General features: G+C 64.5%; 54 protein-coding genes and 1 riboswitch (1 of these 55 running past the window's edge). Of the genes, 23 read left to right on the top strand and 31 right to left on the bottom strand.

What is annotated here, in order from left to right:
- The 5 genes from QQZ18_RS05880 to QQZ18_RS05860 form a co-directional block, all read right to left on the bottom strand.
- Positions 1–355, bottom strand: the 5' portion of a protein-coding gene (locus QQZ18_RS05880; protein ID WP_284539028.1) for a nucleoside kinase. The gene continues 164 nt to the left of window position 1, outside the view; 355 of the gene's 519 nt are visible here — the first part of the coding sequence; the start codon lies at positions 353–355; its stop codon lies beyond the left edge, outside the window.
- An 87-nt stretch (positions 356–442) separates the two neighbouring features.
- Positions 443–1,282, bottom strand: coding sequence for an aminoglycoside phosphotransferase family protein (locus QQZ18_RS05875; RefSeq protein ID WP_284539026.1), 840 nt, complete (start codon positions 1,280–1,282; stop codon positions 443–445).
- Positions 1,283–1,342: 60 nt separating this feature from the next.
- Positions 1,343–2,194 carry a GIY-YIG nuclease family protein gene (locus QQZ18_RS05870; RefSeq protein ID WP_284539025.1) on the bottom strand — a complete coding sequence of 284 codons (852 nt, stop codon included), beginning with the start codon at positions 2,192–2,194 and terminating at the stop codon, positions 1,343–1,345.
- A gap of 151 nt (positions 2,195–2,345) precedes the next feature.
- Entirely contained in the window at positions 2,346–2,651 is a 306-nt protein-coding gene (locus QQZ18_RS05865; protein WP_284539023.1) for a helix-turn-helix domain-containing protein, read from the bottom strand.
- Between the two features lie 129 nt (positions 2,652–2,780).
- Positions 2,781–3,701 carry a LysR family transcriptional regulator gene (locus QQZ18_RS05860; RefSeq protein WP_284539021.1) on the bottom strand — a complete coding sequence of 307 codons (921 nt, stop codon included), beginning with the start codon at positions 3,699–3,701 and terminating at the stop codon, positions 2,781–2,783.
- 32 nt (positions 3,702–3,733) lie between these two features.
- Between QQZ18_RS05860 and QQZ18_RS05855 the strand changes: the two genes are divergently transcribed.
- The 3 genes from QQZ18_RS05855 (at position 3,734) to QQZ18_RS05845 (ending at position 5,967) form a co-directional block, all read left to right on the top strand.
- Positions 3,734–4,462, top strand: a complete 729-nt coding sequence (locus QQZ18_RS05855) for an NADPH-dependent F420 reductase (protein ID WP_342398911.1) — start codon at positions 3,734–3,736, stop codon at positions 4,460–4,462.
- 53 nt (positions 4,463–4,515) lie between these two features.
- Positions 4,516–5,082 carry an ester cyclase gene (locus QQZ18_RS05850; RefSeq protein ID WP_284539017.1) on the top strand — a complete coding sequence of 189 codons (567 nt, stop codon included), beginning with the start codon at positions 4,516–4,518 and terminating at the stop codon, positions 5,080–5,082.
- Between the two features lie 207 nt (positions 5,083–5,289).
- Positions 5,290–5,967: a type 1 glutamine amidotransferase domain-containing protein gene (locus QQZ18_RS05845; protein ID WP_284539015.1), complete on the top strand. Its 678-nt coding sequence runs from the start codon at positions 5,290–5,292 to the stop codon at positions 5,965–5,967.
- Positions 5,968–7,121: 1,154 nt separating this feature from the next.
- On the opposite strand, the gene QQZ18_RS05840 is transcribed toward QQZ18_RS05845, so the two are convergent.
- Positions 7,122–7,649, bottom strand: a complete 528-nt coding sequence (locus QQZ18_RS05840; protein WP_284539014.1) for a GNAT family N-acetyltransferase — start codon at positions 7,647–7,649, stop codon at positions 7,122–7,124.
- Between the two features lie 67 nt (positions 7,650–7,716).
- Positions 7,717–9,387, bottom strand: a complete 1,671-nt coding sequence (locus tag QQZ18_RS05835) for a methyl-accepting chemotaxis protein (protein ID WP_284539012.1) — start codon at positions 9,385–9,387, stop codon at positions 7,717–7,719.
- 235 nt (positions 9,388–9,622) lie between these two features.
- On the opposite strand from QQZ18_RS05835, the gene QQZ18_RS05830 reads away from it, so the two are divergent.
- Positions 9,623–9,949, top strand: a complete 327-nt coding sequence (locus QQZ18_RS05830; protein ID WP_284539010.1) for a hypothetical protein — start codon at positions 9,623–9,625, stop codon at positions 9,947–9,949.
- 59 nt (positions 9,950–10,008) lie between these two features.
- On the opposite strand, the gene folD is transcribed toward QQZ18_RS05830, so the two are convergent.
- From folD to QQZ18_RS05815, 3 genes are all read right to left on the bottom strand, one after another.
- Positions 10,009–10,854, bottom strand: a complete 846-nt coding sequence (folD, locus tag QQZ18_RS05825; protein ID WP_284539008.1) for a bifunctional methylenetetrahydrofolate dehydrogenase/methenyltetrahydrofolate cyclohydrolase FolD — start codon at positions 10,852–10,854, stop codon at positions 10,009–10,011.
- A gap of 118 nt (positions 10,855–10,972) precedes the next feature.
- Positions 10,973–11,052, bottom strand: a riboswitch (ZMP/ZTP riboswitch).
- Positions 11,053–11,158: 106 nt separating this feature from the next.
- Positions 11,159–12,184, bottom strand: a complete 1,026-nt coding sequence (locus QQZ18_RS05820) for a LacI family DNA-binding transcriptional regulator (protein ID WP_284539006.1) — start codon at positions 12,182–12,184, stop codon at positions 11,159–11,161.
- Between the two features lie 654 nt (positions 12,185–12,838).
- A complete protein-coding gene (locus QQZ18_RS05815; protein WP_284539004.1) occupies positions 12,839–14,251 on the bottom strand; it encodes an L-fucose/L-arabinose isomerase family protein in 1,413 nt (470 codons plus the stop codon).
- Between the two features lie 359 nt (positions 14,252–14,610).
- On the opposite strand from QQZ18_RS05815, the gene QQZ18_RS05810 reads away from it, so the two are divergent.
- On the top strand, positions 14,611–16,794 hold the full coding sequence (locus tag QQZ18_RS05810) for a KAP family P-loop NTPase fold protein (protein WP_284539002.1): 2,184 nt from the start codon (positions 14,611–14,613) through the stop codon (positions 16,792–16,794).
- Between the two features lie 37 nt (positions 16,795–16,831).
- Here QQZ18_RS05810 and QQZ18_RS05805 read toward each other — a convergent pair whose 3' ends face one another.
- Together QQZ18_RS05805 and QQZ18_RS05800 are read right to left on the bottom strand one after the other, a co-directional pair.
- Entirely contained in the window at positions 16,832–17,140 is a 309-nt protein-coding gene (locus QQZ18_RS05805) for a type II toxin-antitoxin system RelE/ParE family toxin (RefSeq protein WP_284539000.1), read from the bottom strand.
- A gap of 1 nt (position 17,141) precedes the next feature.
- A complete protein-coding gene (locus QQZ18_RS05800; RefSeq protein ID WP_284538998.1) occupies positions 17,142–17,402 on the bottom strand; it encodes a type II toxin-antitoxin system ParD family antitoxin in 261 nt (86 codons plus the stop codon).
- 288 nt (positions 17,403–17,690) lie between these two features.
- Here QQZ18_RS05800 and poxB point away from each other — a divergent pair, with 288 nt between their 5' ends.
- The 6 genes from poxB (at position 17,691) to QQZ18_RS05770 (ending at position 23,617) form a co-directional block, all read left to right on the top strand.
- Complete coding sequence (poxB, locus tag QQZ18_RS05795; RefSeq protein WP_284538995.1) at positions 17,691–19,412, top strand: ubiquinone-dependent pyruvate dehydrogenase; 1,722 nt, start codon at positions 17,691–17,693, stop codon at positions 19,410–19,412.
- A 99-nt stretch (positions 19,413–19,511) separates the two neighbouring features.
- Positions 19,512–19,970: a DUF6389 family protein gene (locus QQZ18_RS05790; protein ID WP_284538993.1), complete on the top strand. Its 459-nt coding sequence runs from the start codon at positions 19,512–19,514 to the stop codon at positions 19,968–19,970.
- Positions 19,971–20,022: 52 nt separating this feature from the next.
- Positions 20,023–20,598 carry a class I SAM-dependent methyltransferase gene (locus QQZ18_RS05785; RefSeq protein ID WP_284538991.1) on the top strand — a complete coding sequence of 192 codons (576 nt, stop codon included), beginning with the start codon at positions 20,023–20,025 and terminating at the stop codon, positions 20,596–20,598.
- Positions 20,599–21,394: 796 nt separating this feature from the next.
- Complete coding sequence (locus tag QQZ18_RS05780; protein WP_284538989.1) at positions 21,395–21,577, top strand: hypothetical protein; 183 nt, start codon at positions 21,395–21,397, stop codon at positions 21,575–21,577.
- Positions 21,578–21,613: 36 nt separating this feature from the next.
- Positions 21,614–23,107: a DUF1963 domain-containing protein gene (locus QQZ18_RS05775; protein WP_284538987.1), complete on the top strand. Its 1,494-nt coding sequence runs from the start codon at positions 21,614–21,616 to the stop codon at positions 23,105–23,107.
- Positions 23,108–23,131: 24 nt separating this feature from the next.
- A complete protein-coding gene (locus QQZ18_RS05770) occupies positions 23,132–23,617 on the top strand; it encodes a hypothetical protein (RefSeq protein WP_284538984.1) in 486 nt (161 codons plus the stop codon).
- 38 nt (positions 23,618–23,655) lie between these two features.
- On the opposite strand, the gene QQZ18_RS05765 is transcribed toward QQZ18_RS05770, so the two are convergent.
- The 3 genes from QQZ18_RS05765 to QQZ18_RS05755 all read right to left on the bottom strand — a co-directional run bounded on the left by QQZ18_RS05765 (position 23,656) and on the right by QQZ18_RS05755 (position 26,682).
- On the bottom strand, positions 23,656–24,405 hold the full coding sequence (locus QQZ18_RS05765) for an SDR family oxidoreductase (protein ID WP_284538982.1): 750 nt from the start codon (positions 24,403–24,405) through the stop codon (positions 23,656–23,658).
- A 163-nt stretch (positions 24,406–24,568) separates the two neighbouring features.
- On the bottom strand, positions 24,569–25,615 hold the full coding sequence (locus QQZ18_RS05760) for a S66 family peptidase (RefSeq protein WP_284538980.1): 1,047 nt from the start codon (positions 25,613–25,615) through the stop codon (positions 24,569–24,571).
- 80 nt (positions 25,616–25,695) lie between these two features.
- A complete protein-coding gene (locus QQZ18_RS05755; protein ID WP_284538978.1) occupies positions 25,696–26,682 on the bottom strand; it encodes an AraC family transcriptional regulator in 987 nt (328 codons plus the stop codon).
- Positions 26,683–27,208: 526 nt separating this feature from the next.
- Here QQZ18_RS05755 and QQZ18_RS05750 point away from each other — a divergent pair.
- From QQZ18_RS05750 to QQZ18_RS05735, 4 genes are all read left to right on the top strand, one after another.
- The gene (locus tag QQZ18_RS05750; protein WP_284538976.1) at positions 27,209–28,030 is read left to right on the top strand and encodes an HD-GYP domain-containing protein; all 822 of its coding nucleotides are present in this window, start codon (positions 27,209–27,211) and stop codon (positions 28,028–28,030) included.
- 73 nt (positions 28,031–28,103) lie between these two features.
- On the top strand, positions 28,104–29,786 hold the full coding sequence (locus QQZ18_RS05745) for a methyl-accepting chemotaxis protein (RefSeq protein ID WP_284538975.1): 1,683 nt from the start codon (positions 28,104–28,106) through the stop codon (positions 29,784–29,786).
- A 70-nt stretch (positions 29,787–29,856) separates the two neighbouring features.
- On the top strand, positions 29,857–30,144 hold the full coding sequence (locus tag QQZ18_RS05740) for a hypothetical protein (protein WP_284538972.1): 288 nt from the start codon (positions 29,857–29,859) through the stop codon (positions 30,142–30,144).
- A 168-nt stretch (positions 30,145–30,312) separates the two neighbouring features.
- The gene (locus QQZ18_RS05735; RefSeq protein WP_284538970.1) at positions 30,313–31,908 is read left to right on the top strand and encodes a xylulokinase; all 1,596 of its coding nucleotides are present in this window, start codon (positions 30,313–30,315) and stop codon (positions 31,906–31,908) included.
- A gap of 850 nt (positions 31,909–32,758) precedes the next feature.
- Here QQZ18_RS05735 and QQZ18_RS05730 read toward each other — a convergent pair.
- The gene (locus QQZ18_RS05730) at positions 32,759–33,283 is read right to left on the bottom strand and encodes a DUF3060 domain-containing protein (protein WP_284538968.1); all 525 of its coding nucleotides are present in this window, start codon (positions 33,281–33,283) and stop codon (positions 32,759–32,761) included.
- A gap of 843 nt (positions 33,284–34,126) precedes the next feature.
- Positions 34,127–34,555 carry a GNAT family N-acetyltransferase gene (locus QQZ18_RS05725; protein WP_284538966.1) on the bottom strand — a complete coding sequence of 143 codons (429 nt, stop codon included), beginning with the start codon at positions 34,553–34,555 and terminating at the stop codon, positions 34,127–34,129.
- A 117-nt stretch (positions 34,556–34,672) separates the two neighbouring features.
- Here QQZ18_RS05725 and QQZ18_RS05720 point away from each other — a divergent pair, with 117 nt between their 5' ends.
- Positions 34,673–35,104, top strand: a complete 432-nt coding sequence (locus QQZ18_RS05720; protein ID WP_284538964.1) for a MarR family winged helix-turn-helix transcriptional regulator — start codon at positions 34,673–34,675, stop codon at positions 35,102–35,104.
- 98 nt (positions 35,105–35,202) lie between these two features.
- On the opposite strand, the gene QQZ18_RS05715 is transcribed toward QQZ18_RS05720, so the two are convergent.
- The 5 genes from QQZ18_RS05715 to QQZ18_RS05695 form a co-directional block, all read right to left on the bottom strand.
- Entirely contained in the window at positions 35,203–35,613 is a 411-nt protein-coding gene (locus QQZ18_RS05715) for an ester cyclase (RefSeq protein WP_284538962.1), read from the bottom strand.
- A gap of 66 nt (positions 35,614–35,679) precedes the next feature.
- On the bottom strand, positions 35,680–36,936 hold the full coding sequence (locus QQZ18_RS05710) for a cation:proton antiporter (protein WP_284538959.1): 1,257 nt from the start codon (positions 36,934–36,936) through the stop codon (positions 35,680–35,682).
- 84 nt (positions 36,937–37,020) lie between these two features.
- Positions 37,021–37,569: a DUF4865 family protein gene (locus tag QQZ18_RS05705; RefSeq protein WP_284538958.1), complete on the bottom strand. Its 549-nt coding sequence runs from the start codon at positions 37,567–37,569 to the stop codon at positions 37,021–37,023.
- Positions 37,566–37,997, bottom strand: a complete 432-nt coding sequence (locus tag QQZ18_RS05700) for a cupin domain-containing protein (protein ID WP_284538956.1) — start codon at positions 37,995–37,997, stop codon at positions 37,566–37,568. The genes QQZ18_RS05705 and QQZ18_RS05700 overlap by 4 nt, the downstream gene beginning before the upstream one ends.
- Positions 37,994–38,392, bottom strand: coding sequence for a tautomerase family protein (locus QQZ18_RS05695; RefSeq protein ID WP_284538954.1), 399 nt, complete (start codon positions 38,390–38,392; stop codon positions 37,994–37,996). The genes QQZ18_RS05700 and QQZ18_RS05695 overlap by 4 nt, the downstream gene beginning before the upstream one ends.
- Before the next feature lie 547 nt (positions 38,393–38,939).
- On the opposite strand from QQZ18_RS05695, the gene QQZ18_RS05690 reads away from it, so the two are divergent.
- Together QQZ18_RS05690 and QQZ18_RS05685 are read left to right on the top strand one after the other, a co-directional pair.
- Positions 38,940–39,842, top strand: a complete 903-nt coding sequence (locus tag QQZ18_RS05690; protein WP_284538952.1) for a LysR substrate-binding domain-containing protein — start codon at positions 38,940–38,942, stop codon at positions 39,840–39,842.
- Positions 39,843–40,416: 574 nt separating this feature from the next.
- The gene (locus QQZ18_RS05685; RefSeq protein WP_284538949.1) at positions 40,417–40,914 is read left to right on the top strand and encodes a DUF2867 domain-containing protein; all 498 of its coding nucleotides are present in this window, start codon (positions 40,417–40,419) and stop codon (positions 40,912–40,914) included.
- 37 nt (positions 40,915–40,951) lie between these two features.
- On the opposite strand, the gene QQZ18_RS05680 is transcribed toward QQZ18_RS05685, so the two are convergent.
- Positions 40,952–42,310, bottom strand: coding sequence for an aminotransferase-like domain-containing protein (locus tag QQZ18_RS05680; RefSeq protein WP_284538947.1), 1,359 nt, complete (start codon positions 42,308–42,310; stop codon positions 40,952–40,954).
- Between the two features lie 246 nt (positions 42,311–42,556).
- On the opposite strand from QQZ18_RS05680, the gene QQZ18_RS05675 reads away from it, so the two are divergent.
- A complete protein-coding gene (locus QQZ18_RS05675) occupies positions 42,557–43,159 on the top strand; it encodes a LysE family translocator (protein ID WP_284538945.1) in 603 nt (200 codons plus the stop codon).
- Between the two features lie 6 nt (positions 43,160–43,165).
- On the opposite strand, the gene QQZ18_RS05670 is transcribed toward QQZ18_RS05675, so the two are convergent.
- A complete protein-coding gene (locus QQZ18_RS05670) occupies positions 43,166–43,450 on the bottom strand; it encodes a hypothetical protein (RefSeq protein ID WP_284538942.1) in 285 nt (94 codons plus the stop codon).
- 312 nt (positions 43,451–43,762) lie between these two features.
- Between QQZ18_RS05670 and QQZ18_RS05665 the strand changes: the two genes are divergently transcribed.
- Entirely contained in the window at positions 43,763–44,242 is a 480-nt protein-coding gene (locus QQZ18_RS05665) for a hypothetical protein (RefSeq protein WP_284538939.1), read from the top strand.
- Between the two features lie 447 nt (positions 44,243–44,689).
- Here the strand turns inward: QQZ18_RS05665 and QQZ18_RS05660 are convergent, their stop codons facing one another.
- Together QQZ18_RS05660 and QQZ18_RS05655 are read right to left on the bottom strand one after the other, a co-directional pair.
- Entirely contained in the window at positions 44,690–45,703 is a 1,014-nt protein-coding gene (locus QQZ18_RS05660; protein ID WP_284538937.1) for an aldo/keto reductase, read from the bottom strand.
- Between the two features lie 120 nt (positions 45,704–45,823).
- A complete protein-coding gene (locus QQZ18_RS05655; RefSeq protein WP_284538934.1) occupies positions 45,824–48,262 on the bottom strand; it encodes an SIR2 family protein in 2,439 nt (812 codons plus the stop codon).
- Positions 48,263–48,849: 587 nt separating this feature from the next.
- On the opposite strand from QQZ18_RS05655, the gene QQZ18_RS05650 reads away from it, so the two are divergent.
- Together QQZ18_RS05650 and QQZ18_RS05645 are read left to right on the top strand one after the other, a co-directional pair.
- Positions 48,850–49,080: an antitoxin MazE family protein gene (locus QQZ18_RS05650; RefSeq protein ID WP_446728613.1), complete on the top strand. Its 231-nt coding sequence runs from the start codon at positions 48,850–48,852 to the stop codon at positions 49,078–49,080.
- Positions 49,065–49,409, top strand: coding sequence for a type II toxin-antitoxin system PemK/MazF family toxin (locus QQZ18_RS05645; RefSeq protein WP_284538929.1), 345 nt, complete (start codon positions 49,065–49,067; stop codon positions 49,407–49,409). Before QQZ18_RS05650 ends, QQZ18_RS05645 begins: the two co-directional genes overlap by 16 nt.
- A 1-nt stretch (position 49,410) precedes the next feature.
- Here QQZ18_RS05645 and QQZ18_RS05640 read toward each other — a convergent pair whose 3' ends face one another.
- Positions 49,411–50,148 (bottom strand): EAL domain-containing protein, encoded by a 738-nt coding sequence (locus QQZ18_RS05640; RefSeq protein WP_284538927.1) that lies wholly within the window; start codon positions 50,146–50,148, stop codon positions 49,411–49,413.
- Positions 50,149–50,366: 218 nt separating this feature from the next.
- Here QQZ18_RS05640 and QQZ18_RS05635 point away from each other — a divergent pair, with 218 nt between their 5' ends.
- Positions 50,367–50,750 (top strand): DUF2147 domain-containing protein, encoded by a 384-nt coding sequence (locus QQZ18_RS05635; RefSeq protein ID WP_284538925.1) that lies wholly within the window; start codon positions 50,367–50,369, stop codon positions 50,748–50,750.
- A 33-nt stretch (positions 50,751–50,783) separates the two neighbouring features.
- Here the strand turns inward: QQZ18_RS05635 and QQZ18_RS05630 are convergent, their stop codons facing one another.
- The 4 genes from QQZ18_RS05630 to QQZ18_RS05615 form a co-directional block, all read right to left on the bottom strand.
- Positions 50,784–52,466, bottom strand: coding sequence for a methyl-accepting chemotaxis protein (locus QQZ18_RS05630; protein WP_284538923.1), 1,683 nt, complete (start codon positions 52,464–52,466; stop codon positions 50,784–50,786).
- 611 nt (positions 52,467–53,077) lie between these two features.
- The gene (locus tag QQZ18_RS05625; protein ID WP_284538921.1) at positions 53,078–53,734 is read right to left on the bottom strand and encodes a hypothetical protein; all 657 of its coding nucleotides are present in this window, start codon (positions 53,732–53,734) and stop codon (positions 53,078–53,080) included.
- 154 nt (positions 53,735–53,888) lie between these two features.
- Positions 53,889–54,866: a zinc-binding dehydrogenase gene (locus tag QQZ18_RS05620; RefSeq protein ID WP_284538919.1), complete on the bottom strand. Its 978-nt coding sequence runs from the start codon at positions 54,864–54,866 to the stop codon at positions 53,889–53,891.
- Positions 54,867–54,889: 23 nt separating this feature from the next.
- A complete protein-coding gene (locus tag QQZ18_RS05615; protein WP_284538917.1) occupies positions 54,890–55,318 on the bottom strand; it encodes a PACE efflux transporter in 429 nt (142 codons plus the stop codon).
- Positions 55,319–55,754: the final 436 nt, after the last annotated feature.

Below are 55,754 nucleotides of genomic sequence, written 5' to 3'. Positions count from 1 at the left end.
GGCCGGCAAGGCGCGCCCTCAGGGTGTCCGCATCGACATCGAGGACGAAGACGCCGTCGAAGAGGCCGATGAACCGACTGACGTTCCGCGAGCCGCCGCAGAAGAAGGTGACCGGGCGGCTCCTGTCGGCCACCAGCGCCGCGACCTTGTCGACGCGCCAGAGGTGGTGCGCGTGGCGGAAGGCGGCATCTGCGTCATTCCCTCCGTCGAGCGGTTCGCCAGTGTTGGGGTCGTCCCGATAGGCCAGCTCGCGGTCGCCGTGGACGACATGGTAGCCGCGCCGCGCCAGCTCGGTGGCGACCGAGGTCTTGCCCGCCCCGGAAACGCCTTCGATCAGATAGTTCCTGACGCCCATCGCTCGCTCCGCAAGGCTCGCCCTTAGGTCATCGCATCCGTCGCGCAGCAAGAGGCCGCCGAGGGTCTTTCACGCCGCCGTCTTTCCTCATCCCGCCTCGTAGTCCGCCAGCAGCAGGGGCAGCATGGCCACCTGATGGGCGAAGGGGGTGCCGTCCTCGATGTTCCAGGCGCCGCTCAGGGCGGTGTGGGCGACGGCCCAGGCGAGGAGGTGGCGGCGGGGCAGGCCGGTGCGCCCAGCGAGCGCCGTGGCGTGGCGGGCGACGCGGGCCGCGTCGAGCACCAGCGCGTCGGCCTGCTCGGGGTTCTGGAAGCTGTTGGCATAGTCGTAGGCCGGGTCGCCGATCAGGCCCTTGGGGTCGATTGCCACCCAGCCGTCGCCCGAGCGCAGGATGTTGTCGTGGTGGATGTCGCCGTGCAGCGGCTGGGCCGGTGCATCGGCGTCGAGAAGGTCTTGCGCGATGGCGGTGGCCCGCGCGGCGAGCGGGCGCGCCTTCTCCGGCCAGGCGTCGGGGCCGAGCCGGAACAGCGAGGCGAAGCGTCGGCGGAGCGGCGTCAGCTCGGGCGGCGGCGCGTCGCGCCGGGCATGCAGCCGTTCGACCGCCTCGGCGAGGAGGAGGGTGGCGGCATCGTCGCGGCCGGCGCGGGCGACGTCGCCCAGCGTCTCGCCGGGCAGCCACTCCATCAGCACCGCGTCCGGCGCAAGGCCGAACACCCTCGCCGCGCCATGCCCGCCATACCACGCCAGCATCGCGCCCCCCTGCGCCTCGTCGTCGCCGGCCCCCGGCTTCAAGAGCTTCAGCGCTGCCGGCCCGTGGTCGGCGTGATCGACCCGGTAAAGGACGCTGGTGGCCGTCTCGGTGACGAAGGCCGGTGAGGCAAGTGCCCAGTGGGCGACGGCGGCGGAGAGGGCGGGGGAGAGCGTCATGGGTGTCCTTGCGAAGGGGGAAGGGTGCGGCGCAGCTTCTACGAGCCTCTCGGCGAAAGCTCAGTTCCGATTGAGCCCCATCTCGCGGCTCTTGAGCTTCTCCTTCCAAACTTGCTCAGCAGCGATGATCTCTACCTGCGAGGCAGCCGACCCGCTGACCTCAAGGATGCTGACCTCATAATCGCCCGGCTCGGCACTCTTCAGGCCGATGTTGCCGCCATGACCGTCCTCGGAATAGGCCTTCCACCGGCCGAGGAAGCCATCCGCTCCCGTCGCCGATCCAACATATTGCTCCCTCGTTTTGACCGAGACGAGCAGGTAGACCCCGCGGGCCGCTTGGAGAGCCGATGTCCACGTGCGCGGCAGCCCTTCCAGTTCGGATACATTTGACCTGAAGTGCGCATAGCCGGGAAATGGATCTTCGTGAAACGCCTGCGTCAGCTCGACGATCGCCTTGTCCTGGGCGTCCGGCCGTTGAATCCAGGAGCGGGCACCGCTTCCCCACTCGATCCAGAGGCGGCCGATATACTCACTCAGGTGGGCCGTCATCTGCGTTCTGTAGCGGTCCAGCACGTCTTGGGTTCGATCGGCAACGGGTACGCCATAAAGAGGATCGATCCATCTCGGATCGACCGTTCCGACGCGCTCGGCCGCGTAAATGCCGGCGAACAGCGTGCCGCCGGTAGGCGGTGCGACAAAGCTCGCCCAGAGTGGAGCCATCAGCTTGGAGCGATTGCCGACGGTCTGAACGCTTTGATAGTCGGCGAACAGGTCTGGCTGATCGTGTCGACGGTCTCGCCACAGATGATAGGGCGAGCGACCGGCCGGCGATCTGGTCTGGTGCCGTAGCAGCCGAACACTCTCAGGCGCGAGGCCCGCTTTTCTAAGGAGATCCGTGAAGCTGAGCAACATGGCTTACATCCATCTGCCTTGTGACGACCGGCTCGCAATGAGTTCCGAATATACCCCCGCGGCAGCGGCGGAGACACCCGCTTTACCCTTGTGTCGCTCCAGCAATCGGCAACGTGCCCAACAAGCGTCTATGGTGTCGCGGACGTTGACATCAGGCGTCCTCGTCCTCGTCGTCGATGCTGTAGGCGGGGCGGCTGGCTAGCTCGGCTACCGTCAGGCCACGCGCGATGGAGCGCGCGGCGGGCACGGCCTTCAGCGGAACGAGCATCAGTTCGAGGCCGAGGGCGTGGGCGAGGGTGACGAGGCTGGACGCCCTGAGGTCGACGGCGTTCGCTTCGATCTTGGATATGTGCGATTGCGGCACGCCGGACAGCCGCGCCAACTCCCGCTGGCTGAGCCCCTTGGCTTCCCGGGCCTGTTTGAGCTCGGCGATGATCCGCTCGGTCTCGTAGGTCAAGGTGCGATCTGCCTTTGCATATCAAAGTGCTAAGATTGATATGCAAAGACATATCAGAAAGCCCGCGTACCTCAAGTTTGTTCCGCGTCCGCACGCCACCCGCCCACGTTGCGCGCTTGAGCTTTCCGCCTACCTCCGCGCGGGCGCGTTCGCTGGGTGGCGCTCCTTTCCCAGGGCTTCCACGAGATAGTCGATGAACACCCTGGCCTTGGCCGACAGGTGGCGTCGGCTGAGGTAGACGGCGTAGAGGCCGAAGGTGCCGAGCGACCAGTCGGGCAGCACCTGGACGAGGCGGCCGGCGGCGATGTCGTCCTCGACGATGAAGCCCGGCTGGACGATGACGCCGCCGCCCTCGACGGCGAGGCGGCGCAGCAGGTCGCCGTTGGTGGCGTGGACGTTGGAGCGGACGCGCACGGCGGCGGTGTCGCCGGCGGCGGTGCGGAAGGTCCAGGTGTCGCCGCTGGAGAGGTAGGAATAGCTCAGCGTTTCGTGGGCCGACAGGTCGCTCGGGTGGGTGGGGTGGCCGTGCGCGGCGAGATAGGCGGGCGAGGCGCAGGTGACGATGGGGATGGGCGCGATGCGCCGGGCGATCAGGTTGGGGCTCGGCGCCTGGGCGATGCGGATCGCCACATCGACGCCATCGTGGGCGAGGTCGACGACGCGGTCGCTGAGGTCGATGTCGAGCCGGAGGTCGGGAAAGCGGCGGCGAAACTCCGGCAGCAGCGCGCCGAGCACCGAAATGCCGAAGGAGAGCGGCGCGCTGACGCGCAGGAGGCCGACCGGGTTCGCCGCCTCGCGGCCGACCACCGCTTCCGCCTCGACGAGGTCGGCGAGGATCTGCTCGGCCCGCTCCAGGAACTGCGACCCCGCCTCGGTGAGCGACAGGCGCCGCGTGGTCCGGTGAACCAGACGCGCGCCGAGGTGCGTCTCCAGCGCCGCGATCTGCCGCGACACCGCCGCCGTCGACGTGCCCAGCTTGTCGGCGGCCGCGACGAAGCTGCCGGCGGTTGCCAGCGCCACGAAAGCCTCCATGCCCCTGATGATGTCCATGGCTATCCAATCTTTGCGTTTCTCGTAACAATATCTTTCATTCTGGCCGATTTTTCAATCATTCGGCATGGGCTAGGTATCAATCAACGCCGCCACGGCGACGCGGACATCAAACCCAACAGGAGATCATCATGAACGTATCCGTCATCGGCACCGGCAACATGGGTCGCGGCTTTGCCGCCCGTCTGGTCAAGGCCGGCCACGCCGTCACCCTCTACGGACGCGACGCCGCCAAGGCGGGCGAGGTGGCGCAGGCCGTCGGCGCCAAGGCGGCGAGCGCCGCCGAGGCGGCCAAGGCCGACGTCATCGTGCTGGCCATGCCCTTTGATGCCGCAGTCGGCGCGCTGAAGGCGCTGGGCGACATCACGGGCCGCGTGGTGATCGACATCACCAACCCGCTGACGGCCGACTACATGGGCCTGACCATCGGCCACACCACCTCGGCCGCCGAGGAAATCGCCAAGGCCGTGCCGGGCATTTCGCTGGTGAAGGGCTTCAACACCGTGTTCGCCCAGGTGCTGGCGGGCAATGGCAAGGCGGCGGGCGGTCACGACGTGCCGGCCTTCCTCGCCTCCGACAGCGCCGAGGCCAAGGCCGTGGCGGCCGATCTGGCTCGGTCGATGGGCTTCGGCGTGGTCGACGTCGGCGGCCTCAGGAACGCCCGCTATCTCGAGGCGCTGGCCGGTCTCAACATCTATCTCGGCTATGGCGCCGGGCTTGGGACCTCCGTCACGCCGATCTGGCTGCCGGTCGCCGGGTGAAACTCACTCTCCTCTCTGTCTCATCTCACGCACACGCTTCAGGACGTTTCATCATGACCAGGCTCATCGCCATCGCCGTTTCCACTCTCGCCATCGCCGCCGGTGCCTCGGCCGCCGTTGCCGCCGAAGCCGCCAAGCCGGTGCCGGCGCTTGTGGAGGAACTCTCCCGCTACCAGCAGGACGAGGCCACCGTCGCCAAGAACCTCGACACCTTCGACACGCTGGATTTCGACGTCTATACCCACCAGAAGTGGGACCGCCTCGGCGAGAGCCACGCCAAGGACATCCTGGTGCACTATCCGGACGGCACGACCACCAAGGGCCTGCACGACCACATCGAGGCGCTGAAGCCGATGTTCGTCTTCGCGCCCGACACGCGGATCGAGCAGCACCCGGTGAAGTTCGGCAAGGGCGAGTGGACCGGCGTGGTCGGCGTGATGGAAGGCACCTTCACCGAGCCGATGCCCATCGGCGGCGGCAAGACCATTCCGCCCACCGGCAAGTCGTTCAAGCTGTCCATGGCGACGATCGGCCACTGGACCAAGGCCGGCGTGATGGACGAGGAATACCTGTTCTGGGACAACCAGGACTTCATGAAGCAGATCGGCCTCGGACAGTGATCGAGGCACGGCGCTGAAGCAGGGCGGGGCGAGCGATCGCCCCGCTTTTGTGCGTCGGGGGGGCGGGGTGGCGCGCCTTGGCAACCGCCCCCATTCCCCCATTTTCATCCCTGACGGTACCGGATCGCGTTGGCGACACCATCTGTGTGAGGGAGTGCGGCGCCCGGTAATGGGCGTTGGCCGCCCTCAACACGCATGGAGGCGACGATGAAGGTTCTGATGGTTTTGACCTCGCACGACCAACTCGGCGACACCGGTCACAAGACCGGCTTCTGGCTGGAGGAGCTGGCCGCCCCCTATTATGCCTTCAAGGAGGCGGGCGCCGAGATCACGTTGGCCTCGCCCAAGGGTGGCCAGCCGCCGCTCGACCCGCGCAGCAGCGAGCCTGACTCGCAGACCGACACGACGCGGCGCTTCGAAGCCGATGCCGAGGCGAAGGCCGCGCTGGCGAACACCGTGCCGCTCCGCGACGTGACGGAGGCCGATTTCGACACCGTCTTCTATCCCGGCGGGCATGGTCCGCTCTGGGATCTCTCCGAGGACAGGACGTCGATCGCGCTGATCGAGAGCTTCCTTGCCGCCCGCAAGCCGGTGGGGCTGGTCTGCCACGCGCCGGGCGCCCTCCGTCGCGCCAAGACCGCCGCCGGCCGTCCGCTGGTCGAGGGCAGGAAGGTGACCGGCTTTTCCAACACCGAGGAGGCGGCAGTCGGCCTCACCGACGTGGTGCCCTTCCTGGTGGAGGATGAGCTGAAGTCGCTGGGCGGGCTCTATTCGAAGGGCCGTGACTGGGGCTCCTACGCCGTGCGGGACGATCTGCTCGTCACCGGGCAGAACCCGCAGTCGTCGGCGGAAACCGCGCGCCTGTTGATGGAGACGCTGAAGTAGGGCGCGGGGGGGCGGGGCTGCGGGGTGGGGGCCGTTTTGTCGCGCCTTCCCGAGGGCCGCAGGATGACGCGCCCGCTCACATCGAACCTTCTCGACGCTGCCGGATGACACTCCCGCTCCTATCACTCACCCGTCATCCTGGCGCAGGCCAGGACCTCGGGCAGGGTGGGTGTGCGGGTGCTATCGGGCGCCCCGCGGTTCGGGGAGAATGATAGGGGCCGATGCGATTTCTCGTCCTGAGGTCCTGGCCTTCGCCAGGATGACAGGAAATTGATATAAACCAATAGCTTGCGTCGCGTTTCCTGTGTGCCTTCCGGCTCGAAAGCGAGGCTCCCGCTTCTATCATGCTGTCATCCTTGCGAAAGCGAGGACCTCAGGCAGGATGGGGACGGGGCCGATATCGGGCACCCTTCGGTTCATGGAGATTGATAGGGGCCGGGGAGAGTTCTCGTCCTGAGGTCCTCGCTTTCGTAAGGATGACAGAAAATTGATATAAACCAACGGCTTGCGTCACGTTTCCGGTGTGCCTTCCGGCTCGAAAGCAAGGCTCCCGCTTCTATCATGCTGTCATCCTTGCGAAAGCGAGGACCTCGGGCAGGATGGGGACGGGGCCGATATNAACCAATAGCTTGCGTCGCGTTTCCTGTGTGCCTTCCGGCTCGAAAGCGAGGCTCCCGCTTCTATCATGCTGTCATCCTTGCGAAAGCGAGGACCTCGGGCAGGATGGGGACGGGGCCGATATCGGGCACCCTTCGGTTCATGGAGATTGATAGGGGCCGGGGAGAGTTCTCGTCCTGAGGTCCTCGCTTTCGCAAGGATGACAGGAAATTGATATAAACCAATAGCTTGCGTCGTGTTTCCTGTGTGCCTTCCGGCTCGAAAGCGAGGCTCCCGCTTCTATCATGCTGTCATCCTTGCGAAAGCGAGGACCTCAGGCAGGATGGGGTGATCGGGTGGTATCGGGCACCCTTCGGTTCATGGAGATTGATAGGGGCCGGGGAGATTTCTCGTCCTGAGGTCCTCGCTTTCGCAAGGATGACAGTTAAGTGATATAAAACAGATACATAACCGGCGCGCTCGTTTGCCTCCGCCGCCCACCGCCTGTCACTCCGTCGTGTCGTGGTTGGGGGCGTGCTTTGATGGCGCTCGCCCCATCACCCCTCCGGCGTCTTTCTCTCATCGAGCGTCAGTTGCAGGAAGGCGAGGTTGCGCCAGTGGCCGAACTTCATGCCCACTTGCGGGAGCAGGCCGACTTCGACGAAGCCGAGCGTCTTGTGCAGGGCGAGCGAGGCGGGGTTGGCGGCGTCGATGGCGGCGATCATCACGTGTTTGCCGAGCGCCCGGGCGCGGGCGATCAGCGCTGCCATCAACGCCTTGCCAACGCCTCGGCCGCGCGCGTCGTGGCGGATGTAGATCGAGTGTTCCACCGTGTGGCTGTCGCCGTCGAAGGGGCGCCAGTCGATGAAGGCGGCGTAGCCGAGCACGGCGCCGGCCGCGTCCGCCGCCACCAGCACGGGGTAGCCCTGCCGCTGCACGCCGGCGAGCCAGGCGGCGCGGTTGGCGACGTCGACCGGCGTGTCGATCCAGATGGCGGTGGTGTGGAGGACGGCGTGATTGTAGATGGCGGCGATGCCCTCGGCGTCGGCCGCCACGGCGTCGCGGATGTCGAATGAAGTGCTCATCCGGCAAGGTTAGGCCGCGCCGGGCGGCGGAGGCAACCGGGTGGCGCCTCCGCCTGTTATCCGCCCCTCACGCCGCCGCGAACTTGGCGACGAAGGTTTCCACCACGGTTTTCAGGCCCTTGGCCTTGCTGGACAGGCCGGTGGAGAGGTTCATCAGCTGGGTGGAGGCGGCGCCGGTCATTTCGGCGGCCTGACCGACGCCGTTGATGTTCTTGGTGACCTCGGTGGTGCCGACGGCGGCTTGCTGGCAGTTGCTGGCGATTTCGGATGTGGCGGCGCCCTGTTCTTCCACCGCGCCGGCGATGGCGGAGGCGACCTCCTTGATGTTGGTGATGGTCTTGACGATGGAGGTGATGGAATGGACCGTGTTGCCGGTCGATTCCTGGATCTCCGCCACCTTGGCCTGGATGTCGCCGGTGGCCTTGGCGGTCTGGTCGGCCAGTTGCTTGACTTCCGATGCGACGACGGCGAAGCCCTTGCCGGCCTCGCCCGCCCGCGCCGCCTCGATGGTGGCGTTCAGCGCCAGAAGGTTGGTCTGCTCGGCGATGCCGCGGATGATGTTGACCACGTCGCCGATGGCGGCGGCCGAGGCGGCGAGGGTGGCGATGCGGGCGTTGGAGGCCTGGGCCTCGCCATAGGCCAGCTCGGCCACCTCGGCGGAATGGTCGACCTGGGCGCTGATCTCGTGGACGGAGGCGGCCATCTCCTCCGACGAGGCGGCGACGGTCTGCACGTTGCTGGCCGCCTGTTCGGCCGCCGCCGCCACCGACTGGGCCTGGCGGGCGGTCTCCTCGGCGGTGGCGGACAGGCTGCGGGCGCTGTCGGCGATCTCCTCGGAGGATTCGGCGAAGTTGGCGGCGAGGTCGCGCATGTCGGTCACGAAGCGGTCGGCCAGCGTTTGGCGGCGGCTCAGTTGCTCGCGCTCGGCGCGCTCGCGGGTCTCGCGCTCGACACGGGTCGCCTCCTCGGCGATCAGGCTCTGCCGGCACTGCTCCAGCACGCCGCCGAGCACGCCGAAATCGTCGCGCCGGCTGGCGATGGTCACCACCATGTTCTTCTCGCCGCGCCCCAGCGCCAGCACGTAGGCGATGGCGACGCCGAGCGGCCGCGTCACCGACAGGGCGCTGACGGCGGCGATGACGATGGCGAGCAGGATGGCGGCGGCGCTGATGGCGATCTCGATGGCGATGCCGTTCTGGGCATCGGCGGCGCTGTTGCCGCCCATCTCAACGCCGCGCTTGCCGTAGATCTCGGACAGCTCGGTGCCGAGCTGATCGATGACGGGGTAGGTGGCGGCCAGCTGGCTGCGCAGGTCGGAGTTGGTGGCGGCCTTGTCGCCGCTCTGGATCTGGCCGGCCAGCGTCATGACGCCGGCATGGTAGGTCTTCAGCGTGTCCCGCATCTCGGTGGCCTTGCCCTTGCGGCCGGGGTCGCGCGTGGTCTGGGTGACGCTGTCGAGCTTGGCTTCGGCGGCCGAGAAGGCCTCGTCCATCCTGGCGAACAGCTCGGCCTGCCGGGTCGGCTGGCCCGCCGCCTCGTAGAAGCCGGCGCGGCCCTTGGCGATGAACTTGAGCGCGCGTTCGAGCTCGACGTTCTGGGTGAACACGCGGACGGTTTCGCTGGTGTTGTAGGCGGCGGCGGAGAGGTAGAAATAGCCCACCACGCTGATGGCGATCAGCATCAGCGTGACAAGGGCAAAGCCGGCATAGAGCCGGTGGGCGATCTTCAGGCGGTCCATGGCGGCACCCTTCCGGTGGAAGTTCCGCGAACAAGGCGCGACGGAAAGCGCCGGGCGGGCAGCCAGCTCTGATCGCCGAGCATCCGGTGCGCGTGGGCCTGAAGCCCGCTCCGGTTGTCGCGTTCGTCGCTCTCTGCCGCACCCGGCGTGTTGTGGTCGCGGTTGTCCGATATTCAGTAGAGGATGGAATGAGGGTGGTTAATTATGTTTATATCGCCATCGATCGCCGGTAAAAGTGGATGTGCATCTGAAGTTTAACTTATGCAGCGTCGAAGTGACGGTGAAAATGTCACATTTCAACATCAATGAAAATAGTTTCAACTTTAAAACGCTTCATCTGGCTGTCTCGGATGGAATCATGACGATGTCGAGCGAGGTCCTGGCTTGCTCTTCTGCTTTAACTGCTTGGTGGCCAGGGCGGACACTGGCGGGAAAAGCCGTCGATTTCCAAATGGATGCCTATTGGACACGGCTCAACTTGCGGTCACTTTCCGGCGCCATCGGCAATTGCACGGGCACCGGCGCCGTTCGGCCGGCCGGCGCGGCTCATGCTTTGGTATGAGTATGGATACCGGGCGGCGGCTATGCAGCGCCTGACGGCGTGCCGGCCGGGAGCCCGCCTCACGCCAGCGAGGATTCGGCGGCCTCGACGGTCTGCGCGATCAGCGTGGCGATGGTCATCGGCCCGACGCCGCCGGGCACGGGCGTGTAGGCGGAAAACCGCTCGGTCCCGCCCGTGAGGTCGATGTCGCCGACGCCGCCCGGGTGATAGCCGGCGTCGACGACCACGGCGCCGGACCTGATCCAGTCGCCCTTGATGAACCGCGGCTTGCCCACCGCCGCCACCACGATGTCGGCCAGCCCGATCAGCTCGGGCAGCCCGCGGGTTCGGGAGTGGCAGATGGTGACGGTGGCATGGGCGTTGAGCAGCATCATGGCCACCGGCTTGCCGAGAATGGGGCTTCGCCCGACCACCACGGCGTGCCGGCCCTCGACGTCCACGCCGTGGTGCCGCAGCAGTCGCATGATGCCGGCCGGTGTGGCCGAGCCATAGGCCGGCTCGTTCATCGACATGGCGCCGAAGCCCAGCGCGGTGACGCCGTCCACATCCTTCCGCAAGGCGATGCGGTCGAAGCAGGCGCGTTCGTCGATCTGGGCAGGCACGGGGTGTTGCAGCAGGATGCCGTGAACCCGTGGATCGGCGTTGAGCCGGTCGATCTCGGCCAGCAGTTCGCCGGTGGTGGTCGCCTCGGGCAGCATCACGCGCAGCGAGGCCATGCCGGCCCGCTCGCAGGCGTTGCCCTTCATCTTCACAAAGGTCGCGGAGGCGGGGTCGCTGCCGACCAGGATGGTCGCCAGTATGGGCTTCACCCCGCCGGTTTTGCGGGTGATGGCGCCGACCCTTGCGGCCAGCTCCGCTTCGATGGTCCGGGCGAGGGATTTTCCGTCGAGAACAAGGGCGGTCATGGTCACATCCCTCCGGCAGGCGCCAAGGCGACGGGTGGCAGGGTGGCAGTATCGGAAAGGACGCGGGACGGGCGCGGGTTCGATCTCAAGCGCATGGGGTGATCCTGAATCGGACGATCCGGGACACCCAGGCGGACGATGCTCCAGCAGGCGCTCCCTGATGGTCAACTCCATCCGACGCCGGTTGCGCACCCCTGATTTAGCACGCCATGCGGGCTGCAACAAGGACGCGGGGCGCCAGTTGCTCTCTCATGCGCGTTCCGCCTGCGTCAGGTCCGCCCGACAGGTCGAACCCCGGCGGATATCAGGGCAGGTTGTCGCGCAGGTAGATCTCGATGCGGACGGTTTCCTGGCTGGCGCTGAGCGGCGTGCCGTCGATCAGCGAGCGCAGCACGCGGATGGCGCTGCGGATCTCGTGGCCGGCGTCCTGGTTGATGACGGCGTGGAAGAGGCCGTTTTGCAGGGCGGCGCGCGTCACGTCGTAGAGCTCGTGCGCCACGACGACGGGGCGGGCCTGAGGCGGCAGTTCGGCCAGCACGTCGAGAATGCCCTGGTGGCCGCCGCCGATGTTGTAGAGGCCGACGATGTCGCCCTCGCGTTTCAGGCAGTCGCGCAGCGCCTCGCGCGTCGCCTCGCGCTCGTCGCGGCCTTCCAACGTGACCGACGACTGAAGGTGCGGGAACTCGGCGCTGATCACTTGGTCGAAGCCCATGCGGCGCTCGACGTGGTCGCGCACCAGCATGGAGCCGGCGACGACGACGATCTTGCCCTCGCGGCCACCGAGGAACTGGCCCAGCAGGCTGGCGGCGGTGCGGCCGGCGGCGACGTTGTCGATGCCGACATAGCGGTGGCGGGGGAAGCGCGGGGCGTCCGACACCAGGGTGACCACCGGCACGCCGGCGGCGTTGAGGCGGCAGAGCTCGGCCCGGACGGCGGCGGATTCGGTGGCGACCAGCGCCACGCCGGCCACGGCGGCGGTATCGATGCGGCGCAGCGCCTCGGTCAGCGCATCGCCGTCGAAGGCGGGCACGGTGCGAACCTCGATGTCGACGCGCCTGCCGGCGAGCCGCTTGCGCGCCTCGCGCGCCTCGGCCTCCAGGTGGCGCATGAAATCGCTGGGGCCATCGGGGATCAGGAACACCAGCCGGTCGATGCGCTTGCGGGCCAGCGCCGCCGCCGAGGCGTCGCGCACGAAGCCCAACTGGTCGACGGCCGCCTTCACCCGCTCGGCCGTGGCGGCGCGCACGCCGGGCCGGTCGTTCAGCACGCGGTCCACGGTCGCGAGACCGACGCCGGCAGCTTTGGCAACGTCGTGGACGGTGGGACGCATGACGGCTCCTGGAAACGTAAACTCACCTCAGGCGGCCGGTTGGCCGTTCCGAACGAATCCCATACTTTTCAAAGGCTTCTAAACTAGAATACAATCATCCACATTATGTCCGCTCGCTGTCAACATCGGGCAAGACCATACTGATCATGTCGAGAAACGGGTTCCGGCAGCGGTGCCGCCGGAACGCAAATTCAACAACGGAATGCACAGATCTGCGGCGAGAGCCGGCTTGGCTCTTGGAGCACGATATCGGCGGCTCGCTCCATCCTGCCCGAGGTCCTCGCCTGCGCAAGGATGACAGTTTGATAGAAAGGGGAAACAGCTGGAGTGCGCGCCATACAGCTTGATGCCGCATCAGCGGCAGGAGTTGCAGGTGGCAGTGCGATGAAAGGGGCTCCACCTAACCGATTGTCATTCCTATATATAATGCTGTCATCCTTGCGAAGGCGAGGACCTCGGGCAGAATGAAACAATCGGCCGATATCGGGTTCCCCAAACCAAGGCAGCCTGACGCATCCCTGCGTTCCACTGTCCTGAGGGGGCTTCATCGCAGATGTATGCATACCGTAGCCCATTCAAGGCGAGACGCTGAGCCTGATCTGAAACTCGCTGGGGCAGGTAGATATCCCCACCCCAGTAGAGTTTCGGGCAGGCTCACTCGTGGACGTACATGTCCCAGCCCAGATACTTCGTGGCCGCTTCGGTCACGGCGGCGGCCGAGTTCGAGAAGTTCGTCGCCACGTGGTGCTCGAAGGCGTTCTCACAGATGTAGCGCAGCAGCTTCTGCAGGTTGGGGATGTTCACCACGCCGGCGCCGCCGAAGGTGTTCAGCGGATCGTCGGTGAACGAGCCCTGGCCGGTGTAGCCCTTGATCTTGCCGGTGAAGTCGTCGGTGGAGAGGCGCAGGTAGGTCATGGCGCCGGCCTTCACCTTGCCGTCCAGCGTGCCATAGGTGTTCTCGGCGCCCACGGTGCCAGCGATGATCTGCTGGTAGTCCATCTTCACGCCTTCGTTGAAGAAGTGCTTGGGCAGGTTCGAGCAGTGGAAGCAGACGGCCTTGTTGGGGTCGCCACCGTAGTTGTTGTTCCAGTCGAGGAGAGCCGACGGCGTCTCGCTGGCAAGGCCCAGGGCGTACATGGAGAGCGAACCCAGCGTGTCGACCTCGCAGGCCGACGGCAGGAGCTTCTGGCTCATCATGCTCATGACGGTGCAGGGCACGATGCCGAAGAACTCTTCCATGCTCGTCCAGCACTGCACCGAGGTGATGGTCAGGCGGTTGGTCTCGACCCAGTTATCCAGCACGGCGCCGAGCTTGGCCATCTTGATGAGGGCTTCCTTGGGCGTGTGGCCGGTGGGCACGTAGGCCTTGATCTCGGCGATCTTCTGCTCGACGGCGGCGTCGGTGTCCTTGAGCTTGCCGATGCGGCCGAGCACTTCGGAGAGGTCGAGCGTGTCGACGGTGATGCCCGAACGCTCGAGCAGCTTTTCCGAGTAGCGCACGGTGTTGAAGGCGGCCGGGCGGGCGCCGACGGCGCCGACGCGCAGGTTCTTGAAGCCGCGCACGATGCGGCAGACGCCGGCGAACCACTTGAGGTCGGCCTCGAACTCGGGCGAGTCCGGCGCCTCGGTGTGCAGCGTCGTCAGCGAGTACTTGATGCCATACTGCTGCAGGTTGTTGCAGATCGACATCTTGCCGCAGAAGCTGTCGCGGCGGTGGGTGATGGCCATCTTGCCGGTGTCGTCGGGCGTCGCCTGGATCAGCACGGGCACGTTGAGGTTGGCAAGGCGCACCGCGTCGGCAAGGCCGCGCTCTTCGCCGAAGTTCGGCAGGGTGATGATGATGCCGTCGATCTCGGCGGCGTGCTTCTGGAACAGGGCGGCGCAGATCTCCGCTTCCTTGTAGGTCTCCACCGCGCCGTGGGCCGTCTCCTCCGGCGTTACGACGATCGCCTTATAGCCCTGCTTCTCAAGGGCGGCGATCATCTCCAGCCGGCCGCTGGCGGCGAGATGGCTGGGGAAGAATCCACGGTTACCGACGATCACGCCGAAGGTCATTTGCTTGGCCATCAGGTCTTTCCTCCGCTGTCGCTTGAATGGTCTGAGGTACGCTACCGAACAGGAAAAGGGGAGTTATTCGGTAGAGAATTGAGGTGAATTGGGGGGATCCAAGCGAGATTTGATGAGCGTACATCAAGGGAGGGGGAGAGGCAAGGGTGGGGGAGGGCATCGCTTCATCATCTTGTTCCTACCGAAGGGGCGCTATCGGTGAGGAACGAGTGTGATGGTACTCGAGCGGTGGAGAAGATGTGAAGCGTGCCCTTCTGCGGTTCTCTTTAGGGTTGTATTGTGTGGTCTGGTTCGTGGAGTTTGTTTACGGTCCTTCCCATCGGATGCGGTGGGTGTGCATTCAGGAGATTGGCTGTAGCATGGGGAATGAGGATTTAGTGTTTGGCGATGATGAGCCAAAACGCAACCCGTGGCGGCAAGACCGTCTTGGATATGCGCCGTTTGCTAAACGGATTTTCAATGTAGTCATCCGAATGAAAGCACCCAATGGTTACGTAATTGGTTTGCATGGCCGATGGGGGAGCGGTAAGTCTACCGTTATTTACTTCATTGAGGCGTTTATTCGTAAGCACAACGAGGAGAATCCGGAGAAAAAGGTCGTGCATGTAGACTTTCGGCCGTGGAATGTTTCGGGTCACCAAAATCTCGTCGTCGCTTTTTTTAAAGTTCTCTCCGAAGAGCTTGGGCCCAAAGATGGTTGGCTCACTCGCAAGTGCAAACCGTTGCTCCGCTTTTTTGGGGGGGCGACCGACGGGCTGGTCGATTCAGCGGCGACCTTGGCTCTTGCTATTGATCCTAGTGGCGGTGCCGCAGCAGGTTTCGCAGGGAATCTAGCCAAGAAGTCTATAAATAGTTTAATAGCGCGGTTCCTAGCTGATCCGTCTCTTGAAGCCGCATATGCTAATTTTCGGGATCAACTCGCGAGAAGCGGCACTAAGTTCCTAATCACAATTGATGACATTGACCGGCTGCCTCCTGACGAAGTTCGGGAAATCATGCAACTGGTCAAAACGGTCGGTAAGCTTCCCAATGTAATCTATCTCTTGTCGTATGATCGTGAGATTGTTTGGAAGGCGCTTGATGGTGGTGAGGATGTAGATGGGCCTCGCTATGCCGAGAAGATTATCCAGCAAGAGCTTGAGCTTCCTCTACCCTCCAGAGGAGCCCTGTTCACTATGCTCGACGATGAGATCGAGTTCCTTACGAGAAACACAAGCGATAATGATCGCTGGTATTGGATCGTGCGTGAAGGCATTCACCGCTGGATCAATCATCCTCGGGACGTGCTCAGACTTTCCAATGCAGTAAAATTCGCATGGCCTGCGTTGGAGGGGGAGTTTGATCCACAGGACTTGCTGACTATTGAAGGAATTCGCCTTTTTGATCCTGTCGTTTTCGAATGGATACGAGCAAACCGAGACTTTTTGTTCGACGAGGGTCGCTTTCTCGTGGGGCGTGATGATGAACGCAAAGCTGTCATCGAGGCTCTACGCAAGAGGTTACCGGAGGGCAGTGCCAGCTCTCTGATGGCTCTGCTTGGTGTCTTGTTTCCGCAGAAAACCGGGTGGTTCGCCGATAGTTTTCTCGGTGAGGGGCCAGTTGAAGCACATAACCGCCGAGGGTTGGCGAACAAAAAGTCTTTTGATAGCTATTTTCAGCTGCACATCAGCGACGAAGTCATATCCAACGTCACCATGTCTGAGCTGCTAAAGATGGATAGCTCGGATGACGTCTACCATCTTCTCCTACCTTATGTTGACCGATGGTCCCGCGAAGGTGCTCGTTTGATAGGAGAAGTTTTGTACGACATAAGACTTAGATTGGAAGGCAGAGATTCACCCCGCCCGGCGATGGCTCTTTTAGATGCTCTTTTCAGACTCACCGAAGAAATTATCGCTATTCCTCGGCCGGGGGCTAGGCAGCCAGAGGCAGGAAGGCAGCTTCACTTTCTTGTGGAAATTATACTGAAATCTTGGGGAAAGGAAATAGCCGGTGTGCGCTTAAAAGAGTTGTTTATGAAGAGTAGCGCTTCTGTATGTTCTATATTTTTCTTTCATATTGGCTTTGATATTGGTGTGTTTTCGAGTGGTAGAGGTGGTGGTGATATTGTTTCTTTGGACGAATTCAATGAGTTGGGAGTGATAACTCTGCAGAAATTGCGAGTGGACGCCCGCAATGGTGAGCTAGTCCGCGCCCAAGAGGTTTCTTCGGTCGTTCGCTCTTGGAGCCATTTGGCTGGATCCCGGGAGCCGAGGGAGTGGATATTGGAGAACATTGATAATGATGCTGATTTTGCGGCCAGGGTTGCAGCTAGTCTATTGTCTTACAGTACGAGTAGTGTTGGGACGGAGTATATTTTAAGCGAGATGCCTGATAGGGAGATATATGATTATGCTAGACTTCTTTCTGCTGTACGCAAGCACCTAAGTGGGGATGAGATCAGCACAGAACAGCGCACTTTACTTGATGTTTTGAGAAAAGGTCTCGAACGAATAGACGCCGGAATATCGCCAAACATACTTGATGATGAGTTGCCAGGGTAGAGTTTCAGCTCTTGGGGGCATTGTACCGATCGCTCATTCACAGCCCGGACTCCCCAAGTGAAACATGCAGCATGTCCTGCGCACCATCCACAACGCGCGCAATCTGAACGCCATCTGGCTTGACCCTATACAGGGCGAGCCAGCGTTCGCAGGTGAGGTGTCGTGCGCCTTCGCCGATGTCGGGGCGGGCGGGGCCGAGCAACGGGTTGTCGGCGCGCATGGCGATGCGGCGCTCTATGCGGTCGGTGATCGTGTCGGCGGTGTCCGCGCCCGACTTGTTGGCGATCCAGACCCAGAGGTCGACCATGTCGGCGCGCGCCATGGCGGAGTAGGTGACGGTTCCCATCCTACTTTTGGGCCATCAGGCGCTTGCGGCCCTCGGCCTTGACGGCCTCGGCATCGAGCGGGCGAAAGTCGCCGCTTTCGATGCCCTCCTGCCAGGCCTGCTGAAGAAAGCGCAGCCTCTCCCCCTCGGCCTGGTCGTGCTTTTCCATCAGCCGCAGGGCCTCTCGCACCACCTCGCTGGACGAGGCGTAGCGGCCGGACTCCACCTTGGTCTTGACGTAGCTCACCAGTTCCTCGGTCAGCGACACATTGAGGTTGCCCATGTCGAAGATCTCCTTCCCCTAGATGATGGCGCCGATAACAGGGAATGGCAATGTTTGTTATTCTCGCGGCGGTCCGCGTCCGTTGGGGAACGATTGCCCCGGCGGGCGCGTTTTCCCGTTGCCCATCGTCATACCTGCCGTCCAGCCCGCGCATCGCCTACCGATTGAATCTCTCCCCTCGGCGTCCCACGTTCTTTGCTTGACGTGTTCAGCATTTCGCGGCGCGCGCCGGACCGGCGTTCCATCGGCCCCCGCCGCCCCATTCCATTGCACAGGAGATCGTCTCTCATGGCCGAATCCATTGCCCACTACATCGCCCGCTTTCTTGGCGAGGCCGGGGTCAAGCGCATCTGGGGGGTGACGGGCGACAGCCTCAATGGGCTCAGCGACAGCCTGCACCGGCTGGGCGAGATCCGCTGGATGGGGACGCGGCATGAGGAGGCGGCGGCGTTCGCGGCGGGGGCCGAGGCGCACATTACCGGCGAGCTGGCGGTGTGCGCCGGCTCGTGCGGGCCGGGCAACCTGCACCTCATCAACGGCCTGTTCGACTGCCAGCGCAGCCATGTGCCGGTGCTGGCGATCGCCGCCCACATTCCCTCGTCGGAGATCGGCTCGGGCTATTTCCAGGAGACACACCCGCAGGAGCTGTTCCGCGAGTGCTCGGTCTATTGCGAGCTGGTGACCAACCCCGACCAGATGCCGCGCGTGCTGGAAATCGCCGTGCGCACCGCCATCGCCAAGCGCGGCGTCGCCGTGGTCGTGCTGCCGGGCGACGTGGCGCTGAAGCCGATGCCCGAGGGCGTCGACATCCGCTGGCGGGCGCCGGATCTCGGCCGCCTGGTGCCGTCGGCGGCGCAGGTGGATGCGCTGGCCGAGATGCTCAACGCCGGCTCGAAGGTGACGCTCTTGTGCGGCGCCGGCTGCGCCGAGGCGCATGACGAGGTGGTGGCGCTGGCCGCCCGGCTGAAGGCGCCCATCGTGCACGCCCTGCGCGGCAAGGAGTTCGTCGAATACGACAACCCCTATGATGTCGGCATGACCGGGCTGATCGGCTTTTCCTCCGGCTACCACGCCATGGGCGCGGCCGACACGCTGCTGATCCTCGGCTCGTCCTTCCCCTACCGCGCCTTCTACCCCACCGGCGCGAAGATCGCCCAGGTGGATAGCCGGCCGGAGAGCCTGGGCGCCCACACGCAGATCGATCTCGGCATCGTCGGCGACGTCAAGGCGACGGTGCGGGCGCTGCTCGACAAGCTGCCGGAGACGCGTGACGACGCCTTCCTCAAGACGGCGCTGGAGCATTACGCCAAGGCGCGCAAGGGGCTGGACGACCTCGCCACGCCGGACAGCGCGAAGGGCCAGATCCACCCGCAGTATCTCGCCCGCCTTATCAGCGAGAAGGCGGCGGACGACGCCATCTTCACCTGCGACGTCGGCACGCCCACCGTCTGGGCGGCGCGCTACGTGACGATGAACGGCAAGCGGCGGCTGGTCGGCTCGTTCAACCACGGCTCGATGGCCAACGCCCTGTCGCAGGCCATCGGCGCCCAGGGCATCGACCGGAACCGGCAGGTGGTGGCCCTCTGCGGTGATGGCGGCTTCGCCATGCTGATGGGCGACATCCTCTCCGTTCGCCAGCTGGATCTGCCGCTGAAGATCGTCATCTTCCACAACCGCTCGCTCGGCTTCGTCGCCATGGAGATGAAGGCTGGCGGCTACATCTCCGACGACACCGACCTCAACAGCCCCGACTTCGTCAAGGTGGCCGAAGCGATCGGTATCAAGGGCATCCGCGTCGACGATGCCAAGGCGCTGCCGGCGGCCCTCGACGAGGCCTTCGCCACGCCCGGCCCGGTGCTGGTGGACGTGATGACCGCCAAGCAGGAGCTGGCCATGCCGCCGCAGATCACCCTCGAACAGGCCAAGGGCTTCTCGCTCTACATGATGCGGGCGATCCTGAGCGGCCGGGGCGACGAGCTGATCGAGCTGGCCAAGACCAACTGGCGGTGAGGGGGCTGGTCTTTTCGCGGCCTCATTGCTGGCTTCATGGTTGACCATGGTTCGCCTTCGGCTCAATGGCGAGCCGGCGCATGACGCGGGAGGGCGACGATGAGAGGCGCGGGGATGACGGTGGACGACTACGCGGCGGCGCTGAAGGACATCCTGTCGGCGCACGCCCAGCCAGCGCTCGACCGTCTCGCGGCCATCCGGCAAGCCCTGCCGCCGAAGGCCCGGCGGGTCACGGTCGGGGTGCATCCGGCGCAGGATGGAGACGGCTTCTTCGATGTGGTGGTCCACCTGGAGGGGCCGGACCTCTACGTGCTGAACAAGGCGATAGCGCCGCATCGCGTCCTGTTCGAGGTGAAGGTCGTCGACGGCAAGATGCAGCCGGATGTGCCGATGTTCGACCCCGATGAGGTCGACTTTTCCGTCAACGACGCCATCGTCGACAGCTGCATGGCCTGGCTTGAAGGGCTGTGGCGGCAGCTCGGCGGCGTCGGTCTTCCGGCTGTCGTATTTGGCGAGGAAGGGTATGGCAGCGTGGCGAGCAAGCCGCTGCTGCCGTGAGGCGGGGGCTTCGGGCTGTCCGCCGCCATTCGAATGACGAGGAGCGGGCCGGGTGACGATCGACTTTTATGACGGCAATGCCGCCGACTACGCGGCCGACGGCGGCACGAACCCGCGCCTTCCGGGCTTCCTGGCCCAGTGCAGGCCGGGCGGCCGCATCCTGGAGCTGGGCACCGGCGGCGGCTTCGACGCGCGGGCCATTCTCGACGCCGGCTTCGCGCTGGATGCCACCGACGGATCGGCCGAGCTGGCGGCGATCGCCTCGTCGCGCCTCGGCCAGACGGTGAAGGTGATGCTGTTCAACGAGCTCGACGCGGTCGGCCTCTATGACGGCGTCTACGCCTGCGCCGCGCTGACCCACGCCCCGAGGGCCGACCTCGGCGCGGTGATCGGCCGCATTCACCGTGCCATGGTGCCCGGCGGCATCGTCTGGGCAAGCTTCAAGACGGGAACCGCCGAAGGCCAGGACGGCCTCGGCCGCACCTACAACTATCTCTCGGCCGCCGAACTCGACCAGCTCTGGCGCGCCAACGGCACCTGGGCCAAGCTGACCCTCGAAAGCTGGCTCGGCAGCGCCTACGACCGGAGGCCGACGGAGTGGGCGGCGGTTACGGCGGTTGCGGGGTGATGGGGCGCCCTATAGATGCCGCTCGCTCCATTCTGCCTGAGGTCCTCGCCTTCGCAAGGATGACAATTTATATATAGGATACAAGCGGATAGGGGTTACATGCGCTTGCGAGCGGTGTGTTCCGCGCGAGTGGCGGTGATGACACATTGGGGAGTGGCGAGCGGCTTATCCCAATGCCCCCTAATATAGATGTGTCATCCTTGCGAAGGCGAGGACCTCGGGCAGAATGAAACAATCGGCCGATATCGCGCTCCAAAAGCCGAGCCAGCCTGATGTGGCCTATCGTTCCACCGTCCTGAGGTCTCATCACAGCAGATGAGTACATGCCATGGAGGACCTGCAGGAGGGCCGCTTTGACCGTGTGAATGCCTGGATCGAGGGATATTGAGGCTGGCTTCCGAGGGGGCGATGGGTTCGTTTCGTGTTTTGGCGCCGGTCGCCGCCATGTTGCTTCTCGGGCTGACGGCGGTGGACGCTTACGCCTGTGGCTGACGCAGAAGGATCATGCGGCGCTGGCCGTCGTCAGTCATCCCGCCTGGCAGTCTTCGAGCGCGCCGGAAGAGCGCCGGTGGTGACCGCGCGCATCGGTTGACAAGCGCCATCTTCCGGTTGCCGATCTCCTGGCCGAGCGCCATAGTCTCGTGGCTGGCGCTCTTGCGGGGAAGGGCGCTTTGGGGCGGGGCGTATCGTGTTTGCCAAAGGTTTTTCGGGGTGCGTGGTTGTGACCGCGCTGCTTTTTTCGGCCGTAGAGCCGGCATCGGCCTATTGTTCGAGGCCGACGGCGCCGTCGTGTCCCATGATGGGGAAATTCGACAGCGAGTGGGAGTTCAACTCGTGCAAGTCGGAGATGGAATCCTACCAGAACGACGTGGATAGCTATGTGCGCTGCCTGTCGCGCGAAAGCTCATCCGTCATCGACGAGTACAACGAGGCGGTCGAGCGCTTCAATTGCTACGCGCGCGGCTCGTCCTTCTGTTGAGGCGTGTCGCGGGGGCCGTATGTCGGGAGGCATTGCATGATCGGGAAGATGGTTGTGCTTTGCATCGCCGCGATGATGAGCCTGTCCGCCCCGGCGATCCGTCCGGCTTTCGCCACCGGCGATCCGCAGACTACGAGTTCTGGTTCAACTATTTCTGGCTTTTTCAGCAGGAAGCTCAACATGTTCACGCATCCCAGCGATGCCGCTCACGCGGGCAAGGAGACGTCTGTCATCCTCAAGCGGCAGGTGCCCATACGCTTCGGCGAAGCGTCGCGCTCCTGGCTTGGCGGCCTGCCGATGATGCCGGAAAGCGCCCCATGGCCGCGCGCTGCCAACGGCGCGCCGCTGCATTTCATCGCCCAGATCGACTGCGCCGACCTTCCCGCCAACCTCTGGAACGGGCTCGGCCCGCGCAAGGGCTGGCTGCTGCTGTTCGTCGACATCTTGCAGCAAGAGGACCTTTCGGCGGATGGTGCCGTCCAGGTTCTCCATGTCGATCAGCTCGGTGTGGAGCGGCAGCCGCCGGAGGACATGTCCACGGTTCGTCACGCCATGTCGGACCTCATAGGATATGAAGCCGAGTTCCGGCCCGGCGTACCCAAGATGTGGCGCAAATGGCCCGTCGATCTGGTGGCGCAGGATTACACGCCATCGGACGAGGAGGAGGGCGGGCCGCCGCCGGTCTCGGGAGAGGAGCTCTACGGGGCGCCGGCCGACGACCGGGGCATGGCCCCCTACGAACCCGACGGAAAGCGCCCTCTTACGTGGCGCGGGGCGCTCTATTTCGTGGAAGGCATTGTTCGGGACTACAAGCGCGAAAACTTCGTGCAGCGCAGTCAAGCCGATGATTGGATGAGACGCGTCATCCCGAGGCACGAACCTGATGAGCCGCTGGGCGATAGAGATCGGCAGTGGTTTGATATCACCTTTCATGCCGATGCCCTCGACGAGAACCAGCGCTACACGGCCGCTGACCAGCGTTTGACGTGGGGTGATGCCAGACACTTCGTCGAGGGCACGCTCCGCGACCTCGATCGGCAGGGCTCCGCGAAGTGGGGCTTTGCGGAGGAGCTTCTGACGCAGATCCTCGCAAAGGATCTCGACGCGCCACTGACGGATGCCGATTGGCAGGCGATCGAGACAACCTGCCGCGCCAAACTTGCGGAGGCAGACGCGCGCCGTATCTACATCGACCAACATTTGAAAATGGCGGTTCGCGAGGATCTGATCGACGCCTACGTGCGGGCCAGCGGTACCGGCCCTTCCGTTCCAGACGCGCTGCTTGCGGATGTGGAAGCACGGCTCAGGTCCATCTACGAAAGCCGCCCGCACCGCATGGGCGGCCATCCCCGCCGTGTTCAGCCCGACAGCGGCCCGGTGCCGGATGGGTCGCTGTTGTTCCAGATGGGGTCCGATGACGCCATGGGCTGGTCGTGGGGCGACGCGGGCGCGCTTTACGTGACCATGTCGCTTCAGGACCTGCAGCAGGGGCGCTTTGACCGTGTGAATGCCTGGATCGAGGGATACTGAGGCTGGCTTCCGAGGGAGGTTTCGATGGGTTCGTTTCGTGTTGTGGCGCCTGTTGCCGTGTTGCTTCTCGGGCTGACGGCGGTGGACGCTTACGCCTGCAGTTGCGGAGAACTGCCGCAAGACCTGTTCTCCAGCGCTGATCTTGTGGTCAAGGGCTACATGAAGACGATCACCTACGGCATCGAGTTTCCGGCCGGGAGCTCGGACGAAAGGCAAATCCGACTTGCGCGGGGCGAAGTGGAGATTGAGAAGGTTCTGAAGGGGAGCTACAGCGAACGAATTCTGCCAGTCTACACCGGAAGCGGTCTTGGAGACTGTGGGCGCCTGGGCGAGTTCATCAACGCCGCAGTCTATTATCGCAACGAGAAGTTCGGAGAATTCGAGCTTGGCTTGCAGAAGGTCGAGTACAAAGGGCAGACCTACTACGTGTCGACCATCTGCGATTACGCCAAGGGGCCGAAGTTCGAGGAGGAGGCCGAGCCAACCGAGCCGCCGCCTCCCGTCCGATAAGGGAGCGCTGACCATAGCCGGCGCCCCATCGTCTCCGCTTACTTCACCGCCGCGTTCCCTCCATCGGCGTAGAGCGCCGAGCCGGTGACGAAGCTTGCGTGCGGGCCGGCGAGGAAGAGGGCGGCGTTGGCGATTTCTTCGGGGGCGGCGATGCGCTTCATGGCGTGGAGGCCGGCGGCCCAGTCCTTCTGGGCCTGATCGCCGGCCATGCCGGTGTCGGTGCCGCCGGGCAGGAGGGCGTTGGCGCGGATGCCGCGCGCGCCGTAGTCGGCGGCGATGGCCTTGACGAGGCCCATCAGGCCGGCCTTGGCGGCGGCGTAGGCGCCCATGCCGGGCAGGCCGACGCTGGTGCCGACGAAGCTCGACGTGAAGACGATGGAGCCGCCGCCGCGCGTGAGCATGGCGGGGATCTGCGCGCGGCTGGCCAGGAAGGCCGAGGTGAGGTTGGTGGTCAGCGTATCGCGCCATTCGTCGGGCGTGAGATCGGCCAGCGGCTTGAAGGCGCCGACGGTGCCGGCGTTGTTGAAGGCGATGTCGAGGCCGCCGAAGGCGCTGACGGCCTCTTCCACCAGCGCCTCCTGGCAGGCGGGCTCGCCGACGTCACCGACGACGAGGCTGACCTTGCCGCCCCGGGACTTGATATCGTCGGCCACCGTCTCCAGCGCCGCCGGGCCGCGCGCATTGAGCACGACGGCGGCGCCCTCGGCGGCGAACAGCAGCGCCGCCGCCCGCCCGATGCCCGACGATGCGCCGGTGATGATCGCCACCTTGTTGTCCAGGATACCCATCTGTCTCTCCTTTGCTTCCGCGCAACTCCGGACGCAAAACCGGCGTCCACTTTTGCTGGAGTTGCTCCTGTCGGGGAGACCGAGATAGGAAACGGCGGCTGTCGCCAGACACCCGATTTTCGCCACGCGGGGTGATGACAGCCGAAAACGGCGAGTGCGGGTTTCAGAGCACCCCGCTCTCCAGGATGGTCAGCCGGCCCGCTTCGCAGTCGATCTCGGCGGTGGCGCCGTAGGGCAGGGTGAGCATGGGCTGGGTGTGGCCGAAGTCGAGGCCGGCCAGCACGGGCAGGGCGGGGAGGCCGGCTTCGGCGAGGGAGTCGATGAAGGCGACCTCGATGGCGGCCTGATAGGTGGGGTCGCCCTTGGGGTCGGCGCGGGCGATCAGGATGCCGGAGAGCGCGCCGAGGATGCCTTGCGCCGACAGATTGCGCAGCCAGTAGCGGATGAACTGGGCCGGCGGCGCGTCTTCCGACGTCTCGTAGAACAGGATGGCGCCGCGCCAGACTTCGAGCGGCGGCCACCACGGGGTGGCCTTGACCATCTCGATCACCTCGGCGCAGCCGCCCAACAGGTGGCCGCGCGCGGTGCCCTCGCCCTGGAGGATGCGCGGGGCGTCGGCCGGTTGCAACGGGCGCGTCTGCTCCTGCAGCTCGGGCCGGCTCCAGTCGACGCGGGCCGCCGTCCAGCCTTCGTCGTTGAGGGGGATGAGGCCGATCGGCTCGGCGTCGAACAGCGTCTTGCGCAAGGAGTCGACGACGTAGCGGTGCATGCCGCCGTTCTCGGCGAAGCCGGCCATGACGCTGGGGCCGTAGAACGAGCGGAGGCCGGCGGCGGCGCAGGCGAAATGCAGGGCGGTGGTGTCGGAAAAGCCGAGGAACACCTTGGGATTGGCGGCGATCACGCCGAGGTCGAGGTGCGGCACGAGACGGATGCAATCGTCGCCGCCGATCGAGGCGATGATGCCGGCGATGCCGGGATCGGCGAAGGCGGCCATGAGGTCGGCCGCGCGCGCCTCGGGGTGCTTGGCGAGGTGATCGGCCGAGGCGAGGGCGTGCGGCATCTCGACGACGCGGAGGCCGAAGGTCTCCTCGAGCTGGCGCTTGCCGGCCGCGTAGCGATGGGGAAAGCTGCCCGGCCCGCCCCAGGAGGGCGAGACGACGGCAACCGTGTCGCCCGGCCGAAGGCGCGGCGGCTTGATCCAGGACACCATCGGCTTCCCCCCTCTCTCCACTCGGAGGGCAGGATAGGGCGACTCGGACGGGCCTGGGAAGCGGCGGCGACCGTTCGCCGTCAGGTTTTCCCGCCGTCGCGCACGACGTCCAGCGTGTCCTTCGGGTACTTGCCGATGACCGCATGATATTCGTGGTTGAAGCGGGCGAGGTTGCTGAAGCCCCATTTGGCCGCCGCGTCCCGGACGGAGGTCACCCTGCCGGAGATCAGGTCGCGCCGGGCCCCTTCCAGCCGGCCGGCCTTCAGGAGGTTGTGCGGCGACTGGTTGAGGTGGCGGCGGAAGCCGTCCTGCAAGGCGCGGACGCTGATGCCCAGCGCAGTAGCCAGATCGTGGATGGTCAGCGGTTCGGTCTGGGTGTTGATCATGTCGACGGCCTGCATGACGTTGCGCCGGGAGGCGCTGAAGCGCTCGCCCTTCACGGTGTCGATGCCGCTGATAACGAGCTCGGCAACCGCAACGATTGCGGCGTCCTGAACGAGGTGCAGGCTGGTTTCGGAGAAGTTGCAGTGCGGCCGGCCGTCGAAGTTCTCGCGGTACCGGTTCAGCAGCGCCTGTATCAGGTTGCCGAAGCCGCCGGTGATGGGAAACTCGCGGATGCCGGACCAGCGGGCGGGCAGATTTTCGGAATAGTGTTCAAGGGTTTGATCGAAAACCGAGCGCTTGATCTGGAGCGTGGTGATGGCCGTCGCCTCCGCCGTCGAGTAGCCGATGGCGTGATTGGCGGTGTAGGCGAAACCGATGTCGTGCGAGAGGTGGTAGTCGTCGCTGCGGGTGCGGATTTCGTAGCCGCCGCGCGAGCGGATCTTGATAACGATGTCATCGTTGTCAGATTCAAACGAGGACCTGACGCCGCTGGTGTAGGAGTCGCAGAGCAAGAAGGCTTGGTCGCCGTAGTTGGCTGTCCGGAACAGGAAGTCGTCGTCATCAAGCGTCCTGAGGTGAACGGGTGCGTCGTAGATGACCGACAGAAGATCCTTCACATCGCCTAAGGCGCGGAAGACGCTCTTGTAGCTGGTTCGGCCGGATCCAGTTGGTGTGCCCTTCATGCGCCTCTCGTCTCGACATGCTGCGGTTGCATATCTCGGCGACGTCGCGCGAAGACGCTGACGGCGACCGGATCGCGTGCTGACAGGGTTCGATCTCGGAACTGGATTTACTCGATAGCCACCGGCACGCGGCTTGTCACTGTCAAATGAGAGAGAACAATAAAGTTTGAACAGCCCATCGAAGGGCTGCGTCTCGCCCGCCGATGACGGCGGTCGGCACCGCGTCACGGGGCGCTCGATGCCGGGCCGGACGGGGGATGACCCCTGTCAGTACAAATTGCGCGAGCTTGCACAAATTACGCATTAGGCGGATGTCAGCAAACCGTCACTTATCGTCAATTTTGGTAAGAAAACCCTGACCGAACGGAGGTTGTTCTCCCGTTCCCGTCTGGTCTTCCTGCCCTCGTCTGTCGCTCTATTCGCGCCCTCACCTCGCGTGATGGGTGGAATCAACTTGGCAGATGTGAAGTTGAGTAAAGTTTTCTCGCGTTGTGTTGGTTGTGTCGTTTCTTACTGGGGCGGGAGCATGTTCAACGATATGTCGTCGGCGGAAAGGCTGAGCCACCATGTGTCCGGACAAGCTCGTCCGGATGTCGATGCTTCGAGCGCGGACCATGCCGAAACAAGTGCCGGCAAGCGGCTCGTTGCGCTGGAGATCGCCTCCACCCTGTCGGGCATGACCTTCCCTGAACGGCGCACGGCTCTGCTGATCCTGTCCGGCCTCGTCCGCAGCGAGTGCGACATCTGCACGCTCAAGGCGACCTTCAATGAGCTGATGGCCGCCAAGGCCATTCCGCTTCTCACCGCGCTTCGGCATCACTGCGCCTGCACGTTCCGCCACGCCCTGCACACGATGAAGGTCGTCACGATCATCGCCCGGCGGCTGGGGATCGAGCGCCAGGAACATGCCTCGATCTGCGCCGGGGCGTTGCTGCACGACATCGGCAAGCTGTCGATCCCGATCGGCCTGCTGCGGCTCGCCCGCAAGCTCAAGCCGGCCGAGATGGAGAAGATCCGGCAGCATCCCGAGATCGGCTACGAGGCCATCAGCGACCGGCGGGTGTTCGGCTGGAACGCCGTTCTCGACATCGTCCGCCATCACCACGAGCGTCTGGACGGCACCGGCTATCCCCTTGGGCTGATGGGCAACCAGATCTCGCTCAGAGCCCGTTGCGTCAGCGTCGCCGACATGTTCAGCGCGCTGACCGAGAACCGGCCCTATCGCGCCGCGCTAACCGCTGAGAACGCCTTCCGCATCCTCTCCGACACCGCCGAGGCGGGCAAGCTCGACCACCAGGTCGTCGGCGCCCTCGGCTCCGGCCTCGGTCTCGCGGTGGCCCCGTCCTGATCCCATCACCATGACCGACCTCGGAGGATCGTTCCGGGGTCCGTTGCACCATATGAAGCAAGGAGCACGTGTCGTGTCGTTCAAGAATCTGGCCCTTCAGTGGAAGGTCATCTGCCTGCTCGCGCTGTTGGCCGTCGTCTCATGCGGCGTCATCGGTTATGCGGCGATGCAAATCGACGCCGTCAATCAGGTGAATGGCAGGATCATCGACGGTCCGGCATCGGCGACCACGGCGCTGGCTCGCAGCAACCGCGACATCCGCCAAGCCGAGGCAGGACTCCTGGCTACGGCGATCGCCAGCACGCGGGAGGACGCCGTGGCGGCCGAAGCCATGGTCGACAAGGCGATGAAAAGCTACGAGCAACAGATCGCGCTCGCTGCTAAGGCCTACCCCGAGGGGGCCGAAAAGCTCGCCTTGCTGGCCGAGAAGGCCAAGCAGGTGATCAACGGCCCCTGCAAGGGCGCGTTGAGCATGGTGAAGGCCGCCGGTTCGCCCTTCCGCACCATGCGGGACGGCTGCATCGCGGCCATCGACAAGCAGGCGGACGAGGCGGTGGTCTTCAACGAGGGGATCGTCGCCGAGCGCGACCGGCTCGACCTTGCCGCCGACGACATCGCCTTCCGGGCCGAGGTCGTCTCGATCCTCATCATGGTGCTGAGCAGCCTTCTGGTGATCGGCGTTTCGGTCGTCCTGACGCGCCGCTTCATCGTCGGTCCGGTCAAGCAGTCGCTCTCGGTGATGGAAGCGCTGGGGCGCGGCGAGCTGCAGGTGGACGTTCCGCACACCGACCGCAAGGACGAGGTGGGCGCCATCGCCAGTTCGCTGCTCAAGCTGCGTGCCGATCTCCAGCAGGCGGAAACGGTTCGCGAGCAGCAGAGGGAGGCCGAGGAGGCCGCCAACCTCTCGGTGGTCCACCGCAACGAGGTGGGCGAGCGCTTCGTTGTCGAGATGCAGGACATGGCCAGCATCTTCGCCCAGACCTCCGACGAGGTCGCAGCCAGCGCCCGCGGGCTGTCGGCCACCGCCGAGGAAACCTCGCGCCAGGCGCAGGCCGTGGCCGCCGCCGCCGAGGAAGCGGCCACCAACGTGCAGACCGTGGCCGCCGCCTCCGAGGAGATGGCCGTTTCGGTGCGCGAGATCGCCGCGCAGGTGACCCATTCGGCCGAGATCGCCGACAGCGCCTTCCATGAGGCGCAGGCCTCCAACGAGCGCATCGCCACGTTGGCCGAGGCCGCCTCGGCCATCGGCGACGTCATCAACCTGATCCGTGGCATCGCCGACCAGACCAACCTCCTGGCGCTCAACGCCACCATCGAGGCGGCGCGGGCGGGCGAAGCCGGCAAGGGCTTTGCCGTCGTCGCGGCCGAAGTGAAGCAGCTGGCCGACCAGACCTCCAAGGCGACGCAGGAGATCGAGGTGAAGGTGTCGGAAATTCAGTCCGCCACCCATGGCACCGTCAGCTCCATGTCGGAGATCATCAAGACCATCAGCGGCATCAAGGACGTGTCGGCGGCCATCGCCAGCGCCGTGGAGCAGCAGGGCGCCACCACCGACGAGATCGCCCGCAACTGCCAGCAGGCGGCCACCGGCACCGCGCAGGTGACGCAGAACATTTCCGGCGTCGGACAGGCGGCGGAGATGACCGGCGCCGCCTCCACCCAGCTGATGACCATGTCGGGCGGGCTGTCGCAGAAGGCGGCCAACCTCAAGACGTCGGTGGAAACCTTCGTCAGGGACCTCGCCGCCATCGCCTGACGTTTCCCACGCCCGGGGCGCTTTGCCGCGCCCCGGGGCACGACACATCCATTCGCCGGAGGAGCCCGCGATGGCCGTGACCCAGATGCCGATATCCGAGGAGAATCGAGACCGCCTGTTCGGCCGCGCCGAACAGCTGTTCCAGGCGGCGCTCGACGATTTCGCCCAGCAGGTGCGCAAGGCGCAGGCCGAATGCAACTCGGCCGTGATCGCACGCTATGCCGACGTCTACGGAGAGGCGCGCGCGCTGACCGAGCACTGCCCGATCAACTCCGAGGAAGGCGTCCGCGCGCGGCAGCTGCTGTTCGGGCTGATCGCCTGCATCACCTCGGCGATGGTCGGCGAGTACGGGGTGTAGGCCGCCGCGTGCGGCCATCTCCCCGTTGCTCCCTCAAACTGCAGCATCCTCCATATCCTCATCCCTACCTGTCACTACTCATCGACAGGCGTCCTGCGGTATGGTGAGGATAACGATCATGGAGGTCGCCGCGAGAAGCGGACACCAGACTTAGGGAGTTGAGAGACAATGACGCAGCAGGCCATGGCCGCGGCGATCGCCGAGGGACGCACATCGCTGGGCATCGAGCTCGGGTCCACCAACATCAAGGCCTGCCTGATCGGGCCGGATCACGAGGTGCTGGCCACCGGCACGCACGGCTGGGAGAACCAGTTCGTCGACCGCCTGTGGACCTATTCGGAAGAGGCGATCTGGGCCGGCTTGCAGGCGTCCTTCGCCGCGCTCTCCGCCGACGTGAAGACGCGCTACAACGTCGATCTGACCCGCGTCGGCGCTCTCGGCTTCTCGGCGATGATGCACGGCTATCTGGCGTTTGACGCCGCCGGCAAGCTGCTCGTTCCGTTCCGCACCTGGCGCAACACCAACACCGAGCGCGCCGCCGCCGAGCTGACCAAGACGCTGGGCTTCAACTTCCCGCTCCGCTGGTCGGCCAGCCATCTCTATCAGGCGGTGATCGACAACGAGCCGCATGTGGGCAACGTCGCCTTCATCACCACGCTCGCCGGCTTCGTCCACTGGCGCCTGACCGGCCAGAAGGTGATCGGCGTCGGCGACGCCTCGGGCATGTTCCCGATCGATGCCGCCACCCATGATTACGACGCGCCGATGATGAAGCGCTTCGGCGAGATGGTGAAGGCCCATAAGCCGGGTCTCGACGCGCCGAAGCTATTCCCGAAGGTGCTGGTCGCCGGCGAGGACGCCGGTTCGCTGACCGCCGAGGGCGCCAAGCTGCTCGACCCCACCGGCAAGCTCGTTGTCGGCATCCCGGTCTGCCCGCCGGAAGGCGACGCCGGCACCGGCATGGTGGCGACCAACGCCGTGGCGCCGCGCACCGGCAACATCAGCGCCGGCACCTCGATCTTCGCCATGGTGGTGCTGGAAAAGCCGCTGACTACGGTGCATGAGGAACTCGACATCGTGACGACGCCGGGCGGCGATCTCGTTGCCATGGTCCACTGCAACAACGGCGCCAGCGAGCTCGGCACCTGGGCCGGCGTGTTCACGGAATTTGCCAAGGCGATCGGCGGCAAGTCGGACGCCAACGCCGTGTTCGGCGCGCTGTTCGAGGCGGCGCTGAAGGGCGAGGCCGATGGCGGCGGGTTGCTCGCCTACAACTATCTCGCCGGCGAGCCGATCACCGGCCTCACCGAGGGCCGTCCGCTGGTGGTGCGCACCCCCGGCAGCCGCCTGAACCTTGCCAACTTCATGCGCACCCAGCTCTACGCCGCCTTCGGCACGCTCAGCCTCGGCATGAACGTGCTCACCGAAGAGGGCGTGAAGCTCGACAGCATGTTCGCCCACGGCGGCATGTTCAAGACGGCCGGCGTGGCCCAGCGCCTCTTGGCGGCGGCCATCGGCGCGCCGGTGACGGTGGGCGACACGGCCAGCGAGGGCGGCGCCTGGGGCATCGCCGTGCTGGCCGAGTACCTCCGCAGCGGCAAGGGCAAGGTTCTTGGCGATTACCTCAACGAGCGGGTGTTCGCCGGCGCCAAGCTGGATGTGGCGAAGCCCGACGCCGAAGACGTGAAGGGCTACGGCGCCTGGCTGAGGCAGTACGAGGCGGGCCTGGCCATCCAGAGGGCCGCCACGGAAGCCATCAGCTGAGGCACGCACCCGCCCGAAAAGTTGCAGACTTTTCGGATAGGCGGCTGCGAAAGGACAGCTGAAGAGAGCTGTTTGGGAAGATAGAGCATCCCCGGTGGCGCGCGTCATCGGGGATGTTTTTGTTTGGAGCGTTATAGCGGCAGGGCGGTGGTCTGGAGACCTATATCGGTGTCTCGCCCCTTTCTGCCTGAGGTCCTCGCTTTCGCAAGGATGACAGATTTATATATATGTAACAGTTTGTTAGCGCCGCGACTCGCTCCCTATCACGCTGTCATCCCCGCGAAGGCCGCTTGAATTCGCGCGCGAATTCAAGGTGTACCTCAGGAAGGTAGAGTGAGCGGCTGATATCGGGCAGCGGTTGTTTGGAGCCTGATATCGGCGTTGTGCTCCGTTCTGCCTGAGATACACCTTGAATTCGCACGCGAATTCAAGCGGCCTGCGCAAGGATGACAATTTATATAGAGGGACCAGTTGGATAAGCCGATTGCGAGCTTGGGTGGCGCATCGCCTGCCCCTGGACAGGCTTGGCCTCGTGCGCGCTGTCGTGCCGATATAAGTGTTTGTTTTATATCAATTAACTGTCATCCCCGCGAAGGCGGGGACCTCAGGAAGGTAGAGTGAGCGGCTGATATCGGGCAGCGGTTGATTGGAGCGCGATATCGGCGTCGCGCTCCGTTCTGCCCGAGGTCCTCGCTTTCGCAAGGATGACAGCTTGATAGAGGCGGGAGATAGGGTGGCGAGCGCAGAGCTCTACGCTATCTTGCTGTTTTATATCATATTCCTGTCATCCTGCGCTTCAGGCGCAGGACCTCAGGAAGGTGGGGCGCGCGGTTGATATCGGTCGCCCACGTCACTCCTTGCGCTCGACCTTGTTGTCGGCGCCGCTGATCGACACCTTGGGTTCGGAGGCGTCGTTGCCGAGCGCCCAGGTCACCTGCTGGCTGATGCCCTGCACGTCGAGCCGCGCCGCCTTGCGCAGCGTCAGGTCCAGCTTGTGCTCGCCGCCGGAGACGTCCACCACCGCCGGTTCCGTCGCGGCGCCGTCGATGGTGACGGTCACGATGGATGCGTCGCCGTAGAGCACCAGCCCGGAGGCCGTGCCGGCGATCTTGTGGCCGGAGCCGGAGATATCGAGCTTGTCGGCCGCTTCCACCTCGACGGTCTGCTCCAGGCCGCCGATCGTCACGGAGGCGCAGGTGCCGGTGAGCTTGATCGTGTTGTTCGCCCCGTAGATCCCGACGTCGTCGCCGGCGCAGTGAACGTCGCGGCTGAGGCCACTGCCGTCGATGGTCAGCGGCTCGGCGAGCGCCGGCAGTGCGGACAGGCCGAGAAGGGCGACCGAAAGACCCGAAAGGCGAAACGGCGAAATGGGCATAAGTCTTTCCTCAATTGTTGGTGCCGGCGGTGGTGGCCCATGGGAATAGCCACAGCAACCCGGCTAATATTGTGTCCGTCCATGGCCGCGCGCTGACGGATCAACGCTGACAATTGCCTGCGGCCACTCCCGTTCCCACGGCAATGCCTCGGCCATGGAGGTGTGAGCTTCCCACGGCAGGCGATAAATTCAAAGCGGATAATTGGCGACAGGATTTACTTGGCTGCCGGGCTGTTTTCGTCGTGAGCAGAGCGTGGCAAAGGCGGGGTGGTTGGGGGCGGTTGATTGGAGCGCGATATCGGCGCCGAGCTCCGTTCTGCCTGAGGTCCTCGCCTGCGCAAGGATGACAATTTATATAGAGGGAACAGTGGGATAAGCCGATTGCGAGCTTGGGTGGCGCATCGTGTGCCCCTGGACAGGCTTGGCCTCGTGCGCGCTGTCGTGCCGATATAAGTACTTGTTTTATATCAATTAACTGTCATCCCCGCGAAGGCGGGGACCTCGGGACGAGAAGGCGAGAGGCCGGTATAAGGCTGCGGTTGATTGGAGCGCGATATCGGCGTCGCGCCATGTTCTGCCCGAGGTCCTCGCCTTCGCAAGGATGACAATTTATATATAGGGAACAGTGGGATAACCCGATTGCGTGCTTGGGTGGCGCATCGTGTGCCCGCTGGACAGGCTTGGCCTCGTGCGCGCTGTCGTGCCGATATAAGTACTTGTTTTATATCAATTAATTGTCATCCCCGCGAAGGCCGCTTGAATTCGCGTGCGAATTCAAGGTGTACCTCAGGACGGTGGGGCGCGCGGTTCATATCGGGCAGCGGGGAAGCTTTACGCTGGCCTTTACAGCCGCTTCTTCAGGAAGAAGCGGCGGGGCGTATCGGCGGTGCCCTCCAGCTCGCCGAACTGTTCGAAGCCGAGCTTGAGGTAGAAGGGTTTGGCCTGGAAGTCGAAGGTGTCGAGGAAGATGCCGAGGTAGCCGCGGGCGCGGGCGATGCGTTCGGCTTCGGTCATCAGCGCGCGGCCGAGGCCCTGGCCTCTGAGGGCGTCCGGCACGATGAGATACTTGATGAACAGCCAGTTGTATTCGTCGGAGGCGTAGAGGCCGCCAACGGTTTCGCCTGTGTCGGGCGCTCTCAGCAGGATGCCGAGATCGGGCCGCTCGATGAGGTGGCCGGTGTGCCGGCCGTTGAAGTCGAGCAGGAGCTTCAGGAGCTGGTCGCGCTGGTCGGCGCTCGGCTCATCGGCGAGAATTTCGAGGGTGGGGCGCATCGTTGAGACATGGCGCAAGGCGGCGGCGCTGTCCAGCACTCCCCAGGAGGCGGGGCGGTTTCCTTTCGGGCGGCCCCGGCGTAAGCAAGACCGTGGCAACGGCGGGATGGCGCGAGGATGGCGGAGAAGGACCCCACGGCGGAGGCACTGGCGCTCGGCGAGGAGCTTCGCCGCGTGGTGGGCACCTTCGTTCGCAGCATCCGGCGGCAGGCCGGCACGCCAACCGGTTCGCAAGCGGAAACGCTGGCGCTTCTCGACCGCCAAGGGGAGATGAGCGTTGCCGACCTCGCGGGCGAGCGCAAGGTGAAGCACCAGAGCATGCGCCTCGTCGTGGCGCAGCTCGAGGCGAGCGGCCTCGTCGCGCGGCTGCCCAACCCGGACGACGGCCGCAGCCAGCTGGTGACGCTGAGCGACAAGGGCCGGGCGGCGCTTGCCGAGGCGCGCGAGGCGCGGCGGCGCGAGATCGCGGCGCTGATCGACGCGCGCCTCACCGACGAGGAGCGGCAGGTGTTGCGCGCCGCCATCGGGCTGATCGAGCGGCTGTCCTAGAGCGCGTCCGGCGAACCTTGGTTCGCCAACGTGCTCTATCTCTTTGTTTTTACGCAACTCCGGACGCAAAACCGGTTCCCACTTTTGCTGGAGTCGCTCTAGGCTCTCAGCGAGGCGAGCACGGCCTGCAACGTGTTGAGGCCCCAGTGCTCGCGATAGCGGCCGTTCTCCACCCGGACGATGTCGATGACGTCGATGGCGATGGTCTTGCCGGTGGCCGGAACGCCAAGCAACGCGCCGGTGTGGCGGCCGCCGATGGTCTTGCGGGTGGTGACCCTGTCGCCCTCGGCGATCTGGTCGTGAATGGTCACGGTGAGGTCGGAGATGGCCGGCCGCAGCACGGTTTCGAAGGTCGCCCACATGCTCTCGGGGCCGCTGGGCCGGCCGGGTGGTGCGGCGTGATTGAGGAAGTCGGGCGCCATCAGCTCTGCGAAGGCTTCGGCGCTGCCGTTCTGGATCACCTCGATGTTGAAGCGGCGGACCACGGCCTTGATGTCGTCGGTGGGCATGAATGCTCCATATATACAGTTAGACTGTATAAGTAGACCGACGTGGCGGGCGTGGCAAGCGCGCCGTCAATCCACCGGGCGGCCGTGGCGGCGGTCGAGCCAGCGCATGGCGGGGGTGACGGTGAGGCCGTGCATGAGGATGGAGACGAAGGCGACCAGGGAGAGGATCACCCACAGGCGCTCGCCCTGGTGGAACTCGCCGTGGTTGAGGCCGTAGGCGAGGTAGTAGAAGGAGCCGACGCCACGGATGCCGAAGAAGGCGATGGTGAGCTTTTCCGACAGGGTGGCCGGGATGCCGATCAGCGCCACCAGCCCGGCCAGCGGGCGGATGACCAGCAGGATCAGCGCCACGGCCAGCATGTCGGCCCAGCCGATGCTGGCGAACAGGCCGCCCATGATGGCGGCGCCGAAGGCGATGAGCAGGGCCATCATGGTGAGGCGCTCGATCTGCTCGGTGATGTCGTGCATGTCGCGCTGGAAGTCGTGGTCGCGGTGCGAGTTGCGCAGGGTCAGGGCGGTGACGAAGACGGCGAAGAAGCCGTAGCAGTGGGCCATTTCCGACACGCCGTAGGAGACGAAGGTGGCGGCGATGGCGACGAGGCCGTCTCCCGTCTTCGCCAGCGTGTCGCCCGGCATCTTGAAGGTGGCCCAGCCGAACAGGCGCCCCACCAGCCAGCCGCAGGCGATGCCGGCGGCGATCTCCCAGACGACGTTGAGGGCGAGCCAGCGGGCGAACCAGGGCTCGCCGGTGGCGGCGGATAGGCTGAGCGCGATGGCGAGGTGGACGAAGGGAAAGGCGAAGCCGTCGTTGAGCCCGGCCTCGGAGGTCAGCGCGAAGCGGACGGTGTCTTCCTTGCCCTCCAGCGGGTCGCCCACCTGCACGTCGGCGGCGAGCACCGGGTCGGTGGGGGCGAGGCTGGCGGCGAGCAGCAGCGCGGCCACGGCGCCGAGGCCCAGCACGGTGACGCCAGTGAGCGCGATGGCCAGGATGGAGAGCGGCATGGTGACGATCAGCAGCCGCCAGGCGGTGGCCCAGCCGCGGAAGGAGAAGCGGCGGTCGATCTTCAGCCCGGCGCCCATCAGCGCCACGATGACCACGAACTCGGTCAACCGCTCGGTGAGGTAGGGGTGGGTCATGGGCGAGGTGTCGGGCGCCGACAGCGGCCCGGCGTAGACGAGGCCGCCGATGAGCAGGCAGACGATGGGAAGCGACAGCGGCAGGCGGCGGAGCGCCAGCGGCAGCCAGGCGACCAGCGCGATCAACAGGCCGACGCCGGCCATGACCGCTGGGTATGGATCGATCTCCCAGCCGAAAATCTCCAAGCTCGCCCCCTCGCAACGGTCTCGTGCGGGAAGCTAATGCGCGAGGGGGCAAACGGTTCCGCCGAACGGGCGGGTCCGGCGGTGTCACCCCAGCGCCACGTGGCCGACGGTGTAGATCTGGGCGTTCTGGCTCGTCGCCGGCAGGGCGGACCAGAGGCTGAGGCGGATGCTTCTCCAAGCCGTGGGGTCGAAGCCGGTGACGGTGGCGAGCGCGCCGGTGCGGCTGCGGGATTCGGCGATGGCCGCGTCGCGGATGTCCGCGAGGTTGGCGTGAGGAGGGATCGTCGCGATCTCGCGGCTGGCGTAGCGGGCGGCCTTGAGATCGCCGGCGAGCTGGGCGTCCCAGACCAGCCATGTGGCGACGCTCGGCCAGCCGAAATCGGCCGTCAGCGCGGCAAAGCCGGGGCTCGACAGGAAGGCGTCGATGCCCTCCGGCTCGTCCCAGAGATAGAAGGGCGCGTAGAGGTTCTCGGCGCTCTCGAAGCCGTCGTCCTTGATGCGGGCGGCGAGGTAGGCCTTGAAGACGAGGCGCGGGAAGCCGTCGAGCAGCGGGCCCTTGTCGCGGATGCGGCGGTCGATGATGGACATGTCGTAGTCGGCGGGCAGGGTGAAGCCGTATTGCATGGCGATCATGGCTGTTCTCTTTGGCTAACCGGTTCGAACCAGTGGGCGGCGGTGCCGTCCTTCACCGGTTGGATGCTGATGTAGCTGAAGGGGCTCTCGGGCGCGGCTCCGTGCCAGTGCCGCTCGTCCGGCGCGAACCAGACGCTGTCGCCCCGGCGGAGCTCGACCACCTCGCCGCCCTGGCGCTGGGCGAGGCCGACGCCGTCGAGCACGTGCAGCAGCTGGCCGCGCGGGTGGCTGTGCCAGTGGGTGACGACGCCCGGCGGCACCAAGGCGCGCATCGCGGTCATCTCGCCGTCGCGGCGGCTCGACAGCAGCATCTGCACCTCGAACGGGCCGCTCGACACGCCGGCCGGCGCGGCGACGAAGCCCGCTTCGGCGCGCCAGACGGTCATCTCCTCGGGGCAGGCGGCGCCCATGTCGAAGGGGTTGCTCATCGCGCTGCCTCCACGGAACGGCCGGCCGGAACGCCGGAGCCGAACGACCAGTCGTCGATGGCGGAGTTGGCGATGACGATCATCACGTCCTCCGGCCGCACGCCCGGCGCGGCCTGGAGGTTGTCGACGAGCCGGCGGAAGAAGCGGGCCGTGGTGTCGGCCGAGCGCGTGCGGCCGGTGGTGACGTGGAACAGGATGACATCGTCCGAGCGCGGGCCGCCGCCATAGCTACGATCGAAGATCAACTCGCCGTCGCGGTGCTGGTGGAACACGACGAAGCGGTCGGTCTCCGGCACCTCGAAGGCGTCGACCAGCGCGCGGTCGAGGCTGTCGGCGATGGCCCGGAGATAGGCGGGCGATTTGCCCTCCCTGAGCGATATGCGGGTGAAAGGCACGATGGCGTTCCCTTGATGGCTGTTGACGAGCTAGGGCACGCACATATCCGCGGTGGTGAAACCTCAGGACGGTGGAACGAAGGGGGTAGGCCGGATGAGGGTGGGGTGCGCGATATCAACCTCAGCGTCCCTTCCGGCCCGAGGTCCTCGCTTTCGCAAGGATGACAGCATTATATATAGGGATGACAATCGGTTAGGTGGATGGCTATCATCGCGTCGTCATCGGCAACGCTTTGTCGCTCATACGGCATCAAGCCGCATGGCGCGCACTCCAGCTGTCTCCCCTTTCTATCAAGCAGTCATCCTTGCGCATGCCTCTTGCATTCGCATGCGAATGCAAGGTGGATCTCGGGCAGAACGAAGCGCAACGCCGATATCGCGCTCCAAAAGCCAAGCCGGCATGATCCTCCGCGTTCCAATGTCCCTAACTCCTCTCCCCGCAGATATGTGCATGACGTGGTGTTGACGAGGGGAGGATAGGTCGTCAACATCATCCCTAAAATCAGATTATTCAGGACTAATGGTTCTGAAATTCGGGATGATTGCCATGCGCCTGACCAACCTCGACATGGACGCTCTGCGCAGCTTTGCCTGGGGCATCGACGCCGGCTCGTTCGCGCGCGCCGCCGAGCGGCTGGGCCGCTCCACCTCGGCGGTCAGCGCCCAGCTCAAGAAGCTGGAGGAGCAGGCCGGCACGCCGCTGGTGAGGAAATCCGGGCGCGGCCTGACGCTGACCGACAGCGGCGAAGTCATGCTCTCCTACGCCCGCCGGCTTCTCGCCCTCAACGACGAGGCGGTGAGCGCCCTTGGCGGGGCGGAGCTGGAGGGCTGGGCGCGGCTCGGCATCCAGGAGGATTTCGGCGACACCGTGCTGCCGCGCGTGCTCGGCCGCTTCGCCCGCGCCCACCCCAGGGTGCGGGTGGAGGGGCGGATCGCCCGCAACGCCGAACTGAAGGAGAAGGTCGCCGGGGGACAGCTCGATCTGGCGCTCGCCTGGGACGACGGCGGCGCGCCGGTCGACGAGCGGATCGCCGCCGTGCCGCTCTGCTGGCTGGCATCGTCGGCCGAGGCGCCGGTGTGGCGGCGGGAGGAGCCGCTGCCGCTCGTCGTGCTGGAGGCGCCGTGCCTGTTGCGCACCATCGCCTGCGAGGTGCTCGACCGCCACGGCATCCCCTGGCGCATCGCCTTCGTCACGCCCAGCCTGGGCGGGTTGTGGGCGGCGACGGCCGCCGGGTTGGGTGTGGCGGTGCGTACGTCGCTCGGGCGGCCGGCGACGGTTGGTCTGCTGGACGACAAGCGCTACGGCCTGCCGCCCCTGCCGAGCCTCGGCCTCAGGTTGATCCGTTCGGACCGAGGCGCGAACCCCATCGCCGACCATCTCTCGGAGATCATCCGGGACGCGTTCCGCGAGAGCCTGCCGGCCGAGTGGATGGAGCGGCAGGGGGCGTGAGATGGGGGCGGGAGAGTGATATCGGGGTCGCGCCCCATTCTGCCTGAGGTCCTGCGCTTTAGGCGCAGGACCTCGGGAAGGTAGGACGCGCGGTTGATATCGGGCGGCGTTGGTTGGGGAGCGCTATATCGGCCCCTCGTTCCATTCTGCCTGAGGTCCTCGCCTTCGCAAGGATGACAATTTATATATATGTAACAAACGGATAGCGATTGCGTGCACTTGCGGGCGTTGTGTTTCCGCGTTGTGGCGCTGATGACGCAACGGGGCTTCGCTGTCGGCTTATCCCGCTGTTATCTTTATATAAATTGTCATCCTTGCGAAGGCGAGGACCTCAGGCAGAACGGAGTGCAACGCTGATATAGAGCGCCCGTGCACGCATTGCGCAACGATAGCGACGCGGGAAAGGCGGACCCGATATCATGCCTTCGCCCTTGCGGCTTTCTCCTCACTAAGAGTTCGCGCGCGAATTCAAGGTGTACCTCGTGCCGGAAAGGGCGGGGGAGTGATATTGGGCTCCGTTGCTCCTATGCTGGAGTTGCGCCCGATGTCGGTCGCCAGCTTCGGGAGTCTTGCCTTGGATCGCGCATCGCCCATCCGCACCCTGCGTCCGCCGGCGGAGCTCGATTATTACGACGCGCGGTCGGCGGCGCTGCCGGTCGACATATCGCCGCTTGAGGCCTGGAACCTGATGACCGGTGAGCCGGGGCCGCTGATGCGGCTGGCGTTTCGCACGCGGGATGCGATTTCCGCGCTGTTCGGCGTGCGGCGGATCGGTGGCTTTTCGGGCCGGCGGCGCAGCGAGGTGACGGTCGGCGACCGGCTGGATTTCTTTCTGGTGGAGGCGTCGACGCCCGATGCGCTGGTGCTGACCGCGCGCGACCGGCATCTCGACGTGATGATCTGCATCTCCGTGGCCGAACGGGTGGTGACGGTCACCGCCTCGGTCGTCACCCACAACGCGTTCGGCCGCCTCTACATGCTGCCGGTCGGGCCGGCGCACAGGCTGATCGTCGATCATTACCTCAGGCGGGTGAAGCGCCAGCTCGACGCGCGGACCATGCCGGCCGGCTGAGCCGGCGCTAGCCATGCCCGGTCCGGGCCGATCCGGTTCAAGCGGCGCGGACTGTCGGGCCGATGGGGAGGGCGGCGAGCACGGCGAGGGCCTGTTTCAGCTTGTCGATGGGCGGGGTGCCGAGGCTGAGGCGGAGGCCGCTTTCGGGGGCGGCGGGGTCGACCAGCGGCAGACGCGGCGGCATCAGGATGACGCCCATGGCGGCGGCTTCGCTCGCCAGCCGCTCGGCCGTGTCGGTGGGCATGGGCAGCCAGACGTGGAAGCCCTTCGGGCCATCCGGCCGGGGAACCGGCAGGAGCGAGGCCAGCATCTCGTGCCGCCGCGCCGTGTCGAGGCGGATGGAGGCGGCCACCGAGTGGGCGGTGCCGTCGGTCAGCCACTCGGCCATGATCGCCGACGACAACGCCGAGGCCATGGTGGAGGTGGCCTGAAGGCGCGAAAGCGCCCGCTCGACCAGCGGCCGGGGCACGGCCAGCATGCCCATGCGCAGGCCGGGGCTGACGCTTTTCGACAGGCCGCTGACGTAGAGCGTGCGCTCGGGCGCAAGCGCGGCCAGCGGCGGCAGGTCGGGCCCGGCGAACAGGGAATAGACGTCGTCCTCGACGATGGTCACCTCGTATCGCCGGCAGAGGCGGACGATGTCGTGGCGGCGGGCGGCGCCCATGGTGGCGGCGGTGGGGTTGTTCAGCGTCGGCGTGACGTAGAGCACCGGCGCGGCGCCGATGACGGCGGGCGAGCGGAGGGCCGCTTCCAGCGCCTCCGGCATGATGCCCTCGCCGTCGAGCGCCAGTCCGACCGGGCGGAGGCCGCTGTCGCGGGCCAGCATCAGCGCGCCGGGAAAGGTGGCCGCCTCGGTCAACAGCACGCCGCCCGGCGGGCAGGCGGTGGCGAAGGCCACGGAAAGGGCGTGCTGGGCGCCGTTGCACAGGAGGAGGCAGTCGGCATCCACCTCCAGCCGCTGGCCGGCCAGCCAGCCGGCGGCCTGCGCCCGGTGCTCGGGCCGGCCGGCGGCGGGGGTGAAGGCGCCAAAGGTGCCGGCGTCGAGCCGCTTGGCGAGGCGGACCAGCGTGGCGGCGAGGAGCCGGTTGTCCAGCACCTGCGGCGGCATGTTGACGCCGAGGTCGATGACGCCGTCCGTCCGGGGGGCGAGCCCGGCGACGAACATGCCGCGCCCGCGCACGCTCTGCACCAGTCCGCGCCGCTCCAGCGCCGCATAGGCCTTGGTGACGGTGCCGAGCCCGATGCCCAGGCGATAGGCGAGATCGCGGTGCGGCGGCAGCCGGTCGCCCCGGGCAAGCGCGCCGTCGGCGATATCCTCGGCGATGGCCGCCACCAGCCGCTCACAGGGGCGGCCCTCGGCGGCAAGGCGCGGCGTCCAGGGGGAGGCGAGATGCATGACCGGCTCACGGAAAGTGTCACATGACGCTAATTCGATTGTCGCCATAGTGTCACATGTCTAGGCTGGCCGCCAGCTTCAAGACGCGTCCGCTTGATCCGGACTCATCCGGTTCAAAACGGGCAGCTCAAGCGGGTTTCGGCCTGACCGGCCGGCGCCCGGTCGGGCGCTTCCGCTTCCGTCAGCTTCCGCCCGGAAGGTCGAAACCAGACGGAAACGGTGTGACTTCAACCCCAGGGTGACCTCGTGACGCTCGACCTGATCCTCGCTTTTACGGCCTATGCCTTCGTGACCTCCATCACCCCCGGCCCGAACAACACCATGCTGCTGTCCTCGGGCGCCACCTTCGGCTTCGGCCCCACCGTGCCGCACATCCTCGGCGTCAACCTCGGCTTCTCGGTGATGGTGCTGGCGGTCGGCCTCGGGGCGGGCGGCGTGTTCGTCGCCGTGCCGGTGCTGCACGAGGCGCTGCGTTACATCGGGGCGGCCTACCTCCTCTACCTCGCCTGGCGGATCGCCCGCTCGGGCGGCGTCAACGGCGCGGGCGGACGGGCGGCGCCGATGACCTTCCTGCAAGCGGCGGCGTTCCAGTGGGTCAACCCCAAGACCTGGATCATGGCCATCGGCGCGATCACCGCCTACACGCCCGAGAACGGCTATTTCCTCAACATGCTGGTGGTCACCGCCGTCTTCACGCTGGTCAACGGCCCCTGCGTCGCCGCCTGGGCGGGCTTCGGCACGCTTCTGAAGCGCGTCCTCGACCGCCCGGCGCTGCTCCGGGCCTTCAACGTCGCCATGGCGCTGCTGCTGGTCGCCTCGCTCTACCCGATCCTGACCATGGAGGGGTGAGGCGCCCTATCGCGCCGCCGGGTTGAGCGAATAGGTGCCGATGGCCTCGCCCTCGACCAGCACGTGGACGGCGAGCGCCGCCTCCAGCGCCGGGCCGTCGAAGGCGCCGGTGAGTCCAAGCGTGGGGGTGTCCAGCGCATAGATGCGGACGGTGTAGCGGTGCGGCCGGGCGTCGTTCATCGGCGGACAGGGGCCGTCGTAGCCGCCGTAGGTGCCGGCCATGTCGGCGTTGCCGGGGAAGAAGCCGGTGAAGACGTTGGCCCCGCGCAGGCCGTGCGGCGTCTCACCCACCCCCGGAGTAAAGGCCCCCGGAGGCCCTGGAGATATCTTTTACCGCGCTGTTTCAGACTTGTTCAACAAGCCTGTGGAGGCACGACGCCCTTCCGGAGAGCAGAATCTAGCGAAGCCATTCAATCCGGGACGGGACTGCGACGGAAACTGTAAAACTTGTCCTCCCAACAGAATTTGGCAACATACCGGTATCGACCATGGCTCAACGAACGGTGTTCACTATCATGGGATATTCTGGAGCCAGGATAAGAGTACCTGTATGTGCGACCGTCGCCGTGTAGACGGCGCGACACCCGATAGCATGAGATGAACATGTGCAAAGATATAAACACTCAAATGGAGAGTTTTCGTCTCGCTAGCCGGGAGTTGTTTAATAACTACTTTTTGCCCATCTGCCGAACGAATGACGTCGTTAGCTGGGATTTAACGGAAGGATATTCCAGAATTCGATCTTTGCTCTTTCGAGCACTTGTAACAACTCAAGTCGAGACGGCACTTGAGGAATATGGAGATGTTCAGAAAAAATTGCGAGTAGTTTTGCGTGAGGGAATAGATCAAGCGCCAGCCCTGATCAACCGAGATATTAGTTCTGGATATTGGGATCACCCAATAGATAAAATTGATAGAACCGTAGACCTGAGATACGAGCAGTTTTTTGATTGGGACCAGTTCGAGCAAATGGATAATAGATATGTTATGGCTGTCATCGATTCTTGGCCTACCTATCCAGAGGCCAAAAGCAAGCGAGTCCTGATTGACTGGATGTATGTGAAATTCGATTTGGAGAAATAGTGATTGACATCCGCCAACTATAGCCTAGGTGTCCAGATGATGCTTTAGGTGGTCAGGATTGGGCCGTTGCGCTGGCGGTCAACTCTACCATCATGATGAAAACACGGCCGGCTATGGTGCGCGTGCGTATGGCTTTGCATCAGGGAGCCACTTCTGAAGAAACTTGGAACTCCTCCCCTCGCCGTGAGGGAGAGGCGGATGGACAGGTGAAGGATGGGACAACCAACCAACACTCCGTCTACCCCCGCCCTGTCGGGAGGGCTCATACCGTTTCCTTCGGGTTTCGACCCTTCGGGTGGCCCCTGACGGAGACGGAAGCGTCCGACCGGGCGCTGGCCGGTCCGGCCGAAACCCGCTTGAGCCGGATGAATCCGGATCAAGCGGAATGCGCATAAGGTCCCCACAGTCCGCCGAAGCTCTTTTCAGAGACGGTGGCGGGCTCTGGTATCAGGCTCCGGCCACGATCTCCTTCAGGCGGGCCATGGCGTCGGCCGAGAGCCGGCCCTGCCACACCGCCTCGACGTTGTCGCGGATCTGCGCCGCCGAGGTGAAGCCGGGGATGGGGATGGTCCGCTCGGAGGCGCCGAGCACCCAGGCCAGCGCGCCTTGCGGCATGCTCCTGTCATCGGCGGTCAGCAGGGGCGCGATCTTCTCGAGGATGGCGAGATAGTCCTCGTTGGCGGCGCCGGCCTTGAAATACTTCAGCCATGGCACCGAGCTGGCGCGCACGTCGGTGCCGGTCAGCGTGGCCTTGCGGCCGTACTTGCCGCTGAGCAGGCCCATGGCAAGCGGCATGCGGGCCAGGGAATAGAGGCCGCGCGCCTCGACCAGGGCCAGCATCTCCGGCGCGGTGTCGAACACGTTGAGGTCGTGCTCCACCACCTTGAAGCCGGGGTAGTCGGCGACGGCGGAGACGAGGCGCGGGTGGTCCGAGCTCCAGCCATAGCATGTCATCAGCCCCTCGGCCCGCATCGCCTCCAGCGTGTCGAAGATCGGGCGCGCGACGTCGAGGGCGAGTTCGTTGTGGTGCAGAATCACCGCGTCGACCGACGACCGGCCGAGCCGCGTCAGCGACCCTTCGACGCCCCGGCGGATGCCGGCGGGGCTGAGGTCGTCGGGCTCCATGACGCGGGTGACGGGATCGCCGATGTAGCCGCACTTGGTGACGATGACGGCGTCGTCCTTGTCCTTCAGCGCCTCGCCCAGGATCAGCTCGGCGTTGCCGGCGCCATAGGCGGCGGCCGTGTCGAAGATGCGCACGCCGAGATCATGGGCGAGGCGGATGCCGGCGATGGCGTCGTCGCGCGACACCGAGCCGTAGCTCGACGGCCCGCTCGGCCAGATCATCATGCCGCCGGCCGCCCATGTGCCGAGGCCGATGCGCGGCACCACGGCGCCGTTCCAGAGCCGGATGGTCTCCACGGGGTGGGTTTGGGTGAGCGTGTCTTCGTTCGACGGCATGGCAAATCTCCCTGTTTGCCCTGCCGACATAAACGCAGGAGTGAAGCGATTTAAGCGTGCAGAAATGAAAGACGGGGTGCAGGGATGAAGGATGGGGGAGGCTAGTTGGGCAAAACCAACTCAACTTAGCTCCTTAACTGCCCCGGCAAGGCGGTTTCGAAGCTCAGCTAGATTCCTGAAACGATCCGGGTGTCTGAATCTCGCAATACTGCGAATCGCCGTTTCGATGGACTTCTTCAGCGAAGTCCTTTGATCAGTTGTAAGGCCGTGAGAATATCTATCAACAATTTCCGCGTAAATTCGCATTACGGAGAGCGGATGATAAAGGTCGTCATTTTTGCGCGCTAACACTGACTGCAACAATGCTATGGCCTCCCTCTCACGGCTGCCGTCTAAACTTACGCCTTCCTCTCTCGACTGTGTTAGTAATACTCGGGCTTTATGGTTGTCTATTTGATAGGTGTCCCAGTTAACGCGACGGCGTGCAAGACCATAAGCGGTATCAATAAACCGGAATGAAATATCAAAGTGTTTCTCGTTCATTGTGCATATAGACCGTTGCACCCAGAATAATGGATCTTCGGCGGCGAAAGATAGGGATCGGCACTCGTCATAGAATCTCTCAACCGCAGCATTCTCACGATCACCCTTGATAATTCTTCCGTAAACGGAGAATTTTAAGAGTCCTTTTGCCATCATTACGAGATCGTATTCATCTATAAAATACTTATTGATGTATGTAATTCCGGATTTGACAACATCTAGAATGGTTTCTATGTTAAATACATGTTTTAGAATGAACTCTGCGAGCGCTGGTGATCTAATGCTTAGGTCGCCCTCGTCAATTCTGACGAGATGTCCTAGTTCGTGTTCATTTAGTGACGCGCGTATATCTTCATGAGCGCCGGGGTAATCCAGTAAGTTGGAAAGAAGCCAAATTTGGGAAAGGTCTTGATACCCTGCATGAGTCAATACGGCGCCAAAGATGATGAGATCCCGAACCCCTTTCTCGAGTTTTTGGATGTTGGTAAGAAGTTCTTCGACCTTAGTGTGGAGGGCCCCGGTTTCGTAGAGACTCAGAACGATATCTCGGAGTTGGCCGCTACAAGTACGCTCAATGAAAGCTAGTTTCTCTGATTGGGAGAGATCAGCGTACTTCCCAAGTAGCCCATTGACCGATAAGTAATCGACCATGCGCTGTGTTTCTTCTCGTGTCGGAGTGTCAAGATCTATGTCGACTGTGGTTACGTTCGCTAGTCTGGATTTAACCGACGATGCCGAGGTGTCAAGGAAGCCAGTTCGAACTGTGGCTAAGATAGTGATGTTGTTCTTTTTGAGTTCCAGTATAGATATAGGAAGCTTGGGGAAGCGCATAATATCATCGAATATTATTAACGCTTGATCATCCATGGACTCAAGATAGGCGAGAACTTCTCCAATGTTATCTGGCTCGCGTTGCACCTTTAATATGCGATAGTTTTTCTGCGAGTACAAATAACCAATTTGAAAAGCGAAAACTGTTTTTCCGTTTCCAATGTCCCCATTTACAAGTATAGGCATAGCGCTGGAAGCATTGTTACCCGCTCGGTTGTATGCATTCCGGCTGCGCGATATTGTATATGCCTTGGGTTCTGCGGAAATGTCTGCATTGGATAGTTTTCCCAGATCTGGCATCCCTGAGATAAGTAGGCGTTCGATATCTATTGCTGACACTGGAGCCTGCACCTTTGGCGTAAAGAATAGCTCCTGCAGTGATGTAGGAAGTACCGCATATGACCTGATAGGAACTCCTGGTCGCTTTGTTCCCAAGTGGGACGCAAGTGCGGCAAGTCCGATCGGGTGCGGGGTTCCAAACTTTTTAAGGCGCGTGAGGGTTGGGCGTTTCGTATCAAGGCTTGTAATGAAGTGTATTTTCTTCATGACCTCTGGCGGCATTGCTCCTATTAATCTTCGAATATCTATATCAGTGAGAGAGAAACCGACAAATATTACATTTGATGAAGACAGTATATCATTGTAAAATGCACGTATCCAGGGCGACTTTAAGAATGGGGAATTGTCTCTTTGCCGTTCTGTTAGGAGGAAAGATTTTGCAAACTCTCTCTCAGATGCCTTCATTATGTTCCCATAGATATGAAGTACCTGCGTAGTCGCTTGTAGCGTTGGGCTTACCGGTTCGCTTATGTCGTGTGTAGTATACGGTTTTCTATTTGTAGTAAGAATTGTCTCGACAACGTCATCGTAGTTCGTGGTGTAAATTCTTTTCCAAGGCTGTACAACAATTGTTTCTTGATCTGAGGTGTATGATTTTGTTCTAAAATTTGAGTGAAGTGCGGAAATTGTGTCATCGTTGCCGCGTATACTTTGAAATTCCTCTGCTGCTGTATCTAGGTCGTAATCGGCTGTAGAGGTTATTCCAACTTCATTTAAAAGATAAGTGACTAGCGAGGATACGTCTTTAATACTGTCGTTATTGATATTTGTCGCTTCCGCGGAAAAGCCAGCTCCGAGGAACAAGATGGAGGTTCCTGATTCGATTGTGGAGATTGCGGGTAGCATTATTGTATCCAGGTCTAGAAGAGAGTCTGGATTAGGTTATCGCGTAAAACTTGCATGGCATAGAGGTGGTGTTGTATTTGTTGCCGAATATGTATTAACGCTAAGTGCGACTGGGCAGGTATCGATAGGCGGGATGACTGCGACCGTTCAGCTCGGATGAGAGTTTTCGTGTACCAGAGCCGGACGGGTATTGTTCAAGGCCCACACCCCCACCTCCTCGAACACCGGCTTGCCGAAGTAATACCCCTGGACAGATACGCCCCCATCCCCCTCAGCGTGTAGAACTCCGCCTCCGTCTCCACCCCCTCGCAGAGGGCGGTGATGCCGAGGTCGGCGAGCATGGCGAGGGTGTGGGCGACGATGGCGTGGCGGGCGGGGGTGGTGTCGATGTTGCGGATGGGGTCAGGTCGGGCTGGAGCGGAACAGCGGGCCGTCAGCCTGTCTTGAGACTCTACCGGGGTAGGCATCGCTGGCATTCGTCTACTCGGCTTTGGCGCCTCTGGTGCTCACGTATCGCGGTTGTCGGGCCGGTTTCTCGTGACATTCTCCTTGGCATACCGTAACATGTTACGGAAGAGGTGGAGATCATGCCGAGAGCCACGAACGAACCAGTGCCGCCGCCGAAGCGCATGGCGAACTATCGCCAGCGGATGCGCGCTGCCGGGCTGCGCCCTGTTCAAATCTGGGTACCGGATACGCGCTCGCCAGCCTTTGCCGAGATTTGCAGGCGGCAGGCGCGCGCCGTTGCTGCGAGCGATCCGGCGGGCGATGACGTGATGCGCTTCATTGAGGACGCTTACGAATGGCCGGAGCCGTGATGCAGCGCGGCCAGTTCGTTCTGATTGACGTGCAGGGCGATTATGGCAAGCCGCGCCCTGCCTTGGTCGTACAGAGCGACCTGTTTGCCGAGTTGCCGTCGGTTGTCGTCTGCCCCCTCACGACAACTCTTCGCGCCGACGCCGATCAGTTCCGTATCGACGTGCAGCCCTCGCCGTCGAACGGGCTGCGCCAGGCATCGCAAATCACCATAGACAAGATTGTCGCCGTTCCCGTTGCCAAGGTTGGCGCGGTCGTCGGCCAGGCGGACGACGCCCTCATGCTCCGCGTCAACAGGGCCTTGGCGGTGTTCTTGGGCATTGTCGGGTGATTTACCCCCAGGCACCCACCCCCTCGAACACCGGCTTGCCAAAGTAGTACCCCTGGAACAGGTGCGCGCCCATTCCCCTCAGCGTGTCGAACTCGGCTTCCGTTTCCACGCCCTCGCAGAGGGCGGTGATGCCGAGGTCGGCGAGCATGGCGAGGGTGTGAGCGACGATGGCGCGGCGGGCGGGGTTGGTGTCGATGTTGCGGATGAGGTCCATGTCGAGTTTGACGATGTCGGGCTGGAACTTCGCCAGCAGGCTGAGGCCGGCGTAGCCGGCGCCGAAGTCGTCGATGGCGGTCTTGAAGCCGATCTCGCGGTAGGTGGTGAGGATGCGCAGGAGGTGGGCGGTGTCGAGCGGCTCGTTCTCGGTGAACTCGAAGATGATGTTGTCGGGCGGGAAGCCGACGCGGCCGGCGGTTTCCAGCGTCTGCCGGATGCAGGCGCGCGGCTCGTAGACGGCGTTGGGCAGGAAGTTGATGGACAGCTTGGTGTCGCCGCCGGCCGGGAACAGGCGCGAGGCCAGCTCGATGGCCTTGACGCGGCATTGCTGGTCGAACCAGTAGCGGTTGTCGGCATCCACCTTCGAGAGGATGCTGCCGGCGCCTTCGCCGGCCGTGCCGCGCACCAGCGCCTCGTGGCCGAAGATCGTGCCGGCGCGGGTGTCGACGATGGGCTGGAAGGCCATGGAAAAGGCGAGCGGGAACCCGCTGTCGCGCCGGCACCCCTGACATCCCGTCTGCATGGCGGCCCCTCCGTGTCGCTCATCATTAGCCCGGGCGGGGTTACGGCGGCGTAAAGCCGGGCCAGGCGTCGGGCCACGCCCGCCCTTGCCGTCGTCGTTCCGGTCAAAATTTGGAGGAAACGGCGGCGGACTGAACCGTTTGCCCGTCGTTTGCGTATTTCTCTCCTGAGACCATCCGGCGCCGGGGCGCCGGCCAACGACAGGAGAGGAGAAGACCCATGACGTCACGCGTCCTGATCGCCATGCTCGCATCCCTCACGGCGGCGCCCGCGCTGGCCGCTTCCGACGCCACGCTGTTCGGCCTGTGGGCGCGCGGCGACGGCAAGGCCAAGGTGAAGGTGGAGCGCTGCGGCGACAACATCTGCGCCACCAACACCTGGGTGCGTGAGGGCACCAAGGGCGAGAAGGCCGGCGACGTGCTGGTGATGTCGGTCAAGCCCGACGACGGCGGCAGCTGGTCGGGCACCGCCTTCGACCGCCAGCGCGACCTGACCTATCGCATGACGCTGAAGGTGGGCGAGATGCGGATGACCACCGAGGGCTGCGTGCTGGCCGGCGTCATCTGCAAGGAGATGGCCTGGACGCGCCTCGCCAGCGAATGAGCGGCGAGGCGGTCCGCTACAGGTCCCGCGCGATCAGCCGGCGCGCAGGGTGGTGACGAAGTTGCAGACTTCCTTCTGAAGGGTCGACGACTGGCCGTTCAGCGTGGCCGACAGCGTCATCAACTGCGTCGAGGCGGCGCCGGTCATTTCGGCGGCGGTGCTGACGCCCGAGATGTTATTGGTCACGTCGGTGGTGCCGGTGGCGGCGAGCTGGGTGTTGCGGGCGATCTCGTTGGTCGCCGCGCCCTGTTCCTCGACGGCGCTGGCAATGGCCGCCGACGAACTCTGGATGCTGGTCACCGTGCGCACGATGCGCGAGATCGCCTCCACCGTGTTGCCGGTGGCGCCCTGGATCTCGGTGATCTTGCGGCCGATCTGGTCGGTGGCCTTGGCCGTCTGGTCGGCCAGCTGCTTCACTTCCGATGCCACCACGGCAAAGCCCTTGCCGGCCTCGCCGGCCCGCGCCGCTTCTATGGTGGCGTTGAGCGCCAGAAGGTTGGTCTGGGCGGCGATGTTGGAGATCAGCACCACCACCTCGCCGATCTGCTGGGCGGCCTGCGACAGCGTCTGCACGTTGTGGGCGCTGGTCTCCGCCTCGACCGCCGCATCGCGGGCGATGGAGGACGACTGGCTCACCTGCTTGGAGATCTCCTGGATGGAGGTCGACAGCTCCTCGGCGCCGGCGGCGACGGTCTGCACGTTGCCGGCCGCCTCCTCGGCGGCGCCGGCCACCGCCTGCGCCTGCCGCGCGGTTTCCTCGGCCGTGGCCGAAAGGTTCTTGGCGGCGTCCGCCACTTCGGCCGACGACTTGGCGAAGGCCTCGGCCAGCGTGCCCATCCGGGATTCGAAGGCGTCGGCGATCTCGTTGCGGGCGCGGATCAGGGCCTCGCGGTTCTTCGCCTCGCTGTCGATGGCCTGTTGGCGCAGCCGCTCGGTTTCGGCCAAGCTGTCGCGGAAACTCGACAGCGCGTCGGCGATCATGCCCACCTCGTCCTTGCGCTTGAGGTAGGGCACCTCGGTGGCCAGCTCGCCGGCGGCGATGGCCTTCATGCGCATGGTGATGGTCTTGATCGGCGTGGAAATGGTGCCGTTGAGCACGAGGACGCCGAGGGCGGCGAAGGCCACCATCAGCACGCCGCCGGCGATAATCGACCAGGTGATGGAGGAAAAGGCGTTGTCGCGCGCCTTGGCGCGGTCGCCCAGCAGGCCTTCCTCGGCGCCCTTCAACTCCTTGACGACGGCGCGGATGCCATCCATCGACGTCTTGCCGGCGCCGTTGCGCTCGAGGTCGCGGGCCGCCTCGCGGGTGGCTTCGGAGCCCATCAGGCCGATGCCCTTCTCGGCGACATTGGTGCGCCAGGCGTCGGCGGCGGCGGCGATCTGGTCGAGCCGGCCCTGCTGGGTCGGGTTGTCGGCCGTCAGCGTCCTGAGCTGCTGGAAGGCTGCCTGAAAGTTGGTGTGGCCGGACGTGTAGGGGCCGAGGTTGTCGTCCTTGCCGGTGATGAGGTAGCCGCGAAAGCCGGTCTCCTGGTCCACCATGGCCGCCTGCATGGCGTCGGCCTGCTGCAGCACCTTGTACGTGTGGTCCGTCCAGCCGTCGGCCTGTTCGAGCGCCTGCTTGTTGGTGAATATGTAGACGTTCAGCGCGACGGAAATCAGGATCATCGCCGCGAACGCCGCCAGCAATTTGTAGGCGATCGACATGTTGCTCAGCATTTCATCTTCGTCCTTCTTAGGTTCCGACGAAAGATCGACTTCGAAAAGGCATGGACGAGCGTTCGCGGAGTGGCCCTTCGCGTGCGCAGTCCAGTCGGATGTCTCAGATTGCATTCGGTTCCCGGCCGTCGGCCGCTCCGGATTGGGCGGTCGGCAGGGTCGGGGGCGCCCTACGTGCGGTCGACAAAGGGGCGCTTCACACCAGAGCGTGTGTCGAAGCGGAAAGCTTACTGTTCGGCGGCGAATTTGCTGCCCGCATGGTTAACGGGACATTAATGGAATGGTTTCTGAACGCCTCGCGGCAAGTATTCGCGGCGTATTCGGTGATGTTATTGATGTTAATAGTTATCTATGGTGCGAGGTGATTTGTGGATTATCCGACTGAAAAATAAGTTGAAATTTCTCAGCTCCATTATTTCTCGCGAATTATGCGTATGCGAGAAGCGAAGCCTACCTACAACTTTTACGGAGGGTGGCGGTCGCGCCAAGTAAATTTGCGTCGGCTCATTTTGCAAGCGGCGGGCGGGGCCTCGGGAGCCGCTTCCGCCGGGTGGCGGTGTCGAATCACGGTTGTCGTGCCGGGGCGGCGCAACGCGTGGGCGGTTGGCCGGTTATCTGGCCAGCGCCGTCAGCTCGTCGTTCTCGTGCACGAAGCGGCCCGGCTCCTGCCGGCCGATGAGGGCGACGATGGCGTCGGCCACCGTTTCGGCGTGGATGCCGGCGTAGCGGCTGAACGGGCCGATCATCACCGGCGCCAGGGCTTCGAACATGCGCTGGCCGAAGGCCTCCATCGGCCGCCGTTCGCGACGCTGGCCGATCAGCATGCCGGGATGGATCAGGTCCACCCGGGCAAAGCCGAGGTGGGTGACCGTCTGCTCGATGGCGCCCTTGGTGCGCAGGTAGAAGCCGGGGCCGCCGGCGCCGACCGAGGTGACCAGGATGAACTGGTGCGCGCCGAGCGCCCGCGCCCCCTGCGCCACCGCCTGCACGTAATCGTGGTCGACGCGGAACATGGCGTCTTCCGAGCCGGCGGCGCGGATGGTGGTGCCGAGGCAGGAGATGCCGACGTCGATGCCCTCGGGCGCCAGCGGGCCGAGCAGGGCGGCGGGCGCCATGGTCAGCCGTTCGAAATCCACCTCGTGGCCGCCGGCCGGCGAGCCGGGGCGGACCAGGCTGGTGACGCTGGCGTCGAGGCGCGCGGCGAGGCGGCTGCGCACCAGACTGCCGACCAGCCCGGTGCCGCCGGCAAGAAGCACGCGTCGGATCATCGATGCCTCCCTGCGATCATCGCCGCCCGCGCCGGGCGGAGCGCCATGGGGTCGAGCCATCATCCGGCCGGCGCTGAGCGGGGCGGCCGCCGGATGGTGCCTCGGGTGGAACGGGCGCCTTGCGCCTGTCCGACGTCGTCGGAGCGAGCGGCGCTCAGGGCCGCAACAGAACCTTGCCGATCTTGCCCGGGGCTTGCGAGGCGAGCACGGCGTCCTTGATCCGGTCGAGCCCGAAGACGGCCTCCACCGGCAGCTTGAGTTCGCCCGAGGCCACCAGCCGCATCAGCTCGCCGATCAGCGCGGCGCGCTTTTCCGGCGCCATGTCGGCGCTGACCTTGGCGCCCCAGAAGCCCTTGACCACGGCCTGCTTGAAGATGGTGGCGCCCGAGGGGATGCGCATCGGCTCGCCGGCCATGCTGCCGAAGGAGACGAGCAGGCCGTTGTCGCCGAGGAGGTGCATCAGGTCGCCGCTGGCGTCGCCGCCGATGGAATCGACCGCCGCGCGGATCGGCGCGCCGCTGGTGATCTCGGTGACGCGCTCCTTCCAGCCGGGCGAGGCGGTGGAGACGGCGTTGGCGATGCCGAGGCTTTCGAGCTCGCCGACACCCTGGTCGCGGCGGACGAGGTTGACGACGTGGATGCCGCGCGCGGCGGCCAGCATGGCCAGCGTCTTGCCGACGGCGCCGTTGGCGGTGTTCTGGATCACCCAGTCGCCGGTGTCGACGCCGAGGAAATCGAGGAGCGTGATGGCGCTGAAGGGCATGGCGATCAGCTGGGCGGCGGCCTCGTCGGCAATGGCCTCGGGCAGCGGCACCAGCGATTTCGCCGGGGCGAGGAAATATTCGGCCCAGGTCTCGTGAACGCCGGCCGCCGCCACGCGCGTGCCGGTGGTGATGCCGGTGACGCCGGGGCCGAGCGCGTCGACGATGCCCACCGCCTCGGTGCCGCCGATGGCCGGCAGCGCCGGCTTGTAGCCATACTGGCCGCGCACCGTCCAGAGATCGTGGTTATGGATGGGCGAGAGGATCGTCCTGATCCGCACCTCGCCGGCCTTGGGCTCGGGCAGGGGGGCGTCGGCGGGCGTCAGAACCTCGGCCGGTTCGCCGAAGGTGCGGTGAAGTGCGCTCAGCATGGGTCATGTCCTCGTGACGTGGGTCAGGCCTGGGTCTGCCACTCGGCCAGCGGAAAAAGCCGATCATACGCCCAATTGAACACGAAGGCGTAGGCCATGTAGAAGGCCGCGAAGGAGATGTCCATCATCAGCGCCTGCCACAGCGTTATGCCGAGGTAGAAGGCGATGAAGGGCATCAGCACGGCCAGAAGCCCCGCCTCGAACAGGATGGCGTGGAACACCCGCATCGCCGTGCCCTTGGCGGTGTTGCCGCGCGCGGCGCGAAGGCCGAGATCGAACAGGTAGTTGTAGACAAGGTTCCACAGCGTCGCCACCACGGCGATGATGGCGCTGAGCACGCCGATGTCCAGCATCGGCTGGCTGAACGCCAGCGCCCCCAGCGGCGTGACGAGCGCCAGCCCGATGATCTCGAAGCTGACGACATGACGAATACGATCGGGCAAAGAACGCATGCAACCTCCTGCTGCCGGCTGACGGGGGAGGTCGCCCTCGGTTGGACGGGGAAGATACAGAGGGATGCGGTGGGGCGCAACGTTGGGGAGGGGGCGACCGGGGGGGAGGGCGATGCGGTGGATGGGGTCGCGATCGGCTTATCCCCCTGTTCCCTCTATATAAATCGTCATCCTTGCGCAGGCGAGGACCTCGGGCCGGAAGGGGCGCGAGGTTGATATCGGGCGCCCTGTTTTATGGAGTTTGATATGGGCCGCAGCGCCATCTCGTCCTGAGGTCCTCGCCTTCGCGAGGATGACAGGAGAATTATATATACCCCGACTCCGTAGAATCCCGGCAAATAGCTGGGAAGGCTTGCGGAATAGGTTCTGATGGATTCTGATTGCGGGATGATCAGAGGCCAATTCCTGACCGCTTCAGAACGCCAGCATTTGCTAT

The organism is Pleomorphomonas sp. T1.2MG-36, assembly GCF_950100655.1.
Classification (GTDB): domain Bacteria; phylum Pseudomonadota; class Alphaproteobacteria; order Rhizobiales; family Pleomorphomonadaceae; genus Pleomorphomonas.
The sequence above is the reverse complement of the archived record's forward strand: the minus strand, read 5'-3'. Positions and strand labels throughout refer to the sequence as shown.

Bases quoted from the DNA above. Each gene is read 5' to 3' on its own strand.
- QQZ18_RS05780 (WP_284538989.1), top strand. From the start codon at position 21,395: ATGATGGGGAAATTCGACAGCGAGTGGGAGTTCAACTCGTGCAAGTCG.
- QQZ18_RS05775 (WP_284538987.1), top strand. From the start codon at position 21,614: ATGATCGGGAAGATGGTTGTGCTTTGCATCGCCGCGATGATGAGCCTG.
- QQZ18_RS05805 (WP_284539000.1), bottom strand. From the start codon at position 17,140: ATGGGAACCGTCACCTACTCCGCCATGGCGCGCGCCGACATGGTCGAC.
- QQZ18_RS05845 (WP_284539015.1), top strand. From the start codon at position 5,290: ATGAAGGTTCTGATGGTTTTGACCTCGCACGACCAACTCGGCGACACC.
- QQZ18_RS05635 (WP_284538925.1), top strand. From the start codon at position 50,367: ATGACGTCACGCGTCCTGATCGCCATGCTCGCATCCCTCACGGCGGCG.
- QQZ18_RS05720 (WP_284538964.1), top strand. From the start codon at position 34,673: ATGGCGGAGAAGGACCCCACGGCGGAGGCACTGGCGCTCGGCGAGGAG.
- QQZ18_RS05705 (WP_284538958.1), bottom strand. From the start codon at position 37,569: ATGATCGCCATGCAATACGGCTTCACCCTGCCCGCCGACTACGACATG.
- folD (WP_284539008.1), bottom strand. From the start codon at position 10,854: ATGACCGCCCTTGTTCTCGACGGAAAATCCCTCGCCCGGACCATCGAA.
- QQZ18_RS05815 (WP_284539004.1), bottom strand. From the start codon at position 14,251: ATGGCCAAGCAAATGACCTTCGGCGTGATCGTCGGTAACCGTGGATTC.
- QQZ18_RS05840 (WP_284539014.1), bottom strand. From the start codon at position 7,649: ATGAGCACTTCATTCGACATCCGCGACGCCGTGGCGGCCGACGCCGAG.
- QQZ18_RS05835 (WP_284539012.1), bottom strand. From the start codon at position 9,387: ATGGACCGCCTGAAGATCGCCCACCGGCTCTATGCCGGCTTTGCCCTT.
- QQZ18_RS05650 (WP_446728613.1), top strand. From the start codon at position 48,850: ATGCCGAGAGCCACGAACGAACCAGTGCCGCCGCCGAAGCGCATGGCG.
- QQZ18_RS05620 (WP_284538919.1), bottom strand. From the start codon at position 54,866: ATGCTGAGCGCACTTCACCGCACCTTCGGCGAACCGGCCGAGGTTCTG.
- QQZ18_RS05725 (WP_284538966.1), bottom strand. From the start codon at position 34,555: ATGCGCCCCACCCTCGAAATTCTCGCCGATGAGCCGAGCGCCGACCAG.
- QQZ18_RS05850 (WP_284539017.1), top strand. From the start codon at position 4,516: ATGACCAGGCTCATCGCCATCGCCGTTTCCACTCTCGCCATCGCCGCC.
- QQZ18_RS05770 (WP_284538984.1), top strand. From the start codon at position 23,132: ATGGGTTCGTTTCGTGTTGTGGCGCCTGTTGCCGTGTTGCTTCTCGGG.
- QQZ18_RS05645 (WP_284538929.1), top strand. From the start codon at position 49,065: ATGGCCGGAGCCGTGATGCAGCGCGGCCAGTTCGTTCTGATTGACGTG.
- QQZ18_RS05810 (WP_284539002.1), top strand. From the start codon at position 14,611: ATGGGGAATGAGGATTTAGTGTTTGGCGATGATGAGCCAAAACGCAAC.
- QQZ18_RS05665 (WP_284538939.1), top strand. From the start codon at position 43,763: ATGTGCAAAGATATAAACACTCAAATGGAGAGTTTTCGTCTCGCTAGC.
- QQZ18_RS05870 (WP_284539025.1), bottom strand. From the start codon at position 2,194: ATGTTGCTCAGCTTCACGGATCTCCTTAGAAAAGCGGGCCTCGCGCCT.
- QQZ18_RS05730 (WP_284538968.1), bottom strand. From the start codon at position 33,283: ATGCCCATTTCGCCGTTTCGCCTTTCGGGTCTTTCGGTCGCCCTTCTC.
- QQZ18_RS05860 (WP_284539021.1), bottom strand. From the start codon at position 3,701: ATGGACATCATCAGGGGCATGGAGGCTTTCGTGGCGCTGGCAACCGCC.
- QQZ18_RS05765 (WP_284538982.1), bottom strand. From the start codon at position 24,405: ATGGGTATCCTGGACAACAAGGTGGCGATCATCACCGGCGCATCGTCG.
- QQZ18_RS05660 (WP_284538937.1), bottom strand. From the start codon at position 45,703: ATGCCGTCGAACGAAGACACGCTCACCCAAACCCACCCCGTGGAGACC.
- QQZ18_RS05875 (WP_284539026.1), bottom strand. From the start codon at position 1,282: ATGACGCTCTCCCCCGCCCTCTCCGCCGCCGTCGCCCACTGGGCACTT.
- QQZ18_RS05715 (WP_284538962.1), bottom strand. From the start codon at position 35,613: ATGCCCACCGACGACATCAAGGCCGTGGTCCGCCGCTTCAACATCGAG.
- QQZ18_RS05740 (WP_284538972.1), top strand. From the start codon at position 29,857: ATGGCCGTGACCCAGATGCCGATATCCGAGGAGAATCGAGACCGCCTG.
- QQZ18_RS05760 (WP_284538980.1), bottom strand. From the start codon at position 25,615: ATGGTGTCCTGGATCAAGCCGCCGCGCCTTCGGCCGGGCGACACGGTT.
- QQZ18_RS05655 (WP_284538934.1), bottom strand. From the start codon at position 48,262: ATGCTACCCGCAATCTCCACAATCGAATCAGGAACCTCCATCTTGTTC.
- QQZ18_RS05820 (WP_284539006.1), bottom strand. From the start codon at position 12,184: ATGCGTCCCACCGTCCACGACGTTGCCAAAGCTGCCGGCGTCGGTCTC.
- QQZ18_RS05615 (WP_284538917.1), bottom strand. From the start codon at position 55,318: ATGCGTTCTTTGCCCGATCGTATTCGTCATGTCGTCAGCTTCGAGATC.
- QQZ18_RS05630 (WP_284538923.1), bottom strand. From the start codon at position 52,466: ATGCTGAGCAACATGTCGATCGCCTACAAATTGCTGGCGGCGTTCGCG.
- QQZ18_RS05625 (WP_284538921.1), bottom strand. From the start codon at position 53,734: ATGATCCGACGCGTGCTTCTTGCCGGCGGCACCGGGCTGGTCGGCAGT.
- QQZ18_RS05735 (WP_284538970.1), top strand. From the start codon at position 30,313: ATGACGCAGCAGGCCATGGCCGCGGCGATCGCCGAGGGACGCACATCG.
- poxB (WP_284538995.1), top strand. From the start codon at position 17,691: ATGGCCGAATCCATTGCCCACTACATCGCCCGCTTTCTTGGCGAGGCC.
- QQZ18_RS05750 (WP_284538976.1), top strand. From the start codon at position 27,209: ATGTTCAACGATATGTCGTCGGCGGAAAGGCTGAGCCACCATGTGTCC.
- QQZ18_RS05800 (WP_284538998.1), bottom strand. From the start codon at position 17,402: ATGGGCAACCTCAATGTGTCGCTGACCGAGGAACTGGTGAGCTACGTC.
- QQZ18_RS05690 (WP_284538952.1), top strand. From the start codon at position 38,940: ATGCGCCTGACCAACCTCGACATGGACGCTCTGCGCAGCTTTGCCTGG.
- QQZ18_RS05680 (WP_284538947.1), bottom strand. From the start codon at position 42,310: ATGCATCTCGCCTCCCCCTGGACGCCGCGCCTTGCCGCCGAGGGCCGC.
- QQZ18_RS05640 (WP_284538927.1), bottom strand. From the start codon at position 50,148: ATGCAGACGGGATGTCAGGGGTGCCGGCGCGACAGCGGGTTCCCGCTC.
- QQZ18_RS05755 (WP_284538978.1), bottom strand. From the start codon at position 26,682: ATGAAGGGCACACCAACTGGATCCGGCCGAACCAGCTACAAGAGCGTC.
- QQZ18_RS05700 (WP_284538956.1), bottom strand. From the start codon at position 37,997: ATGAGCAACCCCTTCGACATGGGCGCCGCCTGCCCCGAGGAGATGACC.
- QQZ18_RS05790 (WP_284538993.1), top strand. From the start codon at position 19,512: ATGAGAGGCGCGGGGATGACGGTGGACGACTACGCGGCGGCGCTGAAG.